At 67.5% G+C, this 57,671-nt stretch carries 41 protein-coding genes (2 of these 41 cut by a window edge); 24 read left to right on the top strand and 17 right to left on the bottom strand.

The annotated features are described in order from the left end of the window. The 4 genes in view from araB to ABZS29_RS20405 are tightly spaced (at most 46 nt apart) and all read left to right on the top strand, a layout consistent with a single transcriptional unit that may run on beyond the window. Window positions 1-1,594, top strand: the 3' portion of a protein-coding gene (gene araB / locus ABZS29_RS20420; RefSeq protein WP_355463831.1) for a ribulokinase. It extends 86 nt beyond the left edge of the window; 1,594 of the gene's 1,680 nt are visible here — the last part of the coding sequence; the start codon falls outside the window, past its left edge; the stop codon is at window positions 1,592-1,594. Continuing rightward, window positions 1,591-2,250 (top strand): L-ribulose-5-phosphate 4-epimerase, encoded by a 660-nt coding sequence (locus tag ABZS29_RS20415; RefSeq protein WP_355463830.1) that lies wholly within the window; start codon window positions 1,591-1,593, stop codon window positions 2,248-2,250. Before araB ends, ABZS29_RS20415 begins: the two co-directional genes overlap by 4 nt. An 11-nt stretch (window positions 2,251-2,261) precedes the next feature. Next, the gene (gene araA, locus ABZS29_RS20410; protein WP_355463829.1) at window positions 2,262-3,752 is read left to right on the top strand and encodes an L-arabinose isomerase; all 1,491 of its coding nucleotides are present in this window, start codon (window positions 2,262-2,264) and stop codon (window positions 3,750-3,752) included. Window positions 3,753-3,798: 46 nt separating this feature from the next. Next, entirely contained in the window at window positions 3,799-4,599 is an 801-nt protein-coding gene (locus ABZS29_RS20405; protein ID WP_355463828.1) for a hypothetical protein, read from the top strand. On the opposite strand, the gene ABZS29_RS20400 is transcribed toward ABZS29_RS20405, so the two are convergent. The 5 genes from ABZS29_RS20400 to ABZS29_RS20380 all read right to left on the bottom strand — a co-directional run bounded on the left by ABZS29_RS20400 (window position 4,596) and on the right by ABZS29_RS20380 (window position 12,518). Then, on the bottom strand, window positions 4,596-6,449 hold the full coding sequence (locus ABZS29_RS20400) for a beta-L-arabinofuranosidase domain-containing protein (protein WP_355463827.1): 1,854 nt from the start codon (window positions 6,447-6,449) through the stop codon (window positions 4,596-4,598). The two genes, ABZS29_RS20405 and ABZS29_RS20400, sit on opposite strands and share 4 nt — an antisense overlap. Next, window positions 6,446-7,684, bottom strand: a complete 1,239-nt coding sequence (mmsB, locus tag ABZS29_RS20395; protein ID WP_355463826.1) for a multiple monosaccharide ABC transporter permease — start codon at window positions 7,682-7,684, stop codon at window positions 6,446-6,448. Before mmsB ends, ABZS29_RS20400 begins: the two co-directional genes overlap by 4 nt. Continuing rightward, a complete protein-coding gene (gene mmsA, locus ABZS29_RS20390) occupies window positions 7,681-9,219 on the bottom strand; it encodes a multiple monosaccharide ABC transporter ATP-binding protein (RefSeq protein WP_355463825.1) in 1,539 nt (512 codons plus the stop codon). Before mmsA ends, mmsB begins: the two co-directional genes overlap by 4 nt. Beyond that, window positions 9,216-10,355, bottom strand: a complete 1,140-nt coding sequence (gene chvE, locus ABZS29_RS20385) for a multiple monosaccharide ABC transporter substrate-binding protein (protein WP_355463824.1) — start codon at window positions 10,353-10,355, stop codon at window positions 9,216-9,218. Before chvE ends, mmsA begins: the two co-directional genes overlap by 4 nt. Before the next feature lie 84 nt (window positions 10,356-10,439). After that, window positions 10,440-12,518 carry a glycoside hydrolase family 36 protein gene (locus ABZS29_RS20380; protein ID WP_355463823.1) on the bottom strand — a complete coding sequence of 693 codons (2,079 nt, stop codon included), beginning with the start codon at window positions 12,516-12,518 and terminating at the stop codon, window positions 10,440-10,442. 144 nt (window positions 12,519-12,662) lie between these two features. Here ABZS29_RS20380 and ABZS29_RS20375 point away from each other — a divergent pair, with 144 nt between their 5' ends. Genes ABZS29_RS20375 through ABZS29_RS20355 form a run of 5 tightly spaced genes read left to right on the top strand, consistent with a single transcriptional unit; the run spans window position 12,663 to window position 19,421 of the window. After that, window positions 12,663-13,967, top strand: a complete 1,305-nt coding sequence (locus ABZS29_RS20375; protein WP_355463822.1) for a sugar ABC transporter substrate-binding protein — start codon at window positions 12,663-12,665, stop codon at window positions 13,965-13,967. Then, the gene (locus tag ABZS29_RS20370) at window positions 13,967-14,854 is read left to right on the top strand and encodes a sugar ABC transporter permease (RefSeq protein WP_355463821.1); all 888 of its coding nucleotides are present in this window, start codon (window positions 13,967-13,969) and stop codon (window positions 14,852-14,854) included. The genes ABZS29_RS20375 and ABZS29_RS20370 overlap by 1 nt, the downstream gene beginning before the upstream one ends. Next, a complete protein-coding gene (locus tag ABZS29_RS20365) occupies window positions 14,855-15,706 on the top strand; it encodes a carbohydrate ABC transporter permease (RefSeq protein ID WP_355463820.1) in 852 nt (283 codons plus the stop codon). Beyond that, the gene (locus ABZS29_RS20360; RefSeq protein ID WP_355463819.1) at window positions 15,703-18,171 is read left to right on the top strand and encodes a beta-galactosidase; all 2,469 of its coding nucleotides are present in this window, start codon (window positions 15,703-15,705) and stop codon (window positions 18,169-18,171) included. The genes ABZS29_RS20365 and ABZS29_RS20360 overlap by 4 nt, the downstream gene beginning before the upstream one ends. A gap of 11 nt (window positions 18,172-18,182) precedes the next feature. Beyond that, a complete protein-coding gene (locus ABZS29_RS20355) occupies window positions 18,183-19,421 on the top strand; it encodes an ROK family transcriptional regulator (protein WP_355463818.1) in 1,239 nt (412 codons plus the stop codon). Here ABZS29_RS20355 and ABZS29_RS20350 read toward each other — a convergent pair. The 6 genes from ABZS29_RS20350 to ABZS29_RS20325 are packed head-to-tail and all read right to left on the bottom strand — an operon-like array spanning window position 19,387 to window position 26,042. Continuing rightward, a complete protein-coding gene (locus tag ABZS29_RS20350) occupies window positions 19,387-21,321 on the bottom strand; it encodes a glycoside hydrolase family 43 protein (protein WP_355463817.1) in 1,935 nt (644 codons plus the stop codon). The genes ABZS29_RS20355 and ABZS29_RS20350 overlap by 35 nt on opposite strands. After that, complete coding sequence (locus ABZS29_RS20345; RefSeq protein WP_355463816.1) at window positions 21,318-21,956, bottom strand: hypothetical protein; 639 nt, start codon at window positions 21,954-21,956, stop codon at window positions 21,318-21,320. Before ABZS29_RS20345 ends, ABZS29_RS20350 begins: the two co-directional genes overlap by 4 nt. Further along, window positions 21,956-22,762, bottom strand: a complete 807-nt coding sequence (locus ABZS29_RS20340; protein ID WP_355463815.1) for a carbohydrate ABC transporter permease — start codon at window positions 22,760-22,762, stop codon at window positions 21,956-21,958. The genes ABZS29_RS20345 and ABZS29_RS20340 overlap by 1 nt, the downstream gene beginning before the upstream one ends. Beyond that, window positions 22,759-23,685 (bottom strand): sugar ABC transporter permease, encoded by a 927-nt coding sequence (locus ABZS29_RS20335; protein WP_355463814.1) that lies wholly within the window; start codon window positions 23,683-23,685, stop codon window positions 22,759-22,761. Before ABZS29_RS20335 ends, ABZS29_RS20340 begins: the two co-directional genes overlap by 4 nt. 3 nt (window positions 23,686-23,688) lie before the next feature. Further along, window positions 23,689-24,957 carry a sugar ABC transporter substrate-binding protein gene (locus ABZS29_RS20330; protein WP_355463813.1) on the bottom strand — a complete coding sequence of 423 codons (1,269 nt, stop codon included), beginning with the start codon at window positions 24,955-24,957 and terminating at the stop codon, window positions 23,689-23,691. Window positions 24,958-25,013: 56 nt separating this feature from the next. Continuing rightward, complete coding sequence (locus tag ABZS29_RS20325; RefSeq protein ID WP_355463812.1) at window positions 25,014-26,042, bottom strand: hydroxyacid dehydrogenase; 1,029 nt, start codon at window positions 26,040-26,042, stop codon at window positions 25,014-25,016. 91 nt (window positions 26,043-26,133) lie between these two features. Here ABZS29_RS20325 and ABZS29_RS20320 point away from each other — a divergent pair, with 91 nt between their 5' ends. Next, window positions 26,134-27,222, top strand: coding sequence for a substrate-binding domain-containing protein (locus ABZS29_RS20320; RefSeq protein WP_355463811.1), 1,089 nt, complete (start codon window positions 26,134-26,136; stop codon window positions 27,220-27,222). A gap of 4 nt (window positions 27,223-27,226) precedes the next feature. Here ABZS29_RS20320 and ABZS29_RS20315 read toward each other — a convergent pair whose 3' ends face one another. The 3 genes from ABZS29_RS20315 to ABZS29_RS20305 all read right to left on the bottom strand — a co-directional run bounded on the left by ABZS29_RS20315 (window position 27,227) and on the right by ABZS29_RS20305 (window position 32,592). Beyond that, a complete protein-coding gene (locus ABZS29_RS20315) occupies window positions 27,227-29,158 on the bottom strand; it encodes a DUF2264 domain-containing protein (protein ID WP_355463810.1) in 1,932 nt (643 codons plus the stop codon). Next, window positions 29,158-30,957 carry a heparinase II/III family protein gene (locus tag ABZS29_RS20310; RefSeq protein ID WP_355463809.1) on the bottom strand — a complete coding sequence of 600 codons (1,800 nt, stop codon included), beginning with the start codon at window positions 30,955-30,957 and terminating at the stop codon, window positions 29,158-29,160. The genes ABZS29_RS20315 and ABZS29_RS20310 overlap by 1 nt, the downstream gene beginning before the upstream one ends. A gap of 81 nt (window positions 30,958-31,038) precedes the next feature. Beyond that, on the bottom strand, window positions 31,039-32,592 hold the full coding sequence (locus ABZS29_RS20305) for an alpha-L-arabinofuranosidase B (RefSeq protein WP_355463808.1): 1,554 nt from the start codon (window positions 32,590-32,592) through the stop codon (window positions 31,039-31,041). A 151-nt stretch (window positions 32,593-32,743) separates the two neighbouring features. Here ABZS29_RS20305 and ABZS29_RS20300 point away from each other — a divergent pair, with 151 nt between their 5' ends. Beyond that, window positions 32,744-34,213, top strand: a complete 1,470-nt coding sequence (locus ABZS29_RS20300) for a glycoside hydrolase (RefSeq protein ID WP_355463807.1) — start codon at window positions 32,744-32,746, stop codon at window positions 34,211-34,213. A gap of 6 nt (window positions 34,214-34,219) precedes the next feature. Here the strand turns inward: ABZS29_RS20300 and ABZS29_RS20295 are convergent, their stop codons facing one another. Both ABZS29_RS20295 and ABZS29_RS20290 read right to left on the bottom strand, forming a co-directional pair. After that, window positions 34,220-35,092, bottom strand: a complete 873-nt coding sequence (locus ABZS29_RS20295) for an SGNH/GDSL hydrolase family protein (protein ID WP_355463806.1) — start codon at window positions 35,090-35,092, stop codon at window positions 34,220-34,222. Between the two features lie 10 nt (window positions 35,093-35,102). Next, window positions 35,103-38,852: a GDSL-type esterase/lipase family protein gene (locus ABZS29_RS20290; RefSeq protein ID WP_355463805.1), complete on the bottom strand. Its 3,750-nt coding sequence runs from the start codon at window positions 38,850-38,852 to the stop codon at window positions 35,103-35,105. Window positions 38,853-39,105: 253 nt separating this feature from the next. Between ABZS29_RS20290 and ABZS29_RS20285 the strand changes: the two genes are divergently transcribed. The 8 genes from ABZS29_RS20285 (at window position 39,106) to ABZS29_RS20250 (ending at window position 50,195) form a co-directional block, all read left to right on the top strand. Then, entirely contained in the window at window positions 39,106-40,116 is a 1,011-nt protein-coding gene (locus tag ABZS29_RS20285) for a LacI family DNA-binding transcriptional regulator (protein ID WP_355463804.1), read from the top strand. Next, on the top strand, window positions 40,113-40,745 hold the full coding sequence (locus ABZS29_RS20280; RefSeq protein ID WP_355463803.1) for a DUF1961 family protein: 633 nt from the start codon (window positions 40,113-40,115) through the stop codon (window positions 40,743-40,745). Before ABZS29_RS20285 ends, ABZS29_RS20280 begins: the two co-directional genes overlap by 4 nt. A gap of 137 nt (window positions 40,746-40,882) precedes the next feature. Further along, window positions 40,883-41,512, top strand: coding sequence for a DUF624 domain-containing protein (locus tag ABZS29_RS20275; protein ID WP_355463802.1), 630 nt, complete (start codon window positions 40,883-40,885; stop codon window positions 41,510-41,512). After that, window positions 41,509-43,047: an extracellular solute-binding protein gene (locus ABZS29_RS20270; RefSeq protein WP_355463801.1), complete on the top strand. Its 1,539-nt coding sequence runs from the start codon at window positions 41,509-41,511 to the stop codon at window positions 43,045-43,047. Before ABZS29_RS20275 ends, ABZS29_RS20270 begins: the two co-directional genes overlap by 4 nt. 3 nt (window positions 43,048-43,050) lie before the next feature. Continuing rightward, window positions 43,051-44,043 (top strand): ABC transporter permease subunit, encoded by a 993-nt coding sequence (locus tag ABZS29_RS20265; protein ID WP_355463800.1) that lies wholly within the window; start codon window positions 43,051-43,053, stop codon window positions 44,041-44,043. A 10-nt stretch (window positions 44,044-44,053) separates the two neighbouring features. Continuing rightward, window positions 44,054-44,950, top strand: coding sequence for a carbohydrate ABC transporter permease (locus ABZS29_RS20260; RefSeq protein WP_355463799.1), 897 nt, complete (start codon window positions 44,054-44,056; stop codon window positions 44,948-44,950). Further along, window positions 44,947-47,529, top strand: coding sequence for a Tat pathway signal sequence domain protein (locus tag ABZS29_RS20255; protein ID WP_355463798.1), 2,583 nt, complete (start codon window positions 44,947-44,949; stop codon window positions 47,527-47,529). Before ABZS29_RS20260 ends, ABZS29_RS20255 begins: the two co-directional genes overlap by 4 nt. Further along, the gene (locus tag ABZS29_RS20250; protein ID WP_355463797.1) at window positions 47,502-50,195 is read left to right on the top strand and encodes a Tat pathway signal sequence domain protein; all 2,694 of its coding nucleotides are present in this window, start codon (window positions 47,502-47,504) and stop codon (window positions 50,193-50,195) included. The genes ABZS29_RS20255 and ABZS29_RS20250 overlap by 28 nt, the downstream gene beginning before the upstream one ends. 436 nt (window positions 50,196-50,631) lie before the next feature. On the opposite strand, the gene ABZS29_RS20245 is transcribed toward ABZS29_RS20250, so the two are convergent. Next, a complete protein-coding gene (locus ABZS29_RS20245) occupies window positions 50,632-51,648 on the bottom strand; it encodes a LacI family DNA-binding transcriptional regulator (RefSeq protein WP_355463796.1) in 1,017 nt (338 codons plus the stop codon). A 111-nt stretch (window positions 51,649-51,759) separates the two neighbouring features. Between ABZS29_RS20245 and ABZS29_RS20240 the strand changes: the two genes are divergently transcribed. The 5 genes in view from ABZS29_RS20240 to ABZS29_RS20220 are tightly spaced (at most 35 nt apart) and all read left to right on the top strand, a layout consistent with a single transcriptional unit that may run on beyond the window. Further along, a complete protein-coding gene (locus tag ABZS29_RS20240; protein ID WP_355463795.1) occupies window positions 51,760-52,632 on the top strand; it encodes a sugar ABC transporter permease in 873 nt (290 codons plus the stop codon). A gap of 35 nt (window positions 52,633-52,667) precedes the next feature. After that, the gene (locus ABZS29_RS20235; RefSeq protein ID WP_355463794.1) at window positions 52,668-53,474 is read left to right on the top strand and encodes a carbohydrate ABC transporter permease; all 807 of its coding nucleotides are present in this window, start codon (window positions 52,668-52,670) and stop codon (window positions 53,472-53,474) included. Window positions 53,475-53,483: 9 nt separating this feature from the next. Beyond that, complete coding sequence (locus ABZS29_RS20230) at window positions 53,484-54,875, top strand: ricin-type beta-trefoil lectin domain protein (protein WP_355463793.1); 1,392 nt, start codon at window positions 53,484-53,486, stop codon at window positions 54,873-54,875. A 17-nt stretch (window positions 54,876-54,892) separates the two neighbouring features. Beyond that, window positions 54,893-56,242: a sugar ABC transporter substrate-binding protein gene (locus ABZS29_RS20225; RefSeq protein WP_355463792.1), complete on the top strand. Its 1,350-nt coding sequence runs from the start codon at window positions 54,893-54,895 to the stop codon at window positions 56,240-56,242. 24 nt (window positions 56,243-56,266) lie between these two features. Further along, window positions 56,267-57,671, top strand: partial view of a beta-galactosidase gene (locus tag ABZS29_RS20220; RefSeq protein WP_355463791.1) — the 5' portion only. 341 nt of this gene lie beyond the right edge of the window; the window shows 1,405 of its 1,746 coding nt (coding positions 1-1,405); the start codon lies at window positions 56,267-56,269; its stop codon lies beyond the right edge, outside the window.

The following is a 57,671-nucleotide window of genomic DNA, read 5'->3' as shown; positions in this document are numbered from 1 at the left end:
CGCGGACGGGGCCGAGCTCGGTACGGCGGTGTACGAGTACAAGCACGGCGTGATCGAGAACAGGCTGCCCGGGTCCGACGTCACCCTCGGACCGGCCTGGGCGCTCCAGGCCCCCAGCAACTGGCGTGACGTCCTGCGGAACGCCGTACCGGAGGCGGTCGCGGCGGCGGGTGTGGCGGTGACCGACGTGATCGGCATCGGCACCGACTTCACCGCCTGTACCGTGCTGCCGACGCTCGCCGACGGTACGCCGCTGTGCGAGGTCCGCGGCATGTGGTTCCGCCCGCACGCCTGGCCGAAGCTCTGGAAGCACCACGCCGCGCAGCCGCAGGCGGACCGGATCAACGCCGTGGCGGAGGAGCGCGGCGAGTCCTGGCTTCCCCGGTACGGCGGCCGCATCTCGTCGGAGTGGCAGTTCGCCAAGGCGCTGCAGGTACTCGAGGAGGACCCCGAGACGTACCGTCGCGCCGATCGCTGGATCGAGGCGGCCGACTGGATCATCTGGCAGCTGACCGGCGTCGAGACCCGCAACGTGTGCACGGCCGGCTACAAGGGCATCCACACCGAGGACGGCTATCCGTCCCGGGAGTACCTCGAGGCGCTCAACCCGGAGTTCGGTGACTTCACCGCCAAGCTGGAGCACCCGCTCTCCCCGCTCGGCGGACTCGCCGGCCGCCTGACCACCGAGGCGGCCGCCCTGACCGGGCTTCCGGCCGGTATCGCCGTCGCGGTCGGCAACGTCGACGCGCATGTCACCGCGGCCGCGGCCGACGCGGTCCGGCCCGGCCAGCTGGTCGCGATCATGGGTACGTCGACCTGCCACGTGATGTCGTCCGAGCAGCTGGCCGAGGTGCCGGGGATGTGCGGTGTCGTCCAGGACGGCATCGTCGACGGACTGTGGGGCTACGAAGCCGGGCAGTCGGCCGTCGGTGACATCTTCGGCTGGTTCGTCGACACTTGCGTGCCGCCCGAATACCACGCCGAGGCCGAGCGGCGCGGCCAGTCCGTGCACGACTACCTGGCCTCGCTCGCCGAGCAGCAGGCAGTCGGCCGGCACGGCCTGATCGCCCTCGACTGGCACAACGGCAACCGGTCGGTGCTCGTCGACCACGACCTGTCGGCCGTGGTGATCGGGCAGACGCTCGAGACGCGGCCCGAGGACACCTACCGGGCGCTGATCGAGGCCACGGCGTACGGAACCCGGACGATCCTCGACGCGTTCGAGAAGTCCGGCGTACCGGTGGAGGAGTTCATCGTCGCCGGCGGCCTGCTGAAGAACCAGTTCCTGATGCAGATCTACGCCGACGTGCTGCGCCGCCCGCTGTCGGTGATTCGCTCCGCCCAGGGTCCCGCGCTCGGTTCGGCGATCCACGCGGCCGTTGCCGCGGGCGCCTATCCCGACGTCCCGAGCGCGGCGGCCGAGATGGGTGGCCGCACCGAGGCCGCGTTCGTCCCCGACCCTGACCGTGCCGAGGTCTACGACCGCCTGTACGCCGAATACCGCGAGCTGCACGACTATTTCGCCGGCGAGCGGCACGGCGGCAGCGGCGTACTCCATCGGCTCCGCGCACTGAAGAACGAGGCAGCCAAGTGAGCACCCCTATCAGCCGGCTCCGCGAAGAGGTCTGCGCGCTGCACAACGAACTGGTCCGCAACGGCCTGGTCGCCTGGACAGCCGGCAACGTCTCCGGCCGGGTCCCCGGCGAGGACCTGTTCGTCATCAAGCCCAGCGGCATCTCGTACGACGACCTGTCGCCCGAAACGATCGTCGTCTGCGACCTGGACGGCAAGGTGGTCGAGGGCGACCTGGATCCGTCCAGCGACACCGCCGCGCACGCCTACGTGTACCGCGCGATGCCCGAGGTCGGCGGCGTCGTGCACACGCACTCGACGTACGCGACCGCCTGGGCGGCCCGGGCCGAACCCATCCCGTGCGTCCTGACCGCGATGGCCGACGAGTTCGGCGGCGAGATCCCGGTCGGGCCGTTCGCGCTGATCGGCAACGACGACATCGGCCGGGGCATCGTGGCGACGCTGTCCGGGCACCGCTCCCCCGCGGTGCTGATGCAGAATCACGGCGTCTTCACGATCGGCAAGGACGCCAAGTCCGCCGTCAAGGCGGCGGTGATGTGCGAGGACGTCGCGCGCACCGTGCACCTGGCCCGCTCGGCCGGTGACCTGGTGCCGATCGCCCAGGACGACATCGACCGGCTCTACGACCGCTACCAGAACGTGTACGGCCAACGGTGACGGAGACACCTATGACATCGACAGAAGTTTGGTTCCTGACCGGCAGTCAGGGACTGTACGGCGCGGACACGCTGCGCCAGGTCGCCGATCAGTCGCGCGACCTGGCCGAGCAGCTGGAAGCGTCCGGAGACCTCGCGCCACGGATCGTCTGGAAGGAGGTGCTGACCGACGCGGACTCGATCCGCCGGATCTGTCTCGAGGCCAACGCGGACGACGCCTGTATCGGCGTGATCGCGTGGATGCACACGTTCTCCCCCGCCAAGATGTGGATCGCCGGCCTCGACGCGCTGCGCACGCCGCTGCTGCACCTGCACACGCAGGCCAACATCGGGTTGCCGTGGGCAACGATCGACATGGACTTCATGAACCTGAACCAGGCCGCCCACGGCGACCGTGAGTTCGGCTACCTGCAGACCCGGCTCGGCGTCGCCCGGACCACGGTCGCGGGCCATGTCGCGGACCCGAAGGTCCGGGCGCGGATCGCGGTCTGGGCGCGCGCGGCCGCCGGGTTCGCGGCGATGCGCACCATGCGGGTCGCCCGCTTCGGTGACAACATGCGCGACGTCGCGGTGACCGAGGGCGACAAGGTCGAGGCACAGCTGCACTTCGGCGTCTCGGTGAACACGTACGGCGTCAACGACCTGGTCGCGGTGGTCGACGAGATCTCCGACAGCGCCGTCGACGCGCTGCTCAAGGAGTACCAGTACGACGTCGTACCGGAGCTGCGTCCGGGTGGCGAGCGGCACGAGTCGCTGCGCTACGCCGCGCGGATCGAGGCCGGTCTGCGCGCTTTCCTCACCGACGGCGGGTTCACCGCCTTCACGACGAACTTCGAGGACCTCGGCGGGCTGCGTCAGCTGCCCGGCCTGGCGGTGCAGCGGCTGATGGCCGACGGCTACGGGTTCGGCGGCGAGGGCGACTGGAAGACCTCGGTCCTGCTCCGCACGCTGAAGGTTGCCGCGGGCGACCTTCCCGGCGGCACGTCGTTCATGGAGGACTACACCTACGACCTGACTCCGGGCGAGGAGCGCATTCTCGGCGCCCACATGCTCGAGGTCTGCCCGTCGATCGCCGCCGGCACTCCCGCCTGCGAGATCCACCCGCTCGGCATCGGCGGCCGCGAAGACCCGGTCCGGCTCGTCTTCGACGCGGCGCCCGGCCCGGCCGTGGTGGTCGGGATGGCCGACCTCGGCGACCGGTTCCGCCTGGTGGCCAACGAGATCGACGTCGTCGCCCCCGACCACCCGCTCCCCCAGCTCCCGGTCGCCCGGGCGGTCTGGAAGCCCCGCCCGAACCTCCGTACGTCGGCCGAAGCCTGGCTGACCGCCGGCGGTCCGCACCACACGGTGCTCAGTACGGCGATCGGCATCGAGGAGCTGGCCGACCTGGCCGAGATGACCCGCACCGAACTCGCGGTCATCGACGCCGACACCACGACGCGCCGCTTCACCCAGGAGCTGCGTTGGTCGCAGGCGTACTACCGCCTCGCCCAAGGGTTCTGACCCCCGGCATCAACTCTGCACCAACCTAGTGAGGAGACATCGCCCCATGGCCCTCAACCGACGAACCTTCCTACTCGCCACCGGAACCACGATCGCGGGTGCGGCAGTCGCCGTACCCGCGCAGGCCCGGGAACTCGCCTGGGAAACAGCACTCCCGGCCAACAGCTTCGCCAGCTACTCAGCGCTGGAGTCGAGCTGGAACTACTTGTATCCCTGGGGTTCCGACCACAACGGCACGGCCCGGATGTACGCGAGCAAGACCGACCACAACCACGTCTACCTCGAGTCCGGCGGTGTGCTGGTGCTCAAGGGGTCACGGATCACGTGGGACGAGGGCAAGAGCAGCAAGGATCCGTATCTGCCGATCCACTACCACGCGGGCGCGATCCACTCGAAGCTGCAGGTGGTGGTGAACGACCAGTGCCCGCAGTGGGAGGTGAAGGGCGAGTTCCAGGCGCCCTCCGCACGCGGCACCTGGCCGGCGTTCTGGCTGACCGGCACCAACAGTTGGCCGCCGGAGAGCGACATCCTCGAGTTCAAGGGTGACGCCCGCAACTGGTTCAACACGTACGACGGCGCCTGGGAGAACACGATCGTCGGGGTGTCGAACCCCGGCGGCTGGCACGGTTACCGGGCCTGGATCAACAAGGTCAGCGCGACCGACGTCGAGATCCACTACTACCTCGACGGCAACTGGGTCGGCCAGCACCGCGGGAGCAACTTCGTGGGCAAGCCGATGAACCTGATCATCAACCTGCAGATGGAGGGCGCGTCGGGGTCGCCCGGTCCCTCCGGCGACACCTACTACCGCGCCCGCAACGTGTACGTCGGTCGCGCCCGCGCCTAAGCGGTCGGCAGCCAGACCCGCATCGCGCCGGGTCCACGGTTGGCCCAGGCGTGGTACGGGATCGCGGTGACCGTGATCGGCGTACCGGCCTGGGCATCCGGCTGATAAGCCTTGTACAGCTCGGTTTCGAGCGGCCTGGCGATCCCGGTGAGGCGAAGCCTTACCGGCGTCAGATCGTCGGGCACTCGCTCTTCCGTGATCGGTGCAGCCGCGTCGAGCCGCAGTTGCTCGACCAGTACGCCGGCCGGCAGGTCGGCCTGCTCGACGCAGTACACGAGTGGTCCGCGTTCGACCGCCAGGCAACCGCGCACGGCGTCGACGCGCTCGTCGGCGCGGGTCAGCCGCGGAACCATCGGCAGGCTGAGCCGTACCGTCGCGCCGTCTTCGCAAGCCACCCGCACGTAGTCACCCGGCACCGGCTCGGCAAGCACCTTCCCGCCGGTCACCGCGACACTAGCTCCAACTGCCCAGCCAGGTACGCGAATCGCCAGCTCGCCGTGACCGCTGACGGTCACGACGACCTCGCCGTCGAACGGATAGCCGGTCTCAACGACAGCGGTCAAAGTCTCCGCGGTGAACGTGCCCGCGCTGAGCAGGTGCAGTTGGAGTCCCGAAGCATTCGTGGTCGCCGCGTATCCGTGCAGCGACGCGAGCAGGCGGGCCAGGTTCGGCGGACAGCAAGCGCAGTCGTACCACGGCAGTCGCTCGCTGGGCGCGTCCTCGCTCGAACCGTCATGACCGGTGCGGAGCTGGAGCGGGTTCGAGTAGAAGAAGGCGGTACCGTCGGTCGTCATCGAGGCGGCGATGGCGTTGAGGAGCGCGCGTTCCATCTCCTCGGCGTACCGGGCTTGGCCGGTCGCCAGCAGCATGCGCCAACACCATTGCAGGGCGGCGATCGAGGCGCAGGTCTCGGCGTACGCACGGTCCGGCGGCAGCTCGTAGGGATCGCCGTACGCCTCGTCGCGGTGCCGGGATCCGTGACCGCCGGTCAGGTACAGCTTGCTGCCGAAGGCGCTGTCCCAGAGTTGTTCCATCGCGGCCAGCAGCGACTCGTCGCCGTTCTCCAGGTAGAGGTCGGTAACACCCGCGGCCAGATACAGCTGCCGCACCGAGTGCCCGATGGCCTCGATCGCCTCGCGGACCGGCAGATGGTCCTGGAAGTACTGCGGACCGAAGCCGCCGGCCAGAGTTCGTTGCCCCCGGCGCTCAATCTGCGCCTCGGCCGAGCGCAGATAGGACTCCTCGCCGGTTTCCCGATAGAGCTCGACCAGCGCGGTCTCCACCTCGGGGTGCCCGTCGAGCAGCGGCTGATCGGTCTTGACGATCAGGTCGGCCACGCGGCGCGCGATCGCGAGGATGCGCTCGTCGCCGCCACCCCGATGCAGCGCCACGGCGGCCTGCATGAGGTGTCCGGCGCAGTACAGCTCGTGGCTGTGGATGAGGTCGCCGAAGCGTTCCTTGTCCGGGCTGCCCTGCACGTAGCTGTTGAGGTAGCCGTCGGACTCCTGCACACGCTCCAGGAGATCGGCGACCTCGGACAGCACGTCTGCCCACTGATCGGTGCCGCTGCGGCCGATCTCCCAGCCGATCGCCTCGAGCGTCTTGTAGAGATCGGAGTCCGCGAACCAGAACCCCCGGAACTTGCCCGGCGGCGGCTTCTCGGTGAGCCGGCTGAAGTTGTCGATCACTCCCGTACGCCGGATGTTCTCCAGGCAGTGCGGAATCGTCGCTGCCGCGTTCAGCTCCTGCCAGCGGCCCAGCAACGACGCCGGATCGAGCCGTACGGCGCTCAGCGGCAACGGAGCGACGTACGGCGCCCGTCGAGGTACGGCCGGTCCGGAGACGATCACCGAGCAGCTCCCGCCCGCCGCTTGTTGTAGATGTCGAAGGCGACGGCCAGCAACAGGACCAGGCCCTTCACGATCGACTGCGTGGACTGCTCGACACCCATCAGCTGCATGCCGTTGCTCATCACCGCCATGATCAGACCACCGACCACCGCGCCGACCACGGTACCGACACCACCCGCGACCGCCGCGCCGCCGATGAACGCCGCCGCGATCGCGTCGAGCTCGAACATGTTGCCGGCCGCGGGCTGCGCGCCGTTCGAGCGCGACGAGTAGATGACACCGGCGACACCGGCCAGGAAGCCCATGTTGACGAAGATCCAGAAGTTGACCTTGCGGACCTTGACGCCGGACAGCATCGCGGCGGACAGGTTCCCGCCGATCGCGTAGACCTGACGGCCGAAGACGCTGTTCTTGGTGATCAGTCCGTAGGCGAGCACCAGGACGGCCAGGATGATCAGAACGATCGGCAGTCCCCGGGCATGGGCGAGCTGCCAGGCGAAGTACAGGACGACCGCCGCGACCAGCAGCACGCGGGCGACGAACAGCGGGAACGACTCGACGGGCTGCTCGTACCTGATCCGGGCCAGCCGGGTGCGGAAGACGCTGACCGTGTAACCGGCGACTGCGATCGCGGCGATCAGCAGGGTGAACGCGTCGTAGCCGTTCCCGCCGATCAGGCCGTTGAGGAAGCCGCCCGCCACCTTCTGGTAGTCCGGCGGGAACGGCGACAGCGAGACGTTGTCGAGCACCTGCAGGGTCAGTCCGCGGAAGAGCAGCATGCCCGCCAGCGTCACGATGAACGCGGGCATGCCGACGTACGCGACCCAGAAGCCGTGCCAGGCGCCGACCGCGATCCCGACGGCCACGGCCACCAGCGCCCCGATCGCCCACGGTTGTCCGTGCTGAATCACCAGTACGGCGGAGACCGCGCCGGTCAGCGCGACGATCGAACCGACCGACAGGTCGATGTGACCGGCGATGATCAGGATCACCATGCCGATCGCGAGCACCAGGATGTAGGAGTACTGCAGCACGATGTTGGTGATGTTGCCCGGGCTGAGCAGCACGCCGTCGGTCAGGACGGCGAACAGCGCGACGATCACGACGAAGGCGATGTAGATGCCGCTCTGCCGCAGGTTGCGCATGATCAGCGTGCGCGGATCACTGGTACCGGCGTGCAACGCCGCGGCCGGGGCGCTCTCGGCCACCGCGGGCTCCGGTTCGGTCCTGGTCATCCTGCGAGCTCCTTCTCCATCGTCATGAGCGCCATCAGGTCTTCCTGGGTCGCCTGCGCGACCGGCAGTTCACCGGTGATCCGGCCGGCCGACAGCGTGTAGATCCGGTCGCACGTCCCGAGCAGCTCGGGCAGCTCCGAGGAGATGACGATCACTGCCTTTCCCTGGGCGACGAGCCGGTTGATGATCGTGTAGATCTCGAACTTGGCGCCGACGTCGATCCCGCGGGTCGGCTCGTCGAGGATCAGGACGTCGGGATCGGTGAACAGCCACTTCGACAGCACGACCTTCTGCTGGTTGCCGCCGGACAGGGTGCCGACGACATCGAGGACCGTGCGGGTCTTGATGTTCAGATCGCGGCGGCCGGCCTCGGCCACCTTGATCTCCTCGTTGCCGTCCACCCAGCCGCCCCGCGCGAGCTTGTCGAGCCCCGCGGCCGAGACGTTGGTGCGGACGTCGGCGATCAGGTTCAGGCCGTACCGCTTGCGATCCTCGGTGGCGTAGGCGATGCCGTTGTCGATCGCCTCCGCCACCGTGCGCGCCCGGACCTGCCGGCCGTGCATGAACAGCCGGCCGCTGATGTTGCGCCCGTACGACCGCCCGAAGACGCTCATCGCCAGCTCCGTGCGGCCGGCGCCCATCAGGCCGGCGATGCCGACCACCTCGCCGGCGCGCACGTTCAGGGCCGCACCGTCGACCACCTTGCGTTGCTGGACGGGGTGCCAGACCGTCCAGTCCTCGATCCGGAGCACCTCCGCCCCGGGCGCGGAGTCGCGCACGGGGTAGAAGCTCTCCAGGTCGCGGCCGACCATGCCGCGGATGATCCGTTCCTGGGTGACCTGGCCGGACGCCATGGACAGTGTCTCCACCGTGCGGCCGTCCCGGATCACCGTGGTCGAGTCCGCGATCGCGGTGATCTCGCTCAGCTTGTGCGAGATCATGATGCAGGTGATACCGCGGTCCCGCAGCCGCCGGAGCAGGTCCAGCAGATGCGCCGAGTCCACGTCGTTGAGCGCGGCGGTCGGCTCGTCGAGGATCAGCAGCCGGACGTCCTTGGACAGCGCCTTGGCGATCTCCACCAGCTGCTGCTTGCCGACGCCGAGCTGGATCACCGGCGTGACCGGAACCTCGTCCAGCCCGACCGAGGCCAGCAGTTCGCCGGCCTCGGCATTCGTCCGGTTCCAGTCGATCAGCCCGCCGCGACCACGCCGTTCGTTGCCCAGAAAGATGTTCTCGGCGATCGACAGGTACGGGACCAGCGCGAGTTCCTGATGGATGATGCCGATCCCGGCGGCCTCGCTGTCGCGGATGCTCGCGAAGTGCACCGGCTCGCCACCGAGCCGGATCTCACCGTCGTAGCTCCCGCTCGGATAGACGCCGGACAGCACCTTCATCAGGGTCGACTTGCCGGCCCCGTTCTCGCCGCAGATCGCGTGGATCTCGCCCTGCCGGACGGCCAGTGAGACGTCCTGCAGCGCGGTCACCCCGGGGAATCGCTTGGTGATTCCCCGCATCTCCAGCAGTACGTCGGTCACTTGGTCTTACCGGCGGCCACCTGCGCGGCCGTGTAGTACCCGGAGTCGACCAGCTCCTTGGTGATGTCCTCCTTGAAGACAGCGTGAATCGGCAGCAGGTACGCCGGAACCACCTTGACGCCGTTGTTGTACGTCGTGGTGTCGTTGGCTTCGGGCGTCTTCTTCTGCAGGAACGACTCAGCCGTGCTGACGGCCTGCTCGGCGAGCTTGCGGGTGTCCTTGAAGATCGTCGAGCTCTGGACGCCGTCCTTGATCAGCTTGACCGACGCGATCTCCGCGTCCTGGCCGGTGACCGCCGGCAGCGGCTTGGCCGCCGTACCGTAGCCGGCGTTCTGCAGGGCGGTGATGATGCCGCGCGAGATGCCGTCGTACGGCGAGAGCACGCCCGCGACCTTGGCGCCGTCGTTGTAGCTGGAGGTCAGCAGGTCCTCCATCCGCTTCTGCGCGGCCTCCTGCTGCCAGCGCAGGGTCGCCACCTGCTCCATCTTGGTCTGCTTGGACTTGACCACCAGCGCGCCGCTGTCGAGGTACGGCTTCAGGGTGTCCATCGCGCCCTGGAAGAAGAAGTGCGTGTTGTTGTCGTCCAGCGAACCGGCGAACAGCTCGATGTTGAACGGGCCGGTCTTGCTGCCCTTCGAGCCGTCGGCGTTCTCCAGGCCGAGCCCGCGCAGCAAGGACTTGCCCTGGGCGACCCCGACCTTGTAATTGTCGAAACTCACGTAGAAGTCGACGTTCTGGCTGCCGCGGATCAGCCGGTCGTAGGAGATCACCGGGATCTTCTTGTCGGCGGCTGCCTGCAGCTGACCGCTCAGCGCGGTGCCGTCGATCGCCGCGATCACCAGCACGTCGGCGCCCTGGGTGATCATCTGGTCGACCTGCTGCGACTGCGTCGGGATGTCGTCGTTCGCGTACTGCAGATCGACCTTGTAGCCCTTCGCCTCGAGCTTCTCCTTGACCGCCTTGCCGTCGGCGATCCAGCGCTCCGACGTCTGCGTCGGCATCGCCACTCCGATGGTCAGATCACCAGGCTTCTGACTCGCGGTGTCGGTACTGCCACCGGCGCCGGAGCCACCACAGGCGGCCAGGCCGAGCACCAGCAGGGCGCCACTCACGGTGGCCACAAACCTCTTCTTCACAGCTTCTACCTTCCAGAACCCCGCAGGAGTGTTAGCGCTCACATGTTGGCGCTCACATCCGTATTGGTCAAGACTTCGGGGCGGTCAACGCGCCAAGCGGACGAGTCGCGCGGACGGACGGTTCGGCAGACCGATCCGGAGCCGGTTATCGGTCAGCTCGAGCTCGGTCGGCAGATCGGACGGGAACAAGACCTCGGCCGTTCGCCAGCTCCCCGGCAGCGGCGCCTCGATGACAGCGCTGTCTTCGCCGCGATGCCACACCGCCAGCAGCGCGGTGTCACCGTCGACCAGAGCCAGTGCCAGCTTGTCGTCGTACCAGCCGGGGAGTCCGAGCGGCCAGTACGGCTCGGCGCGGGCGATCAGCGGGCGATAGTCCTTGTACGTCGCTACCGCGGCCGCGACTCGGGCGAGCTGATCGGCGTCCATTTCGTCGGGCCGTCCCGAGAGGTGGATCCGGCCGAGCAGCGCGTTGACCAGCGCGAACGACGCCTCTTCCGGCGTGTGCACGGACCGCGGATAGGCCCAGACAGCACCTTGTTCCGGAGTGACCGCACTCGGTGCGGCGGCGGCGATCGGCGCGTAGGCGAACAGATCGACCTGATCGCTGGTCGAGTGCAGCGTCATGCGGGCGAGCATCGCGTAGTCGGCTCGCATGCCGCCGGAGGCGCAGCTCTCGAGGACCAGCCCCGGATGACGATCGAGGACCTGGTCGAGCCACGACAGGTAGGCGCGGTTGTGGCCGAGCAGTCCGGCTCCGGGCGCCTCGCCGAGAGCGTCGGTGCCCGGCAGGTTGATGTTGTAGTCGAGCTTGAAGTAGCCGACGCCGTATTGCGTGATCAGGCCGTCGACGACCGCGTCCATGCGCTCCCGGACGGCGGCCGACCGGAAGTCGAGGTGATAGCGGCCGGTCTCGGCGATTCGTTGCCCGTCCCGCCAGAAGAAGGCGTCCGGCGGCAACTGTTCGGCGATCTCGCTCCGCACGCCGACCACCTCGGGCTCCAGCCACAGCCCCGGCACCAGGCCGGCGTCGTGGATCTCCTGGATCGTCTTGCCCAATCCGTCGGGGAAGCGGACCTGCGACGGTTCCCAGGCCCCGACCGTGTCCCACCAGCCCGAATCATCGGCGTACCAGCCCGCGTCGATGACGAAGTACTCCGCGCCGGTCTCGGCCGCCGCCTTGATCAGCGGACTGAGCTTGGCCGCGCTCGGGTCGCCCCACAGGCAGTTCATGTAGTCGTTGAAGATCACCGGCAGCGAACTGTGGTCCGCCTGCGGACGACGCATCGCCCGCCGGTACGCCGTGAGCGCGCGCAACCCGTCGTCGAGTCCACCACGAGTTGCCGCCACCGCGACCGGGACTGTGGTGAACGACTCCCCCGGCACTAGGCCTTGCCGCCACTGGTGTTCGACATCGGTCGGTCCGGAGACCTGCAGATACAGGTCTTCCTTGAGTCCGCCGAGCTCCCAATGCCAGGCGCCCTGATGCTCGATCTGCCAGGTCCAGGTCAGCTCGTCAGTGACGTTCTCGACTGCGCCCATCGGCAGCAGCTCGGAGCTCGACCAGCTACCGAGGCTGGTTGCGGCGAATCGATCCTTCGAGATCCCCGAGCCGATGATGCTGACCAGCCCCGCCTGCTCCGGGCTCAGCACCTGCCAGCGCAGCTCCGCGCACCACGAGTTGCGGGCCTGGTGGATCCGGGTGCCGGACCGTAGTCCCCCTCCGAAGCCGGCCAGCGCGAGCGACGAGACGTAGGTCAGGGTCAGGTCGCCGTCGCTCCGGTTGATCACCTCGGTCGTTGCCCGCAGCACCGGCGTACCGGTCCAGGCTTCGAGCCGGGTCACCACCTCGAGGTTGTCCGCGGCCTGCCGGACCACCAGCACTTCGTTGCCCGCGGCATTCGTCTGCTCGGCGACCTCGACCAGCCGAAGGCCGTCGGCGGCCGCATAGGTACGGTGCCGGGTTCCGGGCGGCTCGTGCCTCCGCCCGTGACCGGCCAGATTCAGCTCGACCAGGTTGACCGCCAGTTCCTCGTCCGGCGGCGGCACCGCGGCGGGACGCAACGAACGGACCCGCACCGGCGCGTCGGGGCCGGTCAGCAGGTCGAGTGCCACCGTCCCGGTGGTCCATCGCGCCTGGCCCGGGACTGATGCGTCGATCGGCATGAAAACTCCTTGGAGTGGTGGGTTGTTCACGCTAACAAGAATCGGGTCACGATTCAGCCGGATCTCAGCTGAGGTCTTGGCAAGGGTTTTTCTGATGGTTAGGTTAACCCCCACCTCAACCCCCTGAGCAGAAGGAGTACGGCGATGGCATCGACGTCGAACGGAGGTCTCTCGCGCCGGGGCTTCCTCGGGCTGGGCATCTCCGCGGGTGTGATCACGCTGACCGCTTGCGGTGCCGACAGCGACAAGCCGGCGAGCGGCGGCGGCGACAAGCCCGCCGAGCTGGTGATGACGGTCTGGGGCGGCGAGAACGACAAGACGACGTACCAGAAGCGGATCGATCTGCTGGTCGCGAAGTACCCGGAGCTGAAGGTCAAGCTGCAGCTGATCCCGAGCGACGGCTACGCGCAGAAGGTGCAGACGATGATCGCGGGCGGCAAGGGCCCGGACATCATGCAGGTGGCCGAGAACGTCAACGTCTACTCCAGCAAGAACCAGCTGTTGCCGCTCGACGACCTGGCGGCGAAGGCGAACCTCGACCTCACCCAGCGATTCGGCTCGATCGGCAAGATTTACAGCTACCAGGACAAGGTCTACGCGATCCCGGACCGCTCCGGCGCGATGATCGTGTACTACAACAAGTCACTGTTCGCGGCCAAGGGCATCAAGCCGCCGACCGCCGACTGGACCTGGGACGACGCTCTGTCGGCGTTCAAGGAGCTCACTGTGCCTGGTAAGCAGTGGGGCTACTCCGGTGCCGGCTGGTGGGCGCAGTGGTGGAGCTTCGTCTACCAGAACGGCGGCAAGATCATCGACGACGCCGGCAAGCCCGCCGTCGCCACCGACGAGGTGATCGAGGCGCTGCAGTGGGCCGGTGACCTGGTCACCAAGCACGGTGTCGTACCGACTCAGAAGCAGTACGCCGACCTCGGCGCCGACGTCGGCGGGGACGCGGCCTTCGCCAGTGGCAAGGTCGCCGTCAACACCACCGGTTTCTGGGCGATCAACGGCCTGTCGAAGGCCACGATCGACTGGGACATCGCGCCGATGTGGCGGGGCAAGCAGCAGGCGGTCACGGCGTTCGGCAGCGGGCTGTCGATCTCCCGGACGACCAAGAACCCCGACGCCGCGTTCAAGGCGATCGAGTTCCTCACCTCGCCGCCGGCCCAGCAGCAGATCATCGCCACCGGCGAGGACGTGCCGGCCGCCATGGAGGTACAGAAGAGCGACGCGTTCCTGAAGCCCGCCTGGATGACCAAGCCGGTGAACATGAAGGTCTTCGGTGAGTCCAGCGAGTTCATCTACCGGGCGCCGTTCATCCCGGCCTGGAACGAGATGCAGAAGGCGTTCGACGACGGGCTGGCCGACTTCTGGCTCGGCAAGACCGACGCCCGGAGCGCGCTGACCGCGGTCCAGGCGAAGCTCGAGTCGGTCGTCAAGCCGGCCTGATGTCGAGGCTGCGGCGCCGGGAGGCGCTCTGGTTCTACCTGTTCGCGTCCCCGTGGATCATCGGTTTCGTGGTGTTCCTGCTCGGGCCGATGGTCGCGTCGATCTACTTCTCGCTGACCGACTGGGACTCCTTCACCCCGCCGAAGTGGGTGGGCCTGGACAACTACCGGCGCCTGCTCACCGACGACCCGGTGTTCTGGAAGGCTTTGTGGAACACGTTCTACTACGCGGCCATCTCGGTACCGCTCGGTCTGGTCCTCGGCCTGTGGCTGGCGAACCTGCTGAACAAGGGGGTCCGGATGCGCAAGCTGTTCCGGACGCTGATCTACCTGCCGACGCTGGTTCCGCTGGTGGCGACCGCGATGATCTTCAAGATGGTGCTCGCACCGTCCGGACCGCTGAACGACCTGCTCGGCCTGGCCGGCATCCCCGGGCCGTCCTGGCTGCTGGAGGCGGCGTGGGTGAAACCGGCGCTGATCCTGCTGTCGGTCTGGGGCGCCGGTGGCGCGACCGTCTTGTTGCTCGCGGCAATGAAGGGTATTCCGCGCGAGCTCTACGAGGCGGCCGAGGTGGACGGCGCCAGTTCGATCCGGCAGTTCTGGAGCATCACCGTCCCGCAGTTGACGCCGATCATCTTCTTCAACCTGATCATGGGCCTGATCGGCGCGTTCCAGGTGTTCTCCCAGGTCTACATCCTGACCAAGGGCGGCCCGAACAACGCCAGCCAGACGATGGTCCCGCTGCTGTTCGACCAGGCGTTCTCCTTCTACCACCTGGGCTACGCGTCCGCGCTGTCCTGGCTGCTGTTCGCCGTGATCATGGTCTTCACGCTGATCGCGTTCCGCAGCGCCCGCCGCTGGGTCTTCTACGAAACGGAGGTGCGGTAGATGTCCGTGCGTGCGTTCCGCGCCACGCCGTTCAGTTACGCCACGCTGATCATCGTCGCCGCCGTACTCTCGGTGCCGCTGGTCTTCGTGGTCTCGATCGCGCTGTCCAGTGACCAGACCGTCAACGCGAACGGCTTCACGATCATCCCGCGCGAGTTCCACTGGGAGAACTTCACCCGGGTGTTCTCGACCGAGTTGCCGATGCAGCGGTTCCTGCTGAACTCGGTGATCATCTCGGTCGGCGCGGTGGCCGGCCAGGTGCTGTCCAGCGGGCTGGTGGGATATGCGTTCGCCCGGCTCCGGGCGCCGGGCAAGAACGCGCTGTTCCTGATCGTCATCGCGACGATGATGATCCCGGCGCAGATCACGATGATCCCGCAGTTCATCCTGTTCAAGGAGCTCGGCTGGGTGAACACGTTCCTGCCGCTGATCGTGCCGAACTTCTTCTCGAACGCCTTCAACGTCTTCCTGGTCCGGCAGTTCGTCTCCCGGCTGCCCAGTGAGATCGACGAGGCGGCGATGGTCGACGGGCTCGGCTTCTTCGGCATCTACCGCCGGATCATGCTGCCGATGCTGGCCCCGGTGCTGATCGCGATCGGCATCTTCACGCTGACCGCGACCTGGGGCGACTTCATGGGCCCGTTGATCTACCTCAACGACGAGTCCAAGATGCCGCTCGCGCTCGGCGTGCAGTACATCACCAGTACGTCGCAAGCGTTGCAGGCCCCGCCGTGGAACCTGGTGATGGTCGGCTCGATCCTGCTCACGCTGCCGATGATCGTCGTGTACTACCTGGGCCAGAAGTACCTGTACGAGATGGACATCAGCGGCGGGAGTGCGGGGGTCAAGTGAACAACACCATCCGATTGGATGCCCAGGGCATCGAGATCGACGGCCGGCCGCAGGTCGTGCTGTGTGCGTCGCTGTTCTACTTCCGCCTGCCGCGGGAACAGTGGCGCGCCCGGCTCGCGCAGGTCCGGGCGTCCGGCTACACCTGCGTGGACGTCTACCTGCCGTGGAACTTCCACGAGCTCGCGCCCGGTCGCTGGGACTTCCAGGGGCGTCGCGATGTCGCGGCATTCCTCGATCTGGCCCAGGAGGCCGGGCTGTCGGTCATCGCGCGGCCTGGTCCGTACATCTGTTCGGAATGGGACGGCGGCGCGCTGCCGGCCTGGCTGGGACTCGACCCTGAACTCCAGGTCCGGCAGAACGAGCCGCGCTTCCTGGCGCAGGTGGCGGCCTGGTTCGACCAGGTGCTGCCGATCCTGGCCGCCCGGCAGCATTCGGCCGGCGGCCCGGTGATCATGGTCCAGCTGGAGAACGAGCTCGACTTCTTCGACTGCACCGATCGGCCGGGGTATCTGACCGCCTTGCGGGATCTCGTGCTCGCGCACGGCATCACGGTGCCGTTGATCGCCTGCGCCGGACAGGGTGACCTGTTCGGCGCGACGGGGGACGTGGCGGGCGTCGTACCGGCGTGCAACTTCTATCCCGACGACGACTCCCCCTTTATTGAGGAGGAAGTCCGGCGGTATCACGATGTGCTCGCTGCCCGGGACCTCCCGCTGCTGGTGACCGAGACGAACCGGCGGCATCGGACACTGCGCCGGCTGCTCGTCTCCGGTGCGACGCTGATCGCGCCGTACCTGCAGTCGTCGGGCTGGAACTTCGGCTTCACCCCGTCGACCGGGAACTGGGGTGACCCGGGCAACTTCATGAGTCACTGGTACGACTTCGGTGGGTATGTCTCGCCGACCGGCCAGGAGCGACCCGAGTACGCCGAAGCGCAGGTGCTCGCGCGGGTGATCGACGTACTGGGTCCGCGGCCGGTCGTGGCGGCACCGGCCGTTGAGGTGGTGACGGACTTCCCGACCAGCTCGGCGATCGGTGCGTTGGCGCTCTCCGATGGTGGTCAGGTGATCGCCGTACCGAATCTCGGGACGGTTGACGGGTATGCGACTGTTGCCGGAGTGCGAGTGCAGGTCGCGGCGGGTTCGTGTCCGCTGATGCCGGTCGGGCGACCGTTGGCCGGCCACACGCTGACCCTCGCCTCGGCAGATCTGGTCAGTGCGACCGACGGCATGCTGGAGTTCTCGTCGGCTGTACCGGTGACCGTGGTGATCGACGACGAGACGGTTGTCGTGCCGGTCGGCGGGCGAACGGCGGTCGCCGACCTGGAACTGGTTGTCGTGGGACCCTCCGAGCCGGTGCACGAGGTTGGCGAAGGACATGAGATCACCTCGGTACGCCGTCGGTCGGGGCAGGCGCCGACCGTCCTGGCCGGTGCGTACGAACTGCCGCCGACGCTCGAATCGCTCGGCGTCTTTCGCGGCCGCGGCACGTACAACACGACGACAGATCTCACCGGCGTCGAGGAACTGCTGATCGCCGGAGCGGCGGACATCGTCGACCTGGTGATCGATGGCGAGGTCCTGCCGTCGATGGTGACGTACGGCGCGCAGCGACGCATCGACGTCCGAGAGCTGACCGGGCCGGTGCCGATCCGGGCCACCGTCGAGATCTGGGGCCATGCCAACTTCGACGACACGAGGTTGCCCGCACTGCGACTCGGCGCCCTGCGCGGTCTCGGCAGTGTCTGGAAGGTTCGCGCCGTCCGCGACATCTCGGCGTTGTGGACAGTTGCCGGGCATTGGGCCGGGCGACCAGCACCCGTTCGCGGGCTCGATGGCTGGAGCAGCACGCGCGGTGGCGAACGCGTCACCTACACCCGGGTGGTCGACTCCCCCACCACCTCGGCGCTGCTGCTCCGCGGTCTGCAGGAACCGGTCTTCGTCCGCGTCGACAAGGCGGACCCGGTCACCGTCGCGGCGGAGAACCCGTGGCTGCTGCTCCCGGCCGGTGCGAGTCAGGTCGCCGTGACGCTCCCCCACGACGCGAGCCGCTCGGGTCTCGGCGCGGAACTGCTGACGCTGGAGCCGGTCACCGAGTGGGCATGCTCCGTTCAGGACGATGAACTCCTGACCGCCTTCGCGGTCTCCGCAGGCCCCGGCCGGACGGTCGAGCTCCCGCTCAAGGTCAAGCCCGGCGACGAGACCTGGCTCGACGTCGATCTCCCCGCCTCGGAGACCGGCCACGTACTGCGCTTCGACGGCACTCAACTGCGGGTCACGGGCTGGTCCGACGGCGAGTGCATCGGCCGGGTCTGGCTCGGCGATCGGCCGGCGTTCTCCGGCGGCGACCCCAACGCGCTGTGGATACCACCGGGCTGGTCGGGTCTGACCTTGCTGCTGCGCGGTGTTGCCGGTGCGGCCGATCCAGAACTGCGTAGGCTACGGCTGGAGCCACCGACGGACTGAGGGGAGAACTGATGCCACGGCAGACCTCTCATGACCTGCGCAACGAGAACCGGTTCGAGGTGCTCCATGCCTTGTTCACGCTTGGACCGTCGACACGGCAGGAGCTCACTCGGCACACCGGGCTGAGCCCGGCCACGGTGGCGACGCTCGTCAACGAGTTCCTGGCGGCCGGCGTACTGCGGATCGCGACGGTGGAACGCCGTACGGTCGGACGCCCGTACGAGCGACTCAGCATCGACCCCGATCGAGGGCGGATCGTCGGGGTCGACGTCGCCGAGACCTATGTCGACGCGACGGTGTTCGACCTGGGGCTCGGTCCGCTCGGGCACAGCGCGGTCACACTCGACGAGCACAAGAACGATCCGGCGTACGTCGTGGACGGCATCGTGACCGCGACCGAGAACGCGCTGGCGACCGTCGACGCCGGCCTCACCGGGCTGATCGGTGTCGGCGTCAGCATGCCCGGCCAGGTCCGCCCGGACGCCGGGGTGTCGGTGTTCGCGCCGAACTGGCAGTGGCACGACGTCCGGATCGAGGAACTGCTGGAGAACCGCCTCGGCATCTCCGTGTACGTCGACAATCCGCTCAAAGCGATCACGCTGGCCGAGATGTGGTTCGGCGTCGGCCGGGTCACCGACACGATGGCCGTGGTCAACCTCGGGACCGGCGTCGGCGCCGGCCTCGCCATCGAAGGCACGCTGATTCGTGGCGCGACCAACAACGCCGGCGAGTGGGGCCACACGCTGCTACAGCTCGACGGCCGGCCCTGCCGGTGCGGACGCCGCGGCTGCGTCGAGGCCTATCTCGGTGTGCACGGCCTGGAGATGACGCTGGCCGAGATCGACCCCGAGCACCCGGCCCTCCAGCAACTGCAACAACCCGGCTTCATCGACGCCGTCGCCCAAGGCCTGGCCGCCGACGACGCCGTACTGGTCGAGCTGGCCCGCCGTACCGGGCACTACCTGGCGGCAGCGCTCGCCGATCTGGTCAATCTGCTCAACATTCCGCACCTCACCCTGACCGGCTGGACATCGTCGGCGATCGGGCAGTGGCTGATCCCGGTGGTGCGCGACGAACTACCGAGCCACGTGTTGCCCGGGTCGATGGCCGGACTCGTCGTGGAGTCCTCCGCCGTCCCGGGCAACCCGGTCGCGCTCGGCATGGCTGCGTTCACCTTGGAGCAGTACCTCGGCCGGCTCGGCGTACCGAGTCCCGCTAGCGCGCCGACGCTGCGGCGTCGGCTGCGCTGACCATCAGCCAGCTGATCTGGATGTCGGGTGAGCGGGTCGGCGCCACCGTGACGGTGATGGTGCCGTCGGCGCCGACCACGATGCCGCCGTACGCCGCGGCTTCGTTGGTGCCGGTGAAGAGTCGCTGCTGGTCGACGATCGTGCCGTTGATCGACACCTGGGCGGCGCGGTTGGCCCACGGCCACGGGTCGAAGTAGCCGGCGTGGACGGTGTAGGTGCCGGGCTCGAGACCGCTGAAGGTGTAGACGAGCGACTCGTGGTTCTTCGCGTAGCGCAAGGTGCTGTAGAGGTCGCCGTTCGCGGGGCCGGCGGGTGCGCTGGCACCGGTGAAGCCCCAGGTTTTGCCGGTCGCCGGGTCGGCTCCCAGCGGCTGATCAGGGGTCGAGTTCAGCAGTGACGCGGTCTTGGTCAGCACCTGCCAGTCCGCGGTGGCGATGCCGCCGGCGTTGACGGCGTACCGGAGGTTGCGCGGGGCGACCACGATGGTGCGGGTGAAGGTTCGGCCGTCCGCCAGCGTGCCGCGCAGACTCGCGGTACCGGGCTTCGCGACCGATGACGCGTCCCACGTGACGGCCAACGTCTGCGTCCGCGATCCGGTGCGCACCTGCACCGTGGCCGGCAGCGAGCTCGTGTCACCGAGCAGGACGTGATCCGGCAGCGGCGTCTCGACCGTCCATCGCCGGTACGGCGCCAGGTCGTCGAGCGTCCACTCCTGATCCGGACCGACCGACAGGCTGCCACCCTCGCCGAACGACATCGGCATCCAGACGTACGGCGCGTTGGCGAGATCGCTCGGCGTCCAGCGGTCGCCCATGAAGAGGAACTTGTTGCGCTTGGCATCCACCGTGATCACGTTGGTGCTCTGCGAGCTGTAGGTGTTGGCTGCGCCGGCGCCGGTGATCGGGTTGCCCTGGTCGGCGTACTGACCGAGCACCGTGCTGGAGGTCGCGTACCGCGCCGGATTCGCGTCCCAGCCGGTCGCACCTGAGGTGAGCAGGTAGTAGCGACCCTCCGACTTGAACATCGCCGGCGCCTCACGCTGGTTGCAGGCGAGCGTGCGGACGAAATCCTTCCCCTGTACGGCGTTCTCCGGCTTCGCGGACAGGTAGGTGTAGTCGCGGTCGAGCTTCGAGATGTACATCGTCCGGTTCTCCTCGGACGAGTAGATGATGTACGCCTTGCCGTCGTCGTCCACGAACAGATTCATGTCCCGTGCCATCCCGCCGGCCGGGTCGAACGCGGACCCGGTGCCGCACCAGGGCACCGAGTCGGTCGGCACCCGGTTCAGCCGGTACGAGTCGATCCAGCGGAACGGACCGGTCGGCGAGTCCGCGATCGCGACGCCGGCCTCGGCTCGCGCGTAGGTCGACGTACTGGTGGGTGAGGACGGTCCGTCGGAGTGCACCCACATGATCCACTTGCGGGTGGCCTTGTTGTAGATGACCTTCGGCCGCTCGAGGATCGACGGCTTGGCCCAGCCGTCCGTCCGCACGCTGTTGGTCGACAGATCGCGCCAGACGACGTCCTTCTGCGCGGGGCTGTACTTCTTGTACAGCTTGCTGAAGTACTTGTCGTTCTCGAACTGGTCCGGCGAGCTCATCGCCCGCAGCGCGAGTCCCTGGTCCGTCCAGTTGTACAGGTCGTACGACGAGTAGACGTGCACGCCGGGGCTGTCGTAATAGCCCTTGCTGCGGTCCTCGCCGTACCAGTACCAGATGCGGCGGCCGCGGTGGTCGGTCGCGGGCACGACCTGACCGCCGTGCGCCTGGATCACCTGGCCGTTGGTGTCACGCCATTCGGCGCCGGGCCGGAACGAGTCGTAGGCCGGAGCGGCCATCGCCGTTGGGCTGAGCACGGTGCTCAGCACCGCAAGCGCGAGTAGGGGGCGGAAAAGCTTCATCCGATTCTCCTCGTGATTCGAGTGAGCTGGGCCTGAGTATTCGTGTGCACGACCCACAGCGCACAGCCGGGTAGCGTGGCGAGCCCCACCAACGGCGCCTGACTGACAATCACCACTACAGCCACCAGCACCGCCAAGGACAGCAAGCTCAGCCCCCACCCCCGCACCCCGCTGTAGATCGCGAGTCGCACGGTCGCTCCGGCAAGGGCATTGAGCGCGCTGGCGGCGACGAGCAGCAGCAGGACCACCAGCGGCGGCACCGCGGCCGGGAACGACGCGGCCACCACCTGGAGGTCCGCCGCCAGGATGCCGATCAGGGCAGCCGCGACGACTCCGATCAGCAGCGAGCGGCCGCCACGCGCCTTGGCCAGGCGGAACAGCAGCCTCAGCGGCGGACGGGGGTCATCGTCGGCGTAGTACGCGAAGGCGGCGGCCATGGCTGGTGCGAGTGGTAAAGCCAGCAGGCCGAAGAAGACCGGGTAGTGCCACGGCTCGGCCACCAGACTGAGCGCCAGCATGAGTGGAGCGCCGGCCAGCGCCAGCAGCAGGTTGACCGCGAGGACGCGGTGGGCGAACGACCAGAGCGTGTCCCAGAGATCCGCCCGGACATTCACCCGGGCCAACGGCGAGGCCATCACTTCAGCCCGCTCGTCGCGATACCCCGGACGAAGTACTTCTGGCCGAGCAGGAAGATCACCAGGATCGGCAGCACCGACAGCACCGAGCCAGTCATGATCATTGCGTACTCGGCGTCGTACAGGCCGACGAACGAGCGCAGGCCGAGCTGGATCGTCCAGAGCTTGTTGTCGGTCAGGTAGATGAACGGGCCCATGTAGTCGTTCCAGGTGTTGACGAAGGTGAGCAGCGCCAGACTAGCCAGCGCGGGCTTCGACAGCGGCAGGATGATGCGGGCCCAGATGCCGTACTCGCTGAGGCCGTCGAGCCGGGCCGCCTCGCTCAGCTCGTCGGGAATCGTCAGGTAGTACTGGCGCATCAGGAAGACACCGAACGCGCTGAACGCCTGCAGCAGGATCAGCGACAGGTGCGTGTTCACCAGACCGGCCTTCTCCATGATCACGTACTGCGGAACCATGTACGCCTGCCACGGCACGGCGATCGTCGCGATGTAGGCCAGGAACAGGACGTCGCGGCCTGGGAACCGCACCTTGGCGAACCCGTACGCCGCGAAGCTCCCGGTCAGCACCTGCAACGCGGTGATCGTCACGCTGAGGAAGACCGAGTTGCGCAGGTAGGTGAACAGCGGGATCCGGTCCCAGATCGTCGCGAAGTTGCTCCAGTGGAACTCGACCGGGATCCAGCGCACCGGGACGGTGAAGACCTCCGCGTCGAGCTTCAGCGACGACGACACCATCCAGGCGAACGGCACCAGGACCGCCACCGAGAGCACACCCAGCAGCACGTAGGCGAGCGCCCGCCTCATGACTCGCTCCTCTTCTGCAAGCGGAACTGGACGACCGTGATCGTCAGCACGATGACGAACAGCACCATCGACACCGCCGACGAGTAGCCGAACCGGCCCTGCACGATGCCTTCGCGGTAGATCACCTGGGACAGCACCAGCGTGGCCCGGCCGGGACCGCCCTCGGTCATCACCTGGATCAGGTCGAAGACCTTGAAACTCGAGATGGTCAGCATGATCAGCACGAAGAACGTTGTCGGCCGCAACGACGGCAACGTGATGAACCGGAACCGCTGCCAGCCGGTCGCGCCGTCGACCCGGGCGGCTTCGTACAGTTCGGCCGGGATCGTCTGCAGGCCGGCCAGGTAGAGGATCATGTAGTAGCCGAGGTCCCGCCACACACTCGCCACGATCACCGCGGGCATCGCCCAGGTGGTCGAGGTCGTCCAGCCCGGCGGGTTGTCGATCCCGATCGCCCGCAGGAACTGGTTGACCGGGCCCATCTCCGGACTGAGCAGCATGTTCCACACCACCGCCACCGCGACCAGCGAGGTGATGTACGGGAAGAACAACGCGGTCCGGAAGAACTGCACGCCCTTCAGCTTCTGGTTCAGCAGTACGGCGAAGCCGAGCGCGGCCGCCAGGGTCAGCGGCACGTGCCCGACGGCGTAGTACGCGGTGTTCCGCAGTGCCGTCCAGAAGTTGTCGTTGTGGATCATCCGCTCGAAGTTGTCCAGCCCGACCCAGCGCGGGGTGCTGTAGGAGTCCCAGTCGAGGAAGGACAACGCGAGCGAGGCGATCACCGGGACCAGCGTCAGCGCGGCGAAGCCGAGGAAGTTCGGCAGGATGAAGGTCCAGCCGATCCAGGTCCGGCTCCGGCCCGAGGCCCGGCGCGGCCGGACCTGGGGACGGACCTGCTCCGGGGCAGGCAGGGTGGCGGTCACGACTCAGCCGACCTCGTTCTTGACCCGCTTGGACATCTCGGCCAGACCGGCGTCCAGGGACTTCTCACCGGTCATGATCAGCTCGTGCTCCTCGGTCAGGATCTGGTCGACGTCGGAGGACTTGTCGCTCACCGGCATCTCCAGCACGACGTTGTCGGGCTTGAACGCCTTCTTGGCCACGGCGTCGTTCGGTACGCCGTCCAGCGCGAAGTAGGTGTCGAGGATCTGCTGGCTCTGCAGCGACGGCGTCACGCCGGCCTTGGCCACCGCGGTGGCGCCGGCTTCACTCGATGCCCACTCGACGAACTTCTTGGCTGCCTCGGAGTGCTTGGACTTCTTGTTCACCGCGAACGCCGTCGGCGAACCGAAGGTGGTCAGCTTGCCGTCGGCGGCCCGCTGCGGCAGCGGCGCCATCCCCCAGTCGACCTTGGTCTTGCCGGACTTCGTGTCGGCCAGCAGTCGCGAGGCGTACCAGGTCCCCATCGGCATCAGGACGGCCTTGCCGGTCGCGAACATCGTGTCGTAGGTGACCTTCTGGCTGGAGGCCGTTGCCCACGGCAAGAGCGCGCCGCTCTGCTGCAGGCCCAGCGTCATCGCGTACTGGTCCTTCATGAAGTTGTAGTCGCCGCCCAGCAGGTTGCCGCCGGTCTGCGCCGCGGAGGTCGCCTGGACGATCGAGCGCCAGGTGTGCTGGTAGGCGCCGTACACCTTGGAGCTGCCGTCGCCCTTGGTCAGACTCTTGGCCAGCGTGGCGTAGTCGGTCCAGCTCAGGTTCTGCAGCTTGGACTCGGGCACACCGGCCTGCTTCAGCAGGGTCTTGTTGTAGTAGAGCACCCAGAAGTCCTGCCGGTAGGGCAACGCGAAGTACTTGCCGTCGAGGTCGTACGCCGACAGTCCGGAGTACTTGGCCGGGTCGAGCTTCTTGGCCTCGTCGGTGAGCGGCAGCAGCTGACCGCGGGTGCCGAACCGCGAGTAGTCGATGACGTTCTTCATCGTCAGGACGTCGGTGGTGTCACCACCGGCGAGCATCGTGGTGACCTTCTCGGCGTAGTCGTCGGCGAGGATGTCGACCGGCTCGACCTTGATCTCGGGATTGGCCGCCTGGAACCCGTCGATGATCGCCTTGAACTCCGGCGTCGTGGCGTAGTTCCAGAGCGCGACCTTGATGGTCTGCGGCCCGTCGGCGGCCGGCTCCGGTGAGCCGCCGCCGCAGGCGGTGAGCAGCGCCAGCGCTGCCGCGCCGGCCAGGGTGGTGACGAGGTGTCGCCTCACAACGATCTCCTTGACTTCGGTACTACGGAAACTGGGGTTTCAAGCGGCCAGCGGACTCAAGCCGTCAGCGGAAAGAGGTCGGCCGTGATCCGGCCGCGCACGGGTTCGCCGGCCACCCAGCGGGTGAGTTCGGCGAGCATGTGATCGGTGAGGCGATGGATCTCCGTACCGAGCGAACCGGCGATGTGCGGGGTGACCATCACGTTCGGGACCTCCCGCAGCGGGGAGCCGGCGGGCAGTGGCTCGGGGTCGGTGACGTCGAGGATCGCGAACAGCCGGCCGGTGCGGCACTCGGCCGCGAGCGCGGCGGAGTCGACCAGACTCCCCCGCGCCGTGTTGATCACCGTCGCGTGATCCGGCAACTGCGCGAGTTCGGCGGCGCCGATCATCTGGCGAGTGCTGGGCAGCTCAGGAGCGTGCAGCGACAGGACGTCGACCCGGGACAGCAGTTCGTCCAGCTCCACCAGTTCGGCACCGGCCGCGGTCACGGCGGCTGGGTCGGCGTGCGGATCGGCGACCAGGACGGTGGCGCCCTCGAGTGTCTGGAGCAGGTCCACGACCCGGCGGCCGATCCGCGAGAAGCCGACGACCCCGATCGTGCGCTGGTAGTTCGACAGGTCACCGAAGCCTTGCGGCCGCGACCAGCCCTGGTACGCCGTACTGGCATCCGCGGCGAGGAACGGCGCCTTCTTGCCGGCGAAGATGATGGCGGCCAGCGTGTACTCGGCAACCGGTACGGCGTTCGCGTCCGCCGCGCTGGTGACCACGAGATCGCGGCTCCACAGGCTGTTGTCCGCGACCGACCGGATGCTTCCGGCGGCGTGGAAGACCGCCTGCAGCTTCGGCGCGGCCGCCAACCGCTCCGCCGTCAGCCGGGGTGCTCCCCACGAGGTGATCAGAAGTTCGGCCGTCGCCAACCGGGTCCGCGCGTCGGCCGAGTCGAGCTCGTCGGTCCAGATCGGGTCGGGCAGCGCGACCAGGTCCGCCAGCCGGTCGAGCCGGGCCTGGTCGAAATGCGCCGCGAACACCTCGCGATCCATGACGACCAGCGCCTCACGGCGGTAAGCGGTTACCGTTGCTGTCATGTGAACATGAGATGACTAGAGTGTTCAGCTCCGCTACGGCACGTGCAGAGTTGATCGGAAACATTCAGACTCGAACATCGAGGTGAGGCGGGTGTCCGACGACCGGCTGTTCGGCGTTCAACGCCACGAACGGGTGCTCGACGAGCTGCGTCGGCATGGCTCGGTTCGGGTCAAGGAGCTGGCGGAACTGCTCGCCGTCAGCGAGCTGACGATTCGTCGCGACATCTCCGCGCTCGCCGCGCAGAACCTGCTGACGAAGGTCCACGGCGGCGCGACGCTGCCGACCGAGCTCGCGCCCGCGCCACGTCGCCGTACTGCTGCTTCGCCTCGGTTCACCATCGGCATGGTGGTGCCGTCACTGGACTACTACTGGCCGCCGATCGTCGGCGGTGCGCGCTCGGCCGCTGCCGCGCTGGGCGTCGCGATCCAGTTGCGCGGATCGAGCTACGACTGGGCAGAGGATCGGCGACAGATCCTTCGGCTGATCGAGGCGCAGCAGGTTCAAGGGTTGCTGCTCGCGCCGAACCTCGAAGGCGCCGACGTCGGCGAGATGATCGACTGGATCGCGAAACTGCCGGTCCCGGTGATCCTGGTCGAGCGGCAACCGCCGCGCTGGACGCCGACCCAGCACCAGGTCGAGTGGGTCCGCAGCGATCACGCGCTCGGCGTTGAACTCGCCGTACGGCATCTGTATGCGCAAGGCCACCGCAACCTCGCGCTCCTGCTGTCGAAGGGCAGCCCCACGTCAGCCCACCTCGCCGCCGGCTGGGCCAGCGTCTGCCACGACCTCGGCATCGCCGCCGACCTCGTCATCCGCGAGTCGGTCAACATGGACCAGCCCCGGCACCGCGACATCCTCGCCCACGTCTTCGACCGCTGCCGCACCGCCGGCACCACCGCCCTCGTCGTCCACTCCGACCCCGACGCGATGGCCGTCGCCCAGTACTGCGCCGAACAAGGCCTCGCCATCCCCGACGACCTCGCCCTGGTCAGCTACGACGACGAGATCGCCCACCTCGTCGAGCCGGCGCTCACCGCCGTACGTCCCCCGAAACCGATCGTCGGCCGCACCGCCGTCGAGCAAATGGTCGCCCGCCTCACCGAAGGCCGCCGCCGCCCCTCCCAACGAGTCCTCATCGTCCCCGAACTCATCATCCGAGACTCAACCCTCCCCCGCTGACCGATCAGGGTGCGGGGAGGGTGAGGGTGGAGTGCGTGGTGTCGGGCCAGGTGATGTGCAGGGTGGTGTTGTCGAGGGTCAGGTGGGGTGGGGGTTCGGGGGTGGTGGCGAGGGAGATGACGGCGGCGTAGAGCTGGGCCGGTACGGCGGGGGCTTGGGTGATGGGGATGGCGGTGTGGTTGCCGAGGGCCTCGGAATTGTCGGTACGGCGGATGTCGACCGCGGTGAAACCCAGGTGGGGCTGGATGGACGACGTGAGACCGGGGTGAGGATCGCTGGGTGAGGTGGGGCCGGGGTGGGGTTGGTTGGGTGAGGTGGGGCCGGGGATTTGGACTGCGGCGCGTTCGTTCACGACCGCGGTGGGCGGAGTGGTGGCGGTGAGGGGCCAGCCGGACATTTCTAGGAGCCAGCCGGGTTCGACCGGGCCGTCGATGCGGGCGAGGCGGACTTCGTGGCTGCCGCGGACGGCGGACGCCATCGCGATCGGCGGTCCCGCGACGACTGCTCCCCCGCGGCCTGAGCCGTGTTCGGGTCCGTGGTCATCGCTGGTACGGACCCAGTGCACACTAGCGATCGAGCTGCCGGAGCCAACCGTGGTGAAGCCGTTGCGATGCGAGAGGCCCAGCGAAGGATGGACGAGGCTGACGCTGTTCTCGAGCGGCTGCGCCCAATACGGCGAACTCAGCGGCGGCATCGTATGTGTCGAGTAGCCCAGCCGCGCGTAGAGCGGCGAATCGGCTCGCGAGTCACCCGGAACCGAATGGTCCGTCCCGTGGTTGACGACCCGCACGATCCCGTCCGACCGCGTCCCGCTGACCTGCCAACCCGGCACCGAAAGCTCAACCGTGAAGTCGGATTCCTCGACAGGCAAGGGTTCCTCGGCCGCGACCCACACGGGATGATCCGCCGGAAGCATCAGGCCGAGCATGCCCTTCACCGCCCAGTACGGCGATCCTGGACCGGAGTACGACTGTGCGATCCCCGGCCATTCGTCGTACCAGCCGAGCGTGAGCAGACCGCGCTGATCGGGCACACCGCGGTCGAGGAAGTGCTTGAGGATCCCCGAACTCGCCCGGCGCAGGACGCCCGGGGATTGCGAGGTGGCACCGGTGATCGCGCCCATCCACAGCGGCGCCGCGGCCGCGAACCGGTAGGTCAGGCTCCGCCCTTGGACCAGCGGCGAACCGTTCCCGCCGATCAGATGCACCGTCGAGTCGAGGAACGCCGACAGCCGATCCCGCCAGGCCGCCTGCACAGCAGCGCCACTCAGCGAAGGATCCATTGATGCCCAGAGCAACGGATAGACGTGCAGCGCCCAGCCGTTGTAGTGGTCGAACGCGCGCTCCGGCCCGTCGGCGTACCAGCCGTCCGCGCGATACAGCGACTCGTGGACCGCGAGACCGCTCTCGATATCCGCAGGAGACCACGGCCCGCCGACCGACTTGAGGAACGTCTCGACGACGATCTGGAACCAGACCCAGTTGATCGGCGGGTACTGCTCGCCGACGACGGTCGCCAGCCAGGCAACGATGTTCGAGCGGTCCCGGTCGTCGAGCCGGTCCCACAACCACGGCCGGCTCAGATGCAGTCCGAGCGCGATCGAACACGCCTCGACCTTGGCCTGCCCCAGCTGGTCCGGCCGCGGCCAGGCGTGCGGCGACGCGGGATCGGTCCCGGCCCGCAGACCCGCCGCGTACCACTCGGCGAGATCGTGCGGGTCCTTGCCGTCCTCCCCCTTCAACCGGATCGCCGCGAGCAGGAACGACCGCGCGAAGGCTTCCAAGGAGTCGCTGTCGGGTCCGTACGCGCTCTGCTGCCCGGGCAGGTCGATCCGGGCGTGGTCGGGCGAGGCCCAGCCTCGCACCGAGAGCAGCAACTGGTCGGCGACCGCGGCCCAGGAGTCGCGAGTCAGGCCGGTGAAGGGAGCGTCGGTCATCAAGATGTTCCTCGGGTCAGCGTCAGTTCGAAGCGATTGTTGCAGGGAGCAATGATCAGGCGATGGACGACAGGACCCCAAACCTGTTCGAGCAGCTCATCGTCGACAGCCCGCGTCTCCAGCTTCCCGGCCCCGAGGGAGTCGTCCCAGCGCAATTCCGCCAGCCGGCCGCCCAGTGACGAGACCACCAACCGACCCGGCTCATGCTCGACAGGTCGACCGGCGATCACGAAGTGCTCGACCACCGACGACCCCGCCGCCCACGTATCGACCACGCGGACGCCTTCGTCCAAGCTCACCGACCGGCGAAGATTTCCCGAGGGATAAGCGTCCGACAGATCGACGTCTGCACCGTCCCCGCGGATGGTGAAAGAGGTGGCTCGACACTCCCGACCGGCGGCCTGCTCCTGTCCGTCCACCACCGGCAGGTTGTGCCACTCGCTGCGGACGACCCACTGCTCGTACCTGCGTTCGGAGAACGAGATCGCGGTGTACGTCGGCTGGCCAAGGTCCACGAGGACCGGCGTCCCATCCAGCGCGGCGATGAAGGATCCGATGTCGTTGTGGTTGTGGTTCTCGTCGTTGTGCCCGCCCTTGACGGCGAGCGTCCAACCGGAATCCTCCCGAGCGACCAGCAGCTGCACGTCAGGCAGCCAACTCGACCGCGGCAACGGCTCCGGTACGACGGCAGCCTGCTGCCACTCGTCGTCGACCAGCGCGAACAACCTGCGCCCCAACCCGATCACGGCATCCGACTGATCACGATGGGCAGCCGCCTGAGCGATCACCTCGGCGTCACCCAATCGACGACCCCAACGGTGCAAGACATCCCAGGGCTGATTGGGCGTCGGCCGCGCCGGCCCGTCACCCACGTTCACGAACCAGCCATCGCCCAGAGCCATCCGCTGCGGATACCGGGCAACCTCCTCCAACGGCGCACAGCGCCATGGAGCGAACGCACCCAGCGTGATCCGATCGAGCAACTCCAGCGCACTCGCCAGCCGTGCCGGACCGTTCCACCAGTACGCGTAGCCCTCATCACAGCCGCCGTCGGCCGGCAGCGCCCGGGTGTAGCGGTCGAGTCCATCGACAACCAGGTCCACCGCGCGGGATCGGCGTACCGGGTCGGTCTCCAGGAACAGCGCCGCGACCAGCACGTGCCCGTGAATCCACGGGTTCCAGTTGTGCAGGTGTCCGTCCAGACCGAGCCAATGCCAGCGACGGTCAGTCAGAAACGGCTCCAGCACGCGCTGCGAAGCCTCCGCCCGGAGCCGACGGCGCAGGCCCGGCACGCGCTTGTCCAACGCCGGCCCGAGCACGAGGTCCGCCCACGCCAGGATCTCTACCGTCTCAGCAGCACCCAGATCGAGATAAGGCTCCCGCAGATCCGGAACGACCTCACCGCGCGCACTCGCGAACGATTCATGAGCAGCCCAGCACCAGGTCGTCTGCTCGCAGAGCAGCAACAGACCGTCGGCGGCTTCGTCGACGTACTCCTCTGAGCCGGTCAGCGCGGCCGCGAGCACCGCCGTACTGGTGCGCTGCCGCAACTCCCCCGCAGGATTCTCGTACGCCGTCCGTACGCCGTCCCGCCAGTACCGCGCGTAGTCCGACAACAGCAGCCGCGGCCAAGGCTGAGCGCGGTCCGCGGCAGCACGTTCCAGAACTGCCGCCGCGGACCGCGACTCCCACACCTCACGCTGGCCAAGATCCGGTACGCCGGTGCGAGCTCGCGCCGAGTCGAGCGCCGTACTGCGGATCGTCGGACTCAGGGCGTGCCAGCGCCGGGCAATCGACATCCGCCCACCTTTGCCGTTACGTCGTGCGCGGGCCAGAGTCCGAACACGATCGATCACGGCCGTTCAGACTCGAAGCTCCGATCAGGGCGTCCACGGCGCGCTGACCAGCCAGCTGGTGTCATCGGCGTAGACGTTGCTGCTGTCGAAGGCGTTGGACCCACCGTTGGAGGCGATGTAGAGCAGGTTGTTGTAGTGCCGGACGAATCGGTCGGAGAAGTTGAGCGATCTGAGCGAGACGCCCTGCCCGTTGTGGCCGCCCTCCGCGCAGAAGGTCGCGTCCTGGCCGAACTGCGCGCTTCCGTCGTTGGCCTGCAGGCTGAGCTGGTAGTTGTAGTGCCGCAGGTACTGGCCGGCGGTGTTCTTGGACTCGAACGACACACAGGAGCTGTTGGCCAGGCCGGCCCGGACGATCCAGGACGCGTTGCCCTTCTCGGTGCTCGAGCTGCCGTTGCCGATGACCGCGTTGTCCACGGTCGCGCCGTTGTGGTGGATGTAACGGTCGGTGCAGCACGCGGTGGTGGCGCGCAGCGAGACACTCGCACCCGGCGTCAGGCCGGTCCCGGCGGAGCTGGTGGCGTAGCCGGCCGCGGTGATGTTCGCCTGGACGGCGTTCTCGGTGGCGTCGGTGGGGAACCCGGACGTCATGACTCCTTCGTAGAAGGTGCCGCGGGCACCGACGCTGTTGTCACCGCCGATGCCGAGGATGATGGCGCCTTCCTTCTTCATCGGGTTGTAGCCCGCGACGTTGGGGCGGACTCCGTTGTAGAAGGTCGATACGCCGCCGGACTGGGCGTTGCCGCCCCGGATCGCCCAGTGGTTGGGTCCGCCCTTGACGATCGCGGTCAGGAAGCGGTGGCTGATACTCGGGTCGTTGGCGTTGTTGCCGGCGCTCACCCCGGAGAACAGGCCGTTCTCGAGGTCGGCCATGATCCACGGACCGTTTCCGGCGCCCGAACCCCAGCTCCTGCTGTTGCCGAAGTAGATGGCCTCCATCGTGCCGTTGCCGTTGTCCCGGCTGTTGGTCTCGGCGTTGCCGTAGTCGAAGCAGCAGCCGCCGTTGTAGTGCGTGCCGTCGAGTACGGCGTACATCCCCTCCGGCTGGTCACCGGTCGCGATGCCGTTGGTCTTGTTGTTGCGATACCCGGTACCGGGAGCCACATAGACGCCGTACGCCTTGTGTCCGCCGACGGTGATCGGTGCCGCGGTGGCGTTGGCCAGGTTGTCGTATCCGCCCGGGGCCGGGCCGTTGAAGCCGCCGGGAGGCGCCTGCGTGAGGCGGTTGTTGCGGCCGGACTGGTCGTAGATGATCGTGATCAGGCAGGTGGTTCCGGCGCAGAACGAGTCCTGGGTGGCAGCGTTCGCGATGCCACCCGCGGTCAGCGGACCGATGTCCCTGGTGGCGTTGTCCGACGCGCGCTTCACCTGGTAGAGCGCGCCGTTGTACGCGCCGTACAAGGCTCTGGTCGTGCTGTGCGCGGCGACGCAGGGCGTACCGCCGGCGGCGTACAGGTCACACGGCCCTTGGGTTGCGGCCTGCGAGGTGCCACCTCCGGCCACCAGGGTGGTGACGATGGTGGCGGCTGCGAGGAGAGCCGGGATGGCTGTCCGGTAGGAAAACAACGACTTTTTCGGCATGGCGGAGCCTTCCGTTGCGCTGGGGCGAGCACGAGTCGGAGCTAGATGTTCGCGCTAACATAAACCTGCGATCAAGGGAGCGCAATGCCTTGCTCCCGAAGCGCTGAGCCGGTATCTCTAACGAGCCCACCTTCACCGAGGAGACCGCCCCATGGACTCACCCTTGAACCGCCGAACCCTGCTCGCAGCAGCCGGTGCCACCGCCGCGAGCGCCGTCCTCAGCACCGGTACGGCGCACGCCGACGCGACCATCCGCGTCGATCCGGCCGCCGACCAAGGAGCCTGGGAGGGTTGGGGCACTTCACTCGCCTGGTGGGCGAACGTCTTCGGCGACCGCGACGACTTCGCCGACCTGTTCTTCACGACGAAGACCGTCAGCTACAACGGCGCCTCGCTGCCTGGCCTCGGACTGAACATCGCCCGTTACAACCTCGGCGCCTCCAGCTGGAACGCGGTCGGCAGCGAACGAATGGTTGCCTCCCCCAACATTCCGCGCTTCAAGCAGATCGAGGGTTTCTGGCAGGACTGGGGCAACGAAGACCCTGCCTCGGCAGCCTGGAACTGGAACGCCGACGCGAAGCAGCGCGCGATGCTGACCAAGGCGACCCAGCGCGGCGCGATCAGCGAACTGTTCGCCAACTCGCCGATGTGGTGGATGTGCTCCAACCACAACCCGTCCGGCGCCGCGGACGGCGGCAACAATCTCCAGTCATGGAACCACCGTCAGCACGCGCTGCACCTGGCCACGACCGCTCGCCGGGCCCGCGATCAGTGGGGTGTGAACTTCCGGACCGTGGATCCGTTCAACGAGCCGTCGTCTGGTTGGTGGAAGGCCGATGGCGGGCAGGAGGGCTGCCACATCGACGCCACGACCCAGCGCAGCGTCATCAGCAACCTCCGCACCGAACTCGATCGGGTCGGCCTCACCGGTGTCGGCATCTCGGCGTCCGACGAGACCAACTACGACCTCGCCCGCACCACCTGGAACAGCTTCGACTCCACCACCAAGGGCAAGGTGCGGCAGGTCAACGTGCACGGCTACCAGGGTCTGAGCGGCCGTCGCGATCTGCTCGGCGACGACGTACGGGCCTCCGGCAAGGTGTTGTGGAACTCCGAGCACGGTGACTCCGACGGCACCGGCATGATGACGGCGCGCTGTCTGCTGATGGACTTCCGCTGGCTCAAACCGACGGCCTGGTGCTACTGGCAGGTCATGGATCCGACCGCCGGCTGGGGCACGATCCGGTACGACGGCAGCTCGGCCCAACCCGGCGCGGTCGAGACCAAGTTGTACGTGCTGGCGCAGTTCACGCGACACATCCGCCCCGGGATGCGGATCATCAACACCGGCGTGGATTACGCCGTGGCGGCTCATGACGCAGCGGCGCAACGCCTGGTGATCGTTGCCGCGAACAACGGAGCCGCCCAGAACCTGACCTTCGACCTGTCGCCGTTCGGCACGGTGCCGAACGGCACGGCCACCCGCTGGTCCACGCTGACGTCAGGCTCCGGCGACCGGTACACGCGTCGACAGGACCTGACGGTCAGCGGGGAGCAGATCAAGGTGCCGTTCGCGGCCGGCGCCGTACAGACCCTTCAGATCGACGGCGTCGTCCGCTGAGCCTTCCTATCTCAGATATGCCGAGAGCGGGATGTTCTGGTCACGGATGGCCTTGGTGACGACGCCCGCGATCTGACGAGCACCGGCGGCTTCGAAATGGGTGTGGTCGTTGCAGAAGAACGCACCGACCGCACCCGAGCTGTAGTCGCCGTTGTTCGGGCACAGCCGCAGGGTGTTGTAGAGCGTGTAGCTCAACCGGTGCAGGTCGATGACCGGGACCTGGTTGGCGGTCGCGGCGGCGTTGGTCTCGCTGATGAAGCCGCGGGTGCCGACCGCGGTCGAGCCCGAACACCTGATGGCCGAGACCGGGGTCAGGAAGACGGGGTGCGCGCCACGAGCCTTGGCCGCGCTCGCCATCACGCCGAGCAGCTCCCGGTACCGGGCCGAGCCGACGTGGCGTGGGCAGTTCGGATCGCCGTCGTTGATCCCGAACTGGATCAACAGGTAGTCGCCGGCCTTCATGCCGGTCGTTGCATCGAGCATCTGTTGCCACCGCGTGGCGTAGGTGTTCGGGCTGATCACGCACTCACCGGCCGAGTTCTTCGTGCCGGTGACATTGCGCTCGTACAGCCAGGTCTGGATGCTTCGCCCGGCGACTGCGTTGTTCCGGATGGTGACGTTGGCGTTGAAGTAGGGAGCAGCCTGGTGCCCCCAGCCGACCGGGCAGACGGCACCGCTCGACGGCGCGGCCATCGTGGAGTCGCCGGCCAGCCAGACGGTGATGGGAGTCTGCGCCGTCGGCGCGGCCGCTGCGGAGGTCGGCGTCGACGCACAGGGGTTCGCAACCGCCGGCGTCGCCGTGCTCACGGTGACGGTCGAGAACACCATCGCCGCGCCGGTCAGGAGCGCCGTACGAAGTAGTGCTGATCGAAGCTTCATCGTGCACTCCTTACAAATAGTCGTCGAGGACGGCGGTGAGCCGGTTGGCGATCTTCACGTGACCGGCGTCGGTCGGGTGGACGTTGTCGGTGGTGTCCGTGGCCGGATCGATCCAGCCGGCCGTGTCGACGAAGCGGACCTTGGTGTCGCCGGCTGCGGCGCGAGCCGCCACCGCGTTCCGGGTCTCGGCGAGGTAGCGAGCGCGGAAGGTGCCCATGGCAAAGATCTGGGCCGAGGGATAGGCGCGCCGGACCCGATCGAGTATCGTCACGTAGTTCTGCTGGAACGTCGGTCCCGAGACACTGTGGCCGACGTCGTTGGTGCCGAGGTTGATCACGACCGCCGCGGCCTGGTACGTCGCGAAGTTCCAGTCGTCGGTGGTCGCCGTGTTCGACGACCGGCGGAACCAGTCGACCATGCCGTAGCAGTCCTTGTTGACCAGACAGGCGCCCCCTTGAGCGACCTGGGTGTGGGCCGTGCCCAGCCTCTCCCCCGTCAGCCACGGGTACGACGTGAACGGCCGGTTGGCGTTCGGCTGGCCGACGGTGATCGAGTCACCGATGAACTCGATCAGCTTCCCCGGTCGGCTGATCGAGGTTGTCTGTCCACCGCTGGCCAGGATCAGACCGCCGAAGACCGGATCACCGGTGTACGAACCGGCACGCTCCCGATAACCGATCCGAACCTTGTGCGTGCCACTCGCCAAGCCGGTCGCGAGCGTGACGTTGCCGGAGACGTTGCGCTTCCACTGCAGCGGCTTCCCGTCGACCGAGTAGTACAGATCGATCGCGTTGCGCTGCTTGACCCCGATCGAGCTCCCGGTGAAGGCGGCGTCGACGTACCCGCCGGCCCACCCCATCCAGTAGTACGACGAGTTCGAGCGGTTCCAGCGGCCGTAGTACTGGAGGTTGGTGTCGCTCGGCTGACCGCCACCGGCCAGCGTCGCTGCCTCGGTCGTGACGGCCGCGTTGCTGATCGCGAAGCTCGGGTGCGGGGGCTGGTTGTAGCCGGTGTTCTGCCACGCGACGGCCACCCGGTACTGGCGATCCTGCATCAGCGACGGGCGGCTGATCGACGTACTGTCCGTGGTGGAGTAGATCCGGAGTGCCTTGTTGTCGGAGGTTCGCCAGATGACTTCTTCCCGCCAGTCGCCGAGGATGTCGGCCTGGAGTGCGGGCGTCGACTTGGTGCCGTTGTTCGAGGAGACACCCGAGCCGGTCAGTAGCCGGGTGTCGCCGCTCGTGCCGTACTTGTCGATGTGGGTGCCGTCGAGCAGCTCACGCTGCGCGTCGCCGTCCCACCAGATCACGAAGTTGATCGAGCTCGGTTTGCGAGCAGCGACCTGCGTTCCGTTGGTGCCGCTGCGGAGACCGTCGACGGCAGCCGACCAGGCCTCGGCCCCGGGGTTGCCGGCCCAGATGTCCTCGGCAACGGCACGCCCGTTGTCGCAGCCGCACGAAGGTGCGCTCCAGATGATCTGTCCGGTCCGCGCGTCACCCATCCAGTGCGCGACCTCGCTCGTCGACTCCGACGGCTTGAACACCTCGAGGCCCGGCCGGGTCGGGATGAAGTCGCCGACGTGGTACGCGTCGCCGTGGTGAGTGCCGTTCTGCCACAGACCGCGACCGTTGTCGTCGATGGCCATCGAGCCGTAGAGCACCTCGTCGCGACCATCGGCGTCGACATCGGCGATGGACAGCTGGTGGTTGCCCTTACCGGTCCACTGACTTCCGGCGCTGTTCGAGTCGAAGATCCAGCGCTGGGTCAGTGCGCCGTTGCGGTAGTCCCACGCGGTGATGACGGATCGCGTGTAGTAGCCGCGCGCCATGATGATGCTCGGGCGCGAGCCGTCGAGGTACGCCGTACCGGCGAGGAAGCGGTCGACGCGGTTGCCGTAGTTGTCGCCCCACGAGGAGACGGTTCCGCGCGGCGGCTGGTAGTTGGCCGTCGCCAGCACAGCGCCGTCGGTACCGCGGAAGACCGACAGGAACTCGGGGCCGGTCAGGATGTAGCCGGACGAATTGCGGTAGTCGGCGCTCGCGTTGCCGATCACCTGGCCGGTGCCGGATCGCGTGCCGTCCGCGGTCTTCACCGCGACCTCGGCCTTACCGTCGCCGTCGTAGTCGAAGACCTGGAACTGCGTGTAGTGCGCGCCTGCTCGGATGTTGCGACCGAGATCGATCCGCCACAACCGCGTCCCGTTCAGCTTGTACGCGTCCAGGTAGACGTTGCCGGTGTAGCCCGCCTGCGAGTTGTCCTTCGCGTTGGTCGGATCCCACTTCACGATGAGCTCGTACTGGCCGTCGCCGTCCAGGTCGCCGACGCTGGTGTCGTTGGCGGTGTAGGTGTACGCCTCGCCGGACGGCGTCGTACCGCCGGGCGGGATCTGCAACGGCACATCGCGGCTGCTCGCGTTGGCGCCGTTGACGCTGTCGAGCGACAGCGAGTCCTCGGCCGCGAACTTGGCCTGCTGCTCGACTCCATCGGTCACCGCCTGTACGACGTACTTCGCGTCGGCCGTTCCGTCCGCGTCGACGAAGCTCGTCGGACCGCTGACCGGCGCGGCGTTCACCTTCGTGCCGTCGCGGTAGACGTTGTAGGTGACATCCTGCGGGTCGTCCGCGAGCATCCGCCAGCTGACCCGGTTGCCCTTCGGCGTGTGCACGCTGATCACACCGCGGTTCAGTGTGTCCGCCTGAGCCTTCGCCGCCGCGGGGCTCGGGCGCAGGAAGTTCACCAGGGACAGGTTGCGCTCACGGATGCCCTGGACGACCAGTCCGGCCATCTGGGTGGCGCCGTACACGGAGAAGTGGGTGTTGTCGTTCGCTTCCTTCGTGAGGTAGAGCTGCTGTGATGCTGTCGGACCGAGCGACTCCACCAGGGTCTTGCTCTTGGCGGTCAGGTCGATCACCGGAACGTTCGCGCTCTGACCGAGGGCCCGGATCACCGCGGGCAGGTCCACGCCCCGGCCGTTGATGTGCAGGGCCGTCGGGGTCAGCGAGTTGCCGCTGAACAACCGGCGTACCGGTGGTGTCATCAAGACCGGAGTCCCGCCACGCTCGCGGACGCCGTTCACCATCTTGGTGAGGTTGTCCCGGAAGGCCGTCGCGGTGGTGTCCTTGTCGTTGTGGCCGAACTGGATGAAGACCAGGTCCTTGCTCTTGATCAACGGCTTCAGAGTCGGGAACAAGGCGGCGTTGTTGAGGAAGCTGCCGGAGCTCTCACCGGAGTCGCCGTAGTTCGCGACGACAGCGCCGCTCTTCACGCGGGTGGGCAGCAACTGGCCCCATCCGGCGTACGGCGCGCCCGGCTGATCGCAGACGGTCGAGTCACCGGCGAGATAGGCGACCAGCGGCGCGGGGGCCGGCTTGACGCTGAGCGCACCGATCGCGGGTGCGCTGCCGTCGAACGTGAGGCTGAGGCCCGGCGTACCGGTGCCGCCTTGGCCGGTCGGCTGTCCTTCGGGAACGCGGACGTTGACCGTGGCGGTACTGCGGATCACCTGACCCGCGCTGGTCGAGACGGCCGGGAGCACCTGTCGGCGGGTCTCCACCGACATGCCGGTGGTGGCGGCCCGGCTCGTACTGCCGAGGTCGACCGTGACGTCGTAGTTGCCCGGGGCAACGTCGAAATGGCATTGGATCGGCGCGGTCCCCGAGCAGCCGGCCGGCAGCGCCGAGGGCGCCGCGGCGACCGGCACGGTACTGAGTGCCGACAGCGCGAGAGCAGACGTGAGTATCAGATGCGGCAGTCGAGACATGGGGCGATACCTCTTCCTCTATGGGCGAAGGAAAAGCAGGCGTGCGCGATCCAGCAGCGGGTTGGAGAGGGAGCGCGGCGGTCACGACTGGGAGCGTGAACACTCTGCGGAATCGCGCAATCACCATGATGAAAGCGTAAGTTTTCGAGGCTGACAAGACCTGATCCGCAAAACTGTGCACGTGAACAGTCGATGCGAATCGTTTACGTGCTCCGTCGGCCGGGTTCCGAAACACCCCTTGTAAACTGCCTGCATGGCGACGCCCAGCATCAAAGAAGTCGCCCAGCGGGCCGGCGTTTCGGTGGGCACCGTCAGCAACGTTCTGAACCGCCCCTGGATCGTTGCCGCGACCACCAGACAGCGCGTGCAGGACAGCATCCAGGCACTCGGTTTCGTCCGTAACGAAGCGGCGCGGCATCTCCGCGCCGGCCGCAGCCGAACGGTCGGCCTGATCGTCTTCGACGTCGCCAACCCGTTCTTCACCGCGATCGCCGAGGGTGCGGAGGCGCTCGCCTACGCGCACGACACGATGGTGATGCTCTGCAACAGCAAGACCGACCGGGTCCGCGAAGGCCATCACCTGGATCAGCTCGAGCAGCAACGCGTGCTGGGCATCCTGATCACGCCGTTCGACAGCAACGATCCCCGCCTGACGGCACTGGTCGAGCGCGGTACGCCGGTTGTGCTCGTCGACCGCACCGCGGAGAGCGGCCTGTGCTCGGTCAGCGTCGACGACCAGCTCGGCGGGCGGCTCGCCGGAAAGCATTTGATCGACACGGGACACCGCCAGATCGCCTTCATCGGCGGCCCGTTCAGCGTGCAGCAGGTGGCCGATCGGATGGCGGGGATCACCGCCGTCGTCAAGCAGGCCAAAGCCGTCAAGCTGCGGCACTACGAGGTCGACGTGATGGGCGTGACGGAGGGCCGGGTGATCGGCGAGCTGCTCGCCGCACTGCCCGCCGCGTCGCGACCGACCGCCGCATTTCTCGCCAACGACCTGCTGGCACTGGGCTTTCTGCAGGCGATGGCCGCGGCTGGATTGCGCGTTCCCGAGGACATGGCGATCGTCGGGTACGACGACATCGACTTCGCGCGGGCCGCCGCCGTACCGCTGTCGTCGGTGCGGCAACCTGCGGAGCTGCTCGGCCGGTCGGCGATGGAGTTGCTCCAGGAAGAGGTCGAGGCGGCCGACAGTCATCGGCATCGTCAGGTGATCTTCCAGCCCGACCTGATCGTCCGCGCCTCGAGTAACTTCTCCCGATGATCCTCTACGAGAACCCGCTCGCGACGGCCGACGATCTGGCCGGTTTCCGGCTCGAAGGCGCCGGCGCCGTCTCGTTCCCGCTCGGGCGCCTCCGGCTCGAAAGCACCAGGCCGGAAGGCGACGGCCAGGACGCGAACATCGTCCTCTGGTGCCCGGAAAACTTCCCGTCGGACATCGTTGTCGAGTGGGATTTCTGGCCGATTCGCGAACCAGGACTGTGCATTTTGTTCTTTCACGCGGCCGGCCGCAACGGCGAGGATCTGTTCGAGCTCGCGCCGCGGAGCGGCCCGTACGAGCAATACCACCACGGCGATCTCGACACGTATCACGTCTCGTACTTCCGGCGGCGCTGGCCGGACGAGCGTGCGTTCCACACCTGCAACCTGCGCAAGAGCCACGGCTTCCACCTCGTCGCCCAGGGGCCCGATCCACTGCCGTCGGTCCCGGACGCACAGGGCCCGTACCGGCTCAGGTTGTCGGTTCGGAACGGTCTGATCAGCTTCGCGATCAACGACCTGGTCAGCTTCGAGTGGTCCGACGAGCAGCCGCTGACCGGCGGCAAACTCGGCCTGCGGCAGATGGCGCCGCTGATCGGCGAGTACGCGAATCTGCGCGTTTCACGCGCCTGACGCCGACCCGCGAACAGTCCGGCGATGACCTCCGACCGGTCCCTGACAAGCGCTTTCCGAGCCCTTGACATTGAGACGATTCAACCATACGGTCACATCACTTTTCGCCCGCAGACTGCCTCGGCCAAGGAGTGACGATGAGCGGCACCGGTTGGTCGATCAAGCTGTATGACGTTGCAGACGAGGTGATCTGGGCGGTTCGGCTGAACTGCACCTGGCTCGCCTTCACGCTGCTCGGCGGGGTCGCACTGGGTATCGGCCCCGCTACGCTCGCGGCCTATTCGCTGGCTCGACGCAGGTCTTTCGGTGAATCGTTTCATATAGTGCCCGCCTTCCAGGCCGAGTTCCGTCGCGAGTTCCGCCGCGGCACCTTCGTGGTGCTTCCGGTGGTCGCGGCGGCGGTCGTCCTGATCGGCAACTACCTGTACTTCGCGTCGCTCGGCGCGAAGGCCGCACTCCCCCGCCTCGTCGTACTCGCCGCCCTGGCCGCCCTCGGCGTGATCACCGCCTACCTGCTCCCGATGGCCGTCCACTACGACCTCGGGATCCGCACGTTGTTGCCCAAGGCATCGTTGATCGCCCTGGCCCGCCCGGCCTCCTCGGTGGTGCTGGCGTTCGTCGCGGTCTGCATCGGCTACGTCTCGGCGAAGTTCCCGGTACTCGGGATCCTGCTGGCCGGCGGCGCCTGGATCCAGCTGAACACATGGCTCTGCCTGCGCTTCTTCGCCGAGAACGAGGCGCGCCTGCATCTGAAAGGGACCTCATGACCATCTTCTCCTCGAGGCGGATCGCGCTCGCCGCGTCGCTGACCTTGCTCGCCGTGGCCGGCTGCTCCGGTGGCGGCGACGACAAGGGCCAGGCCACCGACGAACTCACGGTGATGGCGCCGCTGTTCGGCACCGCACCGGATCCGGGCGGTGAGCTCCAGCAGGCGGTCGAGAAACTCATCGGCAAGAAACTCAAGGTCACCTGGGTGCCGAACGCGGAGTACGGCGACAAGTCCAACGTGACGCTGGCCTCGGACAAGCTGCCGGACGTGATGGTGGTCAACGAGAAGGGCCCGTCGTTCGTCAAGGCCGCCGAGGCCGGGGCGTTCTGGGACCTGACCGGCAAGCTCGACAAGTACCCGAACCTGAAGCCGGCCGACGAGCAGACCGCCAAGAACACGATGACCAACGGCAAGACCTACGGGATCTACCGGGTCCGGCCGCTGCTGCGCTCCGGCATCGTGATCCGCAAGGACTGGCTGGCCAAACTCGGCCTGAAGGAGCCGCAGACCGTCGACGAGCTGCGCGCGGTCGCGAAAGCGTTCACCGAGCAGGACCCGGACGGCAACGGCAAGAAGGACACCTACGGCCTGATCATCCCGAAGTGGCCCGGCAACTACGCCAGCGCCAGCCCGTACGACGTGATCGAGACCTGGTTCGGCGCGCCGAACGGCTGGGGTGAGCGGGACGGCAAGCTGGTGCCCGGCTTCGACACCCCCGAGTTCCTGGCCGCCAACAAGTGGCTGCGCGGGTGGGTCTCCGAGGGCCTGGTGAACCCGGACTTCGCCACCCTGGACAGCGCGAACTGGAACGACCCGTTCGTGCAGGGCAAGGGCGGCATGATCATCGACGTCAACGTCCGCGCCACCCAGCTGCTCGACCTGTTCAAGGAGAAGAACCCGAAGGACGCCGACAAGGTGACCCTGGTCGGCAACCTGAAGCGCTCCGACGGCAAGAAGTTCTCCTACCCGTTCACCGGCTACAACATGGTGATGGCGGTCTCCAAGCAGCACGTGCGGACCGAGGAGCAGCTCGACCAGGTTCTGCAGACCTTGGACAAGCTGCAGTCCAAGGAAGGCTCGATCCTGCTCACCAACGGGATCGAGGGCCGCAACTTCAAGGTCGAGGGTGAGTTCGCCGTACCGATCAATCAGGACGACCCGAAGATCAAGGCGATCCAGAACGACGTGGACAAGGCCTTCATCCAGCTCGGCACCCGCGCCAGCGTCGGTCTCGGCGCCTACAAGCTGCGGCCGGCCGACGAGGCCAGCCGGAAGATGCGCGACAAGTTCGACGTCCTCATGAACGAGGACCTGAAGACGGCGGTCTTCAACCCGGCGCTCGGGGTGATCGCGCCGACCTCGATCTCCAAGGGCCAGACACTGGACAAGATCATTCCGGACGCCCGGATCAAGTACCTGTCCGGCGCGATCAGCGAGGACGAACTGAAGGCCCAGATCAAGCGCTGGTACGACGCCGGCGGCACGCAGATCGCCCAGGAGGTCAACGACCTGTCCGCCAAGGTCGGCGGCTGACCTGTGGCCACCGATCTGGTGCCCGAGGTGGCCCAGCCCGCCGCGGAGGTCTCGCGGCGGGCGCCGGCCCCGAAGCGCAAACGCCGTACCAGGCCGTTGTGGCGGGACATGCTCCGCTACCGCTGGCTGTACCTCCTGCTCCTGCCGGGGCTGGTGTACTTCCTGGTCTTCAAGTACCTGCCGATGTACGGGCTCACGATCGCCTTCAAGGACTACGTGCCGTTCCTCGGCTACTCCGGTAGCGAGTGGGTGGGGCTGAAGCACTTCGAGGAGCTGTTCACCGGACCGGACTTCGGCCGGCTGCTCGGCAACACGATGCTGCTGGCGCTGCTGACGATCGTCTTCGTCTTCCCGGCCCCGGTCGTCGTGGCGCTGCTGCTGAACGAGCTGCGGATGAACGTGGTGAAGCGGTCCGTGCAGTCGCTGATCTACATCCCGCACTTCCTGTCCTGGACCATCGTTGCCTCGCTCACCTATCTGCTGTTCTCGGTGGACTTCGGCGTGATCGCGAACTGGGTCCACGGCCTGGTCGGCGGCCAGAAGACCGACTACGTGGCGCAGGCCGACTGGTTCCGGCCGCTGATCGTGGCGCAGCTGCTCTGGAAGCAGACCGGGTGGGGCACGATCATCTACCTGGCCGCGCTGGCCGGCGTCGACTCGCAGCTCTACGAGGCGGCCCGGGTGGACGGCGCCGGGCGCTGGCGGCAGTTCTGGCACATCACGCTGCCGGCGATCGCGCCCACCGTCGTGATCATGGCGATCCTGACCTCGGGCAACCTGCTCGACTCGGGCTTCGAGCAGATCTGGCTGATGACCACCTCGCTGAACCGGGACGTCGCCGACGTCTTCGACACCTTCGTCTACTCGATCGGTATCACGCAGGGCGCGTTCAGCTACGCGACCGCGGTCGGGTTGTTCAAGGGACTGGTCGGCGTCGTGCTGATCTTCGGCTCGAACTTCCTGGCCAAGCGCCTCGGCCAGCGCGGATTGTTCTGAGGAGACGGACATGCTGAACAAGAAGAAGTCCGTCCGGTACTACGACTCACTCGGCAGCCGGACGTTCGACGTACTGAATGTGGTGCTGCTGTGCGGGCTCGGGCTCGTCACCGTGCTGCCGCTGTTCTACGTGCTCGCGGGATCGTTCGCGACCGAGTCCGAGATCAGCTCGCGGCCGTTCTTCCTGTGGCCGGAGAAGTTCGTCACCGACACCTACCGGTACATCTTCTCCACCGACACGTTCGTCCGGGCGTTGCTGACCACGATCTGCGTGACCGCGGTCGGAACCGTCGTCCAGCTGACGCTGACGCTGACCATGGCCTATCCGCTGGCGAAGAAGTTCCTGCCCGGACGTGCCCTCGTGCTGAACCTGGTGATCTTCACGTTGGTGTTCAGCGGTGGCATGATCCCGACCTACCTGGTCGTGCGTGATCTGGGACTGCTCGACAGCTACTGGGCGCTGATCCTGCCGCTGGCGATCAACCCGTTCTACCTGATCGTGGTGAAGAGCTTCTTCCAGGAGTTGCCCGAGGCGCTGGAGGAGGCCGCACGGATCGACGGCTGCAACGAGCTCAACGTGTTCCTGCGGATCGTGCTGCCACTGTCGAAGCCGATCATCGCCACGTTCTCGCTGTTCTACGCGGTCGGGATCTGGAACGACTACATGTCGACGCTGCTCTACATCGACGACAGCAAGAAGTGGACGCTGCAGATGATCGTCCGCCAGCTGACCGCGACCAACGCGGACTCGGCGAACGTGCTGCAGCAACTGGAGACCGTGACGTTCCCCGAGCAGGGCCTGAAGTTCGCCGTCGTGGTCGTCGCGACGCTGCCGATCCTGCTGTTCTACCCGTTCCTGCAGAAGCACTTCGCGAAGGGCGTGCTGATCGGATCGGTGAAGGAATGACGACGGTCCACTGGCTCGAGACACCCGCCGCCCAGGGCGTGACGTGGGGTGTTCCTTGGCCCCGCGGAACGGTTGCCGACGGCACTCAGTTCACCTTGGCGGACGGTACGCCGGTGCAGAGCTGGACGACCGCGGCCTGGCCGGACGGCTCGATCAAGTGGTCCGCGCATGCGATCGGACCGGCCGAGCACCCACCATCGTCGTACGACGTGGTGCCCGGCTCGCCGGCGGAACCCGCGGATCCGGTGCGGGTGCAGGAGCTGGACGGCGAACTCCGGGTGACGACCGGTGCGGTCAGTTGGGTGCTGAGGGCACCGATGCTGATCGCGTCGATCGGCATCGACGACCGGGAGATCGTGCGTGACGTCCGCCTCGTCAGCCTGCGGCAGGACGCGCCGGACGAGGACGAAAGCCGGAACCGCACGCGGACGACGGCGACCGTGGAGACGATCACCGTCGAGCAGACCGGGCCGGTTCGGGCGGTCGTCAAGCTCGACGGCAGACACGGCGACTGGCTTCCGTTCTCGGTCCGGCTCTACTTCTATGCCGGGGCGACCGACGTACGTGTGGTGCACAGCTTTGTCTGGGACGGTGATCCGGACCGGGACTTCCTGGCCGGTCTGGGACTGAGCGCGGATGTGGTGATGCGGGACGAGCCGCACAACCGGCACATCCGCCTGGCCGGTCCGGGCGGGTTCCTGTCGGAGGCTGTTCGCGGTCTCACCGGGCTGCGCCGCGATCCTGGTTCGGAGGCCCGCCGTGCGCAGATCGAGGGTCGATCGGTTGACGAGATCGGCAACCCTGAGGTGTCGGAGCGCCTGCACCTCATCCCGCAGTGGAATGACTACACGCTCGACCAGAGCAGCGCCGACGGCTTCACCCTGCGCAAGCGCACCGGGCCCGATCACGCCTGGGTGACTGTTCCGTCCGGGACGCGCGCACCGGGCTACGGGTACGTCGGTGGCGCAGCCGGTGGACTGGGCTTCGGACTCCGCGACTTCTGGAAGCTGCATCCGACCCGGCTCGACATCCGCAACGCCGCCACTGCCCTCGCCACTGCCACGGTATGGATGTGGTCGCCCAGTGCGCCGGCCATGGACGTCCGGTTCTGGCACGACGGGATGGACCAGGACAGCTACGCCGAACAGCTCGAAGGACTCGAGATCACCTATGAGGACTACGAACCTGGCTTCGGCAACGCGCACGGCGTCGCTCGCACGCACGAGCTGACCCTCCGCGTTCACGACAGCACGCCGACGGCTGAAGAGCTCGCGCAGCACGCCGCGCTGCTCGACTCCCCCGGTTTGCTGACCGTCTCACCGAACCGAATGCTGGAGGCCGGAGTCTTCGGCACCTGGAGTCTGCCGACCGCCGATCATCAGGACATCGAAGCCAGGCTGAACTTCCTCTTCCAGTACTACGTCGGCCAGCGCGAGCAGCGCCGGTGGTACGGGTTCTGGGACTACGGCGATGTCATGCACACCTACGACAGCGACCGGCACACCTGGCGGTACGACGTCGGCGGCTATGCGTGGGACAACTCGGAGCTCTCGCCGGATCTGTGGCTCTGGTACCAGTATCTGCGGACCGGCCGGGCCGACGTGTTCCGGTTCGCGGAGTCGATGACCCGGCACACCGGCGAGGTTGACGTCCATCATCTGGGCCGCTGGAAGGGACTCGGATCGCGGCACAACGTGCAGCACTGGGGTTGCAGCTGCAAGCAGCTCCGCATCTCCAGCGCGATCTATCGCCGGTTCTACTACTACCTCACGGCCGACGAGCGGACCGGTGACCTGCTGGACGAACTCGCCACCGCCGAGGAGACCTTCCTGGCCGTGGATCCGCTCCGCAAGGTGCGCACCGACATCTACTCCCCCGATCCGCACGCGCTCTCGGTCGGGCTCGGCGTCGACTGGGGTGCGCTCGCGGCCGGCTGGCTGACGCGCTGGGAGCGGTACGGCGACGAGCGCGCGCGATCCCGGTTGCTCGGAACCATGGCCGATATCGCGGCACTGCGGTACGGATTTCTGACCGGGAACGCGTTGTTCGATCTGTCGACCGGTCGCTTCGACACGAGTCGCCGGAGCGTCTCGGTCTCGCACCTGTCGGCGGTGTTCGGGCTTCCCGAGATCTGCGCCGAACTCATCGACCTGGGCCTCGACGTACCGGGGTTCGAGAAGGCTTGGCTCGACTACTGCCGGCTTTATCTGTTGCCGCCGGAACAGCAGGCGGCCGAGGTCGGCGCCCCGCTGGAAGGCATCTCGCTCGTCCAGGCGCACAGCCGGCTGGCCGCGTACGCCGCCGCCCGCACCGGCGACGTCGAGCTGGCCCGCCGGGCCTGGCGCACGTTCTTCATCGACGAAGGCGACCAACTCAATCGCAACGCCTTGCAGCGCGAGGCCGAGTGGCGCACCACCCCGGTGACCGGCGGACTGATGCCGGTCGACGAGGCGCCCTTCGTCAGCACCAACGACGCGTCGCAGTACGCGCTCGCCGCGATTCAGAACCTGACCCTGATCCCCGAACACCGACCTGACAGAGGTGGACCGGCATGGAGATCTCCCGACGCACAGTCCTAGCAGGAATGGCCGCCGTCCCCGTGGTGTCGCTGCTGGACACCCCGGCCGCCACTGCGATGGCCGGCGCCGCCGAGGTGAAACTGACCTGGCTCGAGGGCAAGCCGGCCACGGCTGCCGTGACCAATTGGGGTACGCCGTGGCCGAAGGGCGCCGTACCGGCTGATCAGTCGTTCGCGCTGAAGGCACCCGATGGCACCGCCGTACCGATGCAGAGCCGGCCGTTGGCGTATTGGCCCGACGGTTCACTCAAGTGGAGCGCGCATGCCATCGCGGTGGAGCAGCCCGCCGACTCCTACACGCTTGGCCCCGGTACGCCGGTCGCACCGGCGAAACCCGTTACGGTCAAGGAAGAACGCCAGTACGTCGATGTCGACACCGGCGTGATCAAGGCGCGGATCCGCAAGCACGGCTCCGAGGTGATCAGTCAGATCTGGCGTGGCGACGTACTGATCGCCAAGCAGGGCAAGCTCGTGAATCTGCGGCAGGACCGGATTCCCGAGGACGAGGAGCGTGGCAGCGACCGCGAGCGGTACGAGAGCGACATCACCCGGGTGACCGTCGAGCAGAGCGGACCGGTCCGCGCGGTTGTCCGAGTCGAAGGCAGGCACAAGTCCCGCAAGGGCAAGACCTGGCTGCCGTTCTCGCTCCGGCTGTACTTCGCGGCCGGCGCTGAGAACGTGCGGATCGTGCACACGTTCGTCTACGACAGCGACGGTCAGAAGGACCACATCGCCGGGCTGGGTGTGCGGTTCCGGGTTCCGCTGCGCGATCCGGCGTACGACCGGCATGTGCGGTTCGTCGGTGAGGGCCACGGCATGGTTGCCGAAGCGGTCAAGGGAATCACCGGCTTGCGTCGCGACCCGGGCGCCGCGGTGCGCGCTGCGCAGGTGGCCGGAACCAAGCTGCCGGATCCGTCAACGTGGGACCAGCGGGTGACGACACGGCTGCAGTACATCCCCGAGTGGGGCGACTACTCGCTGAGTCAGCTCACCGCCGACGGCTTCACGGTGAAGAAGCGCACGGCCAAGGGCTACGGCTGGATCCCTGTCGACCAAGGTGGTCGCGCGTCCGGCCTCGGGTACGTCGGTGGTGTCAGCGGCGGACTGGCGTTCGGGCTGCGCGATTTCTGGCAGCGGCATCCCACCCAGCTGGACATCCGCGGCGCGGCGACCGACGAGGCCGAGGTCACGGTGTGGCTGTGGTCGCCGGAGGCCGGGCCGATGGATACGCGGTTCTACCACGACGGCATGGGACAGGACACGTATCCGGAACAGCTCGAGGGCCTCAACATCACGTACGAGGACTACGAGCCTGGATTCGGTACGCCGTACGGGATCGCGCGGACGTCCGAGCTCACGCTGTGGGCAGTGGCCGCGACACCGAGCGCGGCCCGGCTGGGTGACATGGCCGACCAGCTCCGGACTCCCCCGCAGCTGATCAATCCTGTGGACCAACTGATCTCGACCCGGGTCTTCGGCGGGTTGATCAGTCCGGTCGACCGCTCGGTCCCGGCGAAGAAGACGATCGAGGACCACCTGGACTTCCTCTTCGACTTCTATCGTGGCCAGGTCGAGTCGCGGCACTGGTACGGCTTCTGGGACTACGGCGACATCATGCACTCGTTCGACGAGGACCGCGCGGTCTGGCGGTACGACGTCGGCGGGTATGCCTGGGACAACTCCGAACTCTCGCCGGATCTGTGGCTCTGGTACTCGTTCCTGCGCTCCGGTCGCGCCGACATCTTCCGGTTCGCCGAGGCGATGACGCGGCACACTGGAGAGGTCGACGTCTACCACCTCGGCAAATGGGCCGGCCTCGGCACGCGGCACGGCGTACAGCATTGGGCCGACAGTGCGAAGCAGCAACGCATCAGTACGGCGATCTACCGCCGGTTCTACTACTACCTGACCGCTGATGAGCGCACCGGCGATCTGCTGTCCGAGCTGGTCGACTCCGACCGGACCTTCCTGGTGCTGGACCCGCTCCGCAAGATCCGCACCGAGCCGTACACGCCAGACCCGCACGCGCTGGCGATCGGCCTCGGGACCGACTGGAGCGGACTGGCCGCTGCTTGGCTGACCGAGTGGGAACGCCAAGGCCCGAAAGCCGCTACAGCCAAGGCGAAACTCCTCGGCACGATGGAGACCATCGCCGCGATGCCGAACGGCTTCGTCACCGGCGGCGGCCTGTACGACCTGGACACCGGCCGCTTCGCGCCAGTCACCGAGAAGACGGTCAACGTCTCGCACCTGAGCGCGATGTTCGGTCAGGTCGAGATCTGCGCCGAACTCATCGACCTGATCGACATGCCCTCGTTCGAGTCCGCCTGGCTCCAGTACTGCCGCCTGTTCAACGGCACCCGCGCCGAACAAACCGACGAATGCGGCGCCTACTTCGGCAACCTCATCCTCCGCCAAGGCCACGCCCGCCTCACGGCGTACGCCGCCGTACGGCTCAAGCGCGACGACCTCGCCACCCGAGCCTGGAAAGAGTTCTACACCGGCGACGGCTACGCCCCCACCCTCCCCTGGAAAGCCGACCCGGTCGGCACCACCCTCAACCCCACCCAGGTCGCCCCCTGGATCAGCACCAACGCCACCGCCCTCTACGGCCTAGCCGCCATCCAGTCCCTAGCCCTAGTAGGCACCCACATCACCAACCCCTAACCCAGCCCGCCCCCAACCCCCCATCTCAAGCGATAACCACCGAGTTGAGGGGTTGCCCCCTGAGAATCTCGATGGGCAACCCCCGCGCTCAGTGGATACCCACCCAGGTGGGGGGTTGGCCGGCGGGTGGTTGAGGTGGCGCGGGCCTGGTGGTCGTGCGCTGTTGCGCTAGCCGTGAACTTTTCGGGTCCAGGTGACGAAAAAGTACCGGCTAACGAACCGCCACCCGTCAACCAGAGGTGCGCCCCCTCCCGAACCGCAACCAAAGCCCGGAAGCTCAGGCAACGGAAACGCGATCGCGGGCTCGCCATCCCCCTCAGCCACGCGCCCCGACCAGCCGCCCCGCAGTTGATCGGCCGCCGCACAAGCTCAGCCACCGCGCAACACCTCCGGCCGAGACCGCTTCCCGCCGTACCCGCTGGTGCGCGGGCGGAGCCTAGCCAGCGAAATTGGGGGGTGGGGCGGTGCTGGCTCGGGTGATGAGTTGGGTGGGGACGCTGACGGGGCGGTGGTGGTGTTCGCCGGTGGCCAGTTCGGCGATGAGGGCTTCGACGGCGTGGTTGCCGACGTCGGAGAAGAACTGGCGGACGGTGGTGAGGGGTGGCCAGAACTGGGCGGCTGACTCCTGGTCGTCGAAGCCGACGACGCTGACGTCGGTGGGGACTTTGCGGTTCTGTTCGTGGAGGGCGCGGAGGAGGCCGAGGGCCATCTCGTCGTTGGCGGCGAAGACCGCGGTGACGTCGGGGTCGGCGGCGAGTTGGCGGCCGACGGTGTAGCCGGAGGCGGCGGACCAGTCGCCGACCAGGAGGGGCGGGACCCGGCGGCCGCGCGCGATCAGGGTCTCCTCCCAGGAACGGCGGCGGCGGGTCGCGGCGAAGGAGGTCGGGGGGCCGCCGAGGTGCCAGACGGTTTCGTGGCCGAGGTCCAGGAGGTGTTCGGTGGCGATCCGGGCGCCCTGGGCCTGGTCGGTGTCGACGATCGGGTAGTCGTAGTGCGCGCTGGAGTCGACGACCACGACGGGTAGTCCCTCCGGCAGGTGGATCTCGGCCTCGTCGAGCTGGTGCGCCTCGATCAGGATGATGATGCCGTCGACCGCCTGCTCCTGGAGCCGGGTGAAGGCGCCGGTCACCTTGCCCTGGTCGGCGTCGAGCAGCGGGATCAGCGTGATCGCGTAGCCGGCCGCCGTCGCGGCCTGGCCGACCGCGTTGAAGGTGCGGGTGTTCCCGAAGCTGGAAAGCTCGAAGACGATCACCCCGATGTTGCGGAACTGGCCGTTGCGCAGCGCGCGGGCCGCGCTGTTCGGCCGGTAGCCGACCTCGCGCATGGCGGCCAGCACCCGGTCGCGGGTGGCGGTGTCGACGTTCGGCCGGTCGTTGGCGACCCGGGACACGGTCTGTCCCGAGACGCCGGCCAGCCGCGCCACGTCGGCTATCGAGGGTCCTCGCCTGCGCATTCAGCACCTCCGTCCGCCGAAGTCTAGACATGTTGACGTTAACAAGCTAGCGTCCGGGCCGTCGGTGTTAACGTCAACAACGCCCCGCACGGGGGTTAGGAGTCAGACGGCATGGCGTGGCGTCAGGAGACGAAAGGGTGGGTCTTCGTCGGCCCGTTCCTCACCGTCTTCGCACTCACTTTTCTCGCCCCGATCGGGTATGCGATCTACCTGAGCCTGTTCCGGGACCAGGCGTTCTTCGGTGGCACGGTCTTCGTCGGCCTCGACAACTACGCCGAGGTGCTGCGGGACGCGAAGTTCTGGGAGGCGGCGGGCCGGGTGCTGGTCTTCCTGGTCGTCCAGGTGCCGGTGATGCTGATCCTGGCGCTGCTCGCGGCGCTCGCGATCGACAGCGCCCGGCTCCGCGGCGCGGGCTTCTTCCGGATCGTGATCTTCCTCCCGTACGCCGTCCCCGGCGTGGTCGCCGTCCTGATGTGGGGCTTCCTGTACGGCGACACCTTCGGCCTGGCCGCGGACCTGAACAACCTGTTCGGCACCACCGTCGTCAAGCCGCTCAGCGGGTCGTGGATGCTGCCGTCGATCGCCAACATCGTCACCTGGGAGTTCGTCGGCTACAACATGCTGATCTTCTACTCGGCGCTGCGCACCGTGCCCGGTGAGCTGTACGAGGCGGCCGCGATCGACGGCGCCGGCGCGATCCGGACGATCCGCGCGATCAAGCTGCCCGCCCTGCGCGGCGCGATCGTGATCGCGACGATCTTCTCGATCATCGGCAGTTTCCAGCTCTTCAACGAGCCCAACATCCTGCGCACGCTCGCGCCGAACGTGATCACGACGTACTACACGCCCAACATGTACGCCTACAACCTCTCGTTCGCCGGCCAGCAGTTCAACTACTCCGCCACCGTCGCGATCGTGATGGGTGTGCTGACCGCGATCATCGCGTACGTCGTGCAGCTCCGCGGATCCCGGGAGGCATTGTGATCAGCAAAAGGCCGTCACGCGTACTCACGGGACTGATGGTCCTGTACCTGATCTACACCCTGGTCCCACTCGTCTGGCTGGTGATCAGCGCGACCAAGACCCAGGACGACCTGCTCTCCACGCCAGGCCTGTGGTTCGGCGACAGCTTCGCGCTGTTCAGCAACATCAAGCAGACGCTGACCTACAACAACGGCATCTTCCTGCGCTGGCTCGGCAACACCCTCCTGTACGTCGTCGTCGGCGCCGGCGGGGCGACGTTGCTCGCGACCGCGGCCGGCTACGGACTGGCGAAGTACAAGTTCGCCGGCCGCCGTGCGGTCTTCGCGGTCCTGCTCGGCGCGATCGCGATCCCCGGTACGGCGCTCGCCGTACCGACGTTCCTGCTGTTCTCCAAACTCGGCCTCACGAACACCGTCTGGGCGATCATCATCCCGTCGCTGATCAGCCCGTTCGGCTTGTATCTGATGTGGGTCTACGCCACCGAGGCCATCCCGTACGAGTTGCTGGAAGCAGCGCGCATCGACGGCGCCGGCGAGGTCCGCACCTTCTTCACGGTGTCGCTGCGGCTGCTCGCACCCGGTGTCGTGACGGTCCTGCTGTTCGCGGTGGTGGCGACCTGGAACAACTACTTCCTGCCGCTGATCATGCTCAGCAAACCGAGTCTCTACCCGCTCACGGTCGGCCTCACCCAGTGGAACAACCAGGCGACCGGCGTCGGCGCGAACCCGATCTACAACCTGGTGATCACCGGCTCGCTGCTGACCATCGTGCCACTCGTCGTGGCCTTCCTGTTGCTTCAGCGTTTCTGGCAGTCCGGCCTCTCCGCCGGCAGCGTCAAGTAAGGAGTTCGGATGAGATCCACCCTCTGGCGAGCCGCCGTGGCCCTCGCCACCGTCGCCGCCACCCTCACGGTTCCCGCGGCGGCCACGCCGCACCAGCCCAACACCGCCGACTTCCGCGGTGTGAACTGGGCGGACCCGCGCGACAACTACGCCGATGACGAGGTCGTCCCGTCCGGTCTCAGTACGGCGGACAGCTACTGGACGACGTACCGGAAGTCGACCGGCATCCTCAGCGAGTTCCGCACCGAACTGCGCGCGAACACCGTCCGGCTGCCGATCAACCCGTCCAGCGTCGGGACGAACTGGTGGTCGTCCTACCGAGCGGCGATCGACGCCGCGACCGACCAGGGCTTCAAGGTCATCCTCAGCTATTGGGAGGCCGACAACGCCAAGGACGGCCGGATCGACGACACCGCCGCGTTCAACACCATGTGGGACACGGTCTTCAAGGCCTACCGGAAGAACCCGAAGGTCTACTTCGAGCCGATGAACGAGCCGTTCGGCTACGCGCTGCCTGACTGGGTGTCGGTCGCCTCGTCCTGGGCCGATCGGCACTCGGACGTTCCGCGTGGCCGGCTGGTCATCTCCGGGAGCGGCTACAACGACAACGTCACCGGCGTCGGCGCCGCACCGGAGCTGAAGGGCACGCTGCTGTCCCTGCACTTCTACGGCTTCTGGGCGTCCGACACCACCGAGGCCGCGTGGCTGGCGAACCTGAAGCCGCGGATCGGCGAGTACGGCTGGCGCACGATCATCGACGAGGCCGGATCGCCGATGACGATCGGTCTCAACTACGGCAACCACGAGGGCAACACCTCCACGGCGTACCTCGGGGCCCTGACCGAGACGGCCCGCGCGCAGAAGATGGGCATCGTCTACTGGCCCGGTCTGCGCACCGGTGACTCGTACTCGATGACCACTCAGGTCGGCGAGCGCGACCTGAAGGTCAACAGCGCCAGCGGTCTCGCCCAGCTGCAGTGGGGCTGGGGTCTGCTGAAGACCGAGCCGGTGAACGATCTACCGCCCGCACCGCCCGGCCAGCCGATCCGTGGCGTCGAGAGCAACCGCTGCGTCGACGTACCGGGCTTCTCGACCACCAACGGTACGGCGCTCGACCTGTGGGACTGCAACGGCGGCGGCAACCAGAGCTTCAACCTGACCGCCAGCAAGCAGCTCACCATCTACGCGAACAAGTGTGTGACGCCGGGTGCCGACAGTTCGGTGATCATCACCGACTGCACCGGCGCGATCAATCAGACCTGGCAGCTCAACGACGACAAGTCGATCTCCAGCATCAACAACTCGGCGCTCTGCCTGCAGGCCGCCGGAACAGCGAACGGCACTCAGGTTCAGCTCCAGGCCTGCAACGGGCAGCCGAACCAGCAGTGGGTGCGGGCGTAACAGTGAAAGGGAACAGAATGAAGGCAACCCAACGACGTCGGCTTTTGGTCGCCGGCGCGACGATCGCGGCGCTGTCGCTCGCCCTGGCCGCCTGCGGCTCGAGCAAGGACTCTGCCACCGGCGGCGACAGCAAGCAGCAGGGCTCCCCCGCCGCGGTGGACGAGGCGCTGCAGAAGGGCGGCACGATCACCTACTGGAGCTGGACTCCGTCCGCTCAGGCGCAGGTCGCGGCGTTCGAGAAGGCCTACCCGAACGTCAAGGTGAACTACGTCAACGCCGGAACCGGCAACGACCACTACACCAAGCTGCAGAACACGATCAAGGCCGGTTCGGGCGCGCCCGACGTGGCTCAGGTCGAGTACCAGGCGCTGCCGCAGTTCGCCCTGCCCGGCTCGCTGGTCGACCTGCGCCAGTACGGTTTCGACCAGTTCCAGTCGGCGTACACGCCGTCGACCTGGGCCGCGGTGCACGCGGGCGAGGGGCTGTTCGGCCTCCCGCAGGACTCGGGCCCGATGGCCTTGTTCTACAACAAGGAGGTCTTCGACAAGTACGGCCTGACCGTGCCGAAGACCTGGGACGAGTACGTCGCGGCCGGCAAGAAGCTGCACGCGGCCGACCCGAAGAAGTTCATCACGAACGACAGCGGTGACGCCGGTTTCACGACCAGCATGATCTGGCAGGCCGGTGGCAAGCCGTTCAGCACCAACGGCAAGAGCGTCACGATCAACCTGGCCGACGACGGCGCCAAGAAGTGGACCGCCGAGTGGAACCAGCTCGTCCAGGGCGGCCTCGTCTCTACCATCCCCGGCTGGTCCGACGCATGGTTCAAGGCGCTCGGCGACGGCACGATCGCCACGCTTCCGACCGGCGCCTGGATGCCCGGTGTGATGGAGTCCTCGGTCAAGGCCGGTGCCGGCAAGTGGCGGGTCGCGCCGATGCCGACGTACGACGGGCAGCCGGTAACCGCGGAGAACGGCGGCAGCACGCAGGCCGTGCTCAAGCAGAGCGCGAACCCTGCCCTCGCGGCCGGTTTCGTCCGCTGGCTGAACAACGGCGACGGCGTGAAGACGTTCCTGGCCAGCGGCGGCTTCCCGGCCACCACGGCCGACCTGAAGGCGCCCGAGTTCGTCGGCAAGAAGAGCGCGTACTTCGGCGGCCAGGCGATCAACGAGGTGCTGACCGGCGCAGCGGGCACGGTCGCTCCGGGCTGGAGCTACCTGCCGTACCAGTTGTACGCGAACAGCATCTTCGGCGACACAGTGGGTAAGTCCTACCAGGCCAAGAGCAATCTCGACGACGGTCTGAAGTCCTGGCAGGACGCGCTGGTGGCCTATGGCAACCAGCAAGGCTTCCAGGTCAACGGCTGACAGCGCTAACTACAAGAGGGAGATATGCCAGACTTCGCAATCGGTGAGTCCGAGTTCCTGCTCGACGGGAAGCCGTTCCGGATCCTGTCCGGCGCGCTGCACTACTTCCGGATCCATCCGGACCAGTGGGCCGACCGGATCGAGAAGGCACGGCTGATGGGTCTCAACACCATCGAGACCTATGTGCCGTGGAACGCGCACTCACCCCGGCGCGGTGTGTTCGACACCAGCGGGATGCTCGATCTCGAGCTGTTCCTGCGCCGGGTGGCCGAAGCGGGTCTGCACGCGATCGTCCGGCCCGGCCCGTACATCTGTGCCGAGTGGGACAACGGCGGCCTCCCCGCCTGGCTGTACCGGCAGCCAGGAGTGGGGGTTCGCCGGCACGAACCGCAGTACCTCGCCGCGGTCGGCGAGTACCTGAGCGAGGTACTGCGGATCGTCCGCCCCCTGCAGGTCGACCAGGGCGGACCGGTCCTGCTCCTGCAGGTCGAGAACGAATACGGTGCCTTCGGCAACGACTCGACGTACCTGAAGTGGCTCGTCGAGCTGTTCCGCGCCGAGGGCATCACGGTGCCCCTGGTCACCGTCGACCAGCCGGAGGACGCGATGCTCGCGGCCGGCGGCATCGACGGCGTACTGAAGACCGGGTCGTTCGGGTCGCGGAGTGTCGAGCGCCTGGCGACGCTGCGAGCCCATCAGCCGACCGGCCCGCTGATGTGTATGGAGTTCTGGGACGGCTGGTTCGACAACTGGGGCGGACCGCACCACACCACCTCCGCCGAAGACGCGGCTGCTGAGCTGGACGCGCTCCTGGCGGCCGGCGCCTCGGTGAACATCTACATGGTGCACGGTGGGACGAACTTCGGGTTGACCAACGGCGCCAACGACAAGGGCGTCTACCGGCCGACTGTCACGTCCTACGACTACGACGCTCCGGTCGACGAAGCCGGTCGACTGACGGCGAAGTTCCACGCCTTCCGCGACGTGATCGCCAAACACGCTCCCGTCCCGCCGCTGCCTGACCCCGAGCCCACGCCGTCTCTGGACGACGTCGAGGCGACCCTCGGCGAACCGATCCGGCTGCTCGACCGGCCGGACAGCTGGGGTACCTGGCGCGCGCACGACGAGCTCCCGACGCTGGACGATCTGGATTCCCAGTTCGCCCTGTACCGCACACAACTCGAGCTCGACGGGCCGGCGGTCCTCCAGCTCGCCGAGGTCCGCGACCGTGCGCACGTCTTCCTCGACGGCGATCCGGTCGGCATCCTCAGCCGCGAGGATCATGACCGCGCCATCACCCTGCCCCGCGGAACCGGCCGGCTCGATCTGGTCGTCGAGGACCAGGGCCGGGTCAACTACGGGCCGCGTATCGGCGAGCCGAAGGGTCTGATCGGTCCGCTGCAGATCGGCGGCAGCACGCCCCGTAGCT

The organism is Kribbella sp. NPDC005582 (assembly GCF_040605415.1).
GTDB lineage: Bacteria > Actinomycetota > Actinomycetes > Propionibacteriales > Kribbellaceae > Kribbella.
Note: the sequence above shows the minus strand (reverse complement) of the source record. Positions and strands in the feature narration are given on the sequence as shown.

Excerpts from the sequence above, each read along its gene's own strand:
- araA (WP_355463829.1), top strand. The coding sequence starts at position 2,262 with ATGACATCGACAGAAGTTTGGTTCCTGACCGGCAGTCAGGGACTGTAC.
- ABZS29_RS20405 (WP_355463828.1), top strand. The coding sequence starts at position 3,799 with ATGGCCCTCAACCGACGAACCTTCCTACTCGCCACCGGAACCACGATC.
- mmsB (WP_355463826.1), bottom strand. The coding sequence starts at position 7,684 with ATGACCAGGACCGAACCGGAGCCCGCGGTGGCCGAGAGCGCCCCGGCC.
- ABZS29_RS20380 (WP_355463823.1), bottom strand. The coding sequence starts at position 12,518 with ATGCCGATCGACGCATCAGTCCCGGGCCAGGCGCGATGGACCACCGGG.
- ABZS29_RS20375 (WP_355463822.1), top strand. The coding sequence starts at position 12,663 with ATGGCATCGACGTCGAACGGAGGTCTCTCGCGCCGGGGCTTCCTCGGG.
- ABZS29_RS20370 (WP_355463821.1), top strand. The coding sequence starts at position 13,967 with ATGTCGAGGCTGCGGCGCCGGGAGGCGCTCTGGTTCTACCTGTTCGCG.
- ABZS29_RS20365 (WP_355463820.1), top strand. The coding sequence starts at position 14,855 with ATGTCCGTGCGTGCGTTCCGCGCCACGCCGTTCAGTTACGCCACGCTG.
- ABZS29_RS20355 (WP_355463818.1), top strand. The coding sequence starts at position 18,183 with ATGCCACGGCAGACCTCTCATGACCTGCGCAACGAGAACCGGTTCGAG.
- ABZS29_RS20350 (WP_355463817.1), bottom strand. The coding sequence starts at position 21,321 with ATGAAGCTTTTCCGCCCCCTACTCGCGCTTGCGGTGCTGAGCACCGTG.
- ABZS29_RS20345 (WP_355463816.1), bottom strand. The coding sequence starts at position 21,956 with ATGGCCTCGCCGTTGGCCCGGGTGAATGTCCGGGCGGATCTCTGGGAC.
- ABZS29_RS20340 (WP_355463815.1), bottom strand. The coding sequence starts at position 22,762 with ATGAGGCGGGCGCTCGCCTACGTGCTGCTGGGTGTGCTCTCGGTGGCG.
- ABZS29_RS20325 (WP_355463812.1), bottom strand. The coding sequence starts at position 26,042 with ATGACAGCAACGGTAACCGCTTACCGCCGTGAGGCGCTGGTCGTCATG.
- ABZS29_RS20315 (WP_355463810.1), bottom strand. The coding sequence starts at position 29,158 with ATGACCGACGCTCCCTTCACCGGCCTGACTCGCGACTCCTGGGCCGCG.
- ABZS29_RS20310 (WP_355463809.1), bottom strand. The coding sequence starts at position 30,957 with ATGTCGATTGCCCGGCGCTGGCACGCCCTGAGTCCGACGATCCGCAGT.
- ABZS29_RS20305 (WP_355463808.1), bottom strand. The coding sequence starts at position 32,592 with ATGCCGAAAAAGTCGTTGTTTTCCTACCGGACAGCCATCCCGGCTCTC.
- ABZS29_RS20300 (WP_355463807.1), top strand. The coding sequence starts at position 32,744 with ATGGACTCACCCTTGAACCGCCGAACCCTGCTCGCAGCAGCCGGTGCC.
- ABZS29_RS20295 (WP_355463806.1), bottom strand. The coding sequence starts at position 35,092 with ATGAAGCTTCGATCAGCACTACTTCGTACGGCGCTCCTGACCGGCGCG.
- ABZS29_RS20290 (WP_355463805.1), bottom strand. The coding sequence starts at position 38,852 with ATGTCTCGACTGCCGCATCTGATACTCACGTCTGCTCTCGCGCTGTCG.
- ABZS29_RS20285 (WP_355463804.1), top strand. The coding sequence starts at position 39,106 with ATGGCGACGCCCAGCATCAAAGAAGTCGCCCAGCGGGCCGGCGTTTCG.
- ABZS29_RS20280 (WP_355463803.1), top strand. The coding sequence starts at position 40,113 with ATGATCCTCTACGAGAACCCGCTCGCGACGGCCGACGATCTGGCCGGT.
- ABZS29_RS20275 (WP_355463802.1), top strand. The coding sequence starts at position 40,883 with ATGAGCGGCACCGGTTGGTCGATCAAGCTGTATGACGTTGCAGACGAG.
- ABZS29_RS20270 (WP_355463801.1), top strand. The coding sequence starts at position 41,509 with ATGACCATCTTCTCCTCGAGGCGGATCGCGCTCGCCGCGTCGCTGACC.
- ABZS29_RS20260 (WP_355463799.1), top strand. The coding sequence starts at position 44,054 with ATGCTGAACAAGAAGAAGTCCGTCCGGTACTACGACTCACTCGGCAGC.
- ABZS29_RS20255 (WP_355463798.1), top strand. The coding sequence starts at position 44,947 with ATGACGACGGTCCACTGGCTCGAGACACCCGCCGCCCAGGGCGTGACG.
- ABZS29_RS20250 (WP_355463797.1), top strand. The coding sequence starts at position 47,502 with ATGGAGATCTCCCGACGCACAGTCCTAGCAGGAATGGCCGCCGTCCCC.
- ABZS29_RS20245 (WP_355463796.1), bottom strand. The coding sequence starts at position 51,648 with ATGCGCAGGCGAGGACCCTCGATAGCCGACGTGGCGCGGCTGGCCGGC.
- ABZS29_RS20240 (WP_355463795.1), top strand. The coding sequence starts at position 51,760 with ATGGCGTGGCGTCAGGAGACGAAAGGGTGGGTCTTCGTCGGCCCGTTC.
- ABZS29_RS20235 (WP_355463794.1), top strand. The coding sequence starts at position 52,668 with ATGGTCCTGTACCTGATCTACACCCTGGTCCCACTCGTCTGGCTGGTG.
- ABZS29_RS20230 (WP_355463793.1), top strand. The coding sequence starts at position 53,484 with ATGAGATCCACCCTCTGGCGAGCCGCCGTGGCCCTCGCCACCGTCGCC.
- ABZS29_RS20225 (WP_355463792.1), top strand. The coding sequence starts at position 54,893 with ATGAAGGCAACCCAACGACGTCGGCTTTTGGTCGCCGGCGCGACGATC.